Consider the following 57,671-nt stretch of genomic DNA (forward strand, 5'->3'; position numbering starts at 1 on the left):
TCTGGGAAAGGAGGCGTTTGCAGTTGTGGTCTCCAGTTTTCGTCTATATATTGGTTGATATACGTTTCTGGTCTGATTACATTAGTTTTATACTTCTCATCCCAGCAACTGATAAAACTTTCGAAGATCCCAATTGAAGTTTTAGTATAAGCAAAAACAGTAGTTTCAAAATCAGATTTTGATTTTTTCAGTGCAATTTTGGTAATATTAATCCAATGTGCATCAGGTGTATTTTTTTTCTTTGCAAACATCATATGACCTTGCGTAACTGTAGCATACGGGTTACAATCCCAAAATGTAGCAATAGCCGATTCTTCAGGAATCAGTTTGCTTTTAGTTTTCTCTACTTCAATTAATTTTTTGGAAATCAAATTTCCTGTATCATACGTTTCTTTTGCCTCTTTATAAAAAGCAGAATTTTTATCAATAGAGAAAGGATGCGGAGCTTTCGGTTTAAATTGAGAAGCCGAATCCATAACTAAAGTCCTAATTTCACCCCAATGTGGCTCAACTCCGTCCATGTACGAAGGCGGAGTAGGTTGCCATCTTCCTGGCTGATTCGCATAAACAGAAAATTTAGAAGCGGTTCGAGTTTGTTTGTAATTGTCTTTTCCCATCCACATTTTAATCCTGTCGACCACCTTTAAAGCATATTCCTTAGAAACATCAAATTCTTTTTGATTCTCTGAACCCCATTTTTCATACAAACTGTCTCTGTATTTTTCTAAAGATTCCTCAGAAAAAATCAATTGTTTACTCACTTCAATATGAGCAATAAGCGCAGCCAAATTTTTATTAACACCACTTTTTGAATCTAGTTTAGGAATAGAATCTAATCCTTTTAACTGTCCTTGTAAACTGTTATATTTAGTGCTGTTTTGAGCCATAATTTCATAAGCGGCAACATTTGGATACAGATAGATTCTGCTGGCAACCGGAGGCGAAAAGATATCATGAACCATAATTCCCGTTACCGTATCAACTGCTGCACAAAAATCATCAGTTGTTACTTTAATTGGAGCTTCTTTTTTACAGGAAATAAACAAGAGCGTTATAAGTCCTAAAAAATAAATCTTAGATTTCATTTTATATAATTTAATTATTTGGTTAGTCATTTTTTATTAATTCTTGGCTGAAGGCATTTCATATAGCTCTACTTTTTTATTATTAATGGTTACTAAAATATACTTTTTACCATTAAATTTAATAATATCAAGATGTCTAACCGCTTTCTGAGTCAGGTCAATTCCGATTTGATTACCTAAAAATATTGTTTTTTCATTTTTGATTAAAGCACCCGAAAATCCATCAAATTTACTGTGATAAGGAGAAACTCCAAAATAATTTCCAGCAGCAAATACTTCTTCTTTGGCATCCGAATCAAAATTTGATTTCACAAAACACGTTATTGGAGCAACCTGCATTTTATTCGAAAAAGGAACAAAAGTGAATTTTCCATTTTCGTTTTTTAAATACCCCGATTTTAAATTATGAACTTCAAATAAAGTTCCTTTCTCCAACATTTTTGGATCAAAAACCTCTTCTAAAGTTTTACCTGCAAAAGATTTATAACTGTTGAATTTCTTTTTTAGCATTCCACTAAATTGTTCTGCTAATTCGTCCAGTCCCATTGTAGTATAATATTGTCCTTTTTTCTCTACAGCAACGATAGTTTCAAATGAGCCATTTGTATCAAAATCATCATAATACATTTTCATTGGAAATTCTTTTGAGGCTTTAAATTTAGAATTCATTCCCCAATTCCCCACTAAATAATCTTCATCACCATCCTGATCAATATCAAATGGAATTACAGATTGCCACAATCCATTGCTCTTTTCCGGAAAAACAGTTTCGGTTACATTAGTAAATTTCCCGTTTTTATTTGCAAAAAAGGTAGGCTTCATCCATTCTCCAACTAGAATTAAATCTACTTTTCCATCTTTATTAAAATCACTAAAAATAGCATCGGTCACCATTCCTATTTTTGAAAATGTTTGACCTTCAACAATAGTAAAAATGCCTTTATTGTTGTTTAATAAATAGCAATCCGGCAAGCTGCCAAATCTATTATTGATAGAATTATTCCCAACAAAAAGATCTAAATCACCGTCTTTATCATAATCAAATGTTTTTACCACCGAAGCATTTTGGACCAGTTTTGGCAAAACAGACTTAATAAATTGGCTGCTATTATTGCTATACAAACGGTCTTGCAAATCAGATGCATTTTCCCCACCGCCCGAAGCTACATATAAGTCATTTATTTTATCATTATTAAAATCTCCAATTACCGCTGAAGCATCTTCAAAAATGGAGTCTTTTTCTATTTCATTAAAAGATTTTTTTGTAAAACCTTTAGGATTTTGAAGATATACAGCTGCTTTTTTACCCTTAGAAGCTCCAAAGAAAATATCATCTTTTCCATCGCCATTCAAATCTCCAATAGCAGTTGCAGCGCCTCTATCTGAACGCTCATAAGGAATTAATTTTTGGACCAAAAAGTCAATAAAATCATTTTCCTGATGCACAAAATCGATTCCTAAACCTGTTTCTGACTTTTTGAAAATTGGCATAACAGACGGATGCAATTTTTTATAATCAAATAGTTTTCGGTCTGTATTTGCTTTTATGGTCAGCGTTTGATTAGTCTTAACATTCTTTATCGTTTGAAACGTTTTATCAGGCCAAATGACTACCAAAGAATCTATTGATGTAATTTTTCCGTATCCAAAATGAATCATTGGTTCTGACGAAGATTGAAATCCTCTTGTAGTTTGTAATTCTTTGAACTGTTTTTTTCCTTTGTAATATGAAATCACTTTTGTTCCTATTCCGAAAGTATTTTGTCCTACGAATTGTAACTTTAATTTTAAATAATTTGATTTTCCATCCGTTTTATTGATGTATACAGAGGCAACATTATTCGTATTATTAGTAACAACATCTAAATCTCCATCATTATCAATATCAGCATAACCACTTCCATTTGAAATTATAGAATCATTTTCGATCCAATCAGCCGAACGATTTTTGAATTGTAAATCAGCCGAACCTTGAAAAACATAATTTGTTACATTTCCTTTTGGCATTCGTTTTAATGCTTCTTTATCTAAAAGTTTTGTTGAACTGATTTTGCTTTTTATTTGGTCATTCGAATAGTATTTCACATAATCCAAATCATTCGGACGTTTTGAAATTCCATTACTCACAAAAATATCCTGCTCGCCGTCTTGATCATAATCTGCAAATAAAGTACTCCAACTCCAGTCAGTTGCAGCGACTCCGCTCAACAAAGCCGTTTCGGTAAAATGCTGTCCGGCTTGATTCAATTGCAACATATTTCTGGTATATTGATAATGATAGCCTAATTTTTCGGTTCTCATTTTTAGCATTTGTACATTATCGTCGCCAAGAGAAGATTTTAGTACTTTTTCGTCTTCAGGAAGCATGTCTAAACTCATGATATCCGGAAAACCGTCATGATTAACATCCGCAACATCAACTCCCATGGAAAATCTGCTGGTATGTCCAAAATATTGTTTTAAACTTTCAGTAAAAGTTCCGTCTCCATTATTCAAATAGTAATAATCATCCTCGTGAAAATCATTCCCTATATAAATATCCGGATAACCATCTAAATTAAAATCGGAAACTGCCAATCCTAAACCATATCCATTGGCTCCTCCAAAAATTCCTGCTTGCTCACTTACATCAACAAATTTTCCATTGTCATTGCGAAATAACTTATCGCCACATTCATAGCTTCTTTTATTTCGAATGTTCATATTCCCAAAAGACAATTCAGAGTGAACCGCATGATTTAATAAATACATATCTAAATCTCCATCTAAATCATAATCAAAAAAAGCTGCTGATGAGCTGTAATTATCAAGATCTAAACCATATTCGGCGGCACTTTCAGTAAATGTATTGTTCTTGTTATTGATAAACAATTCATTTTTTCCTTCAAAACCATTAATTCCCACTACGGCACAAACATAAATATCTAGAAATCCATCTCCATTTACATCTGCCATAACAGTACCGGCATTCCAATCACTTTGACCTTCTACGCCTGCTTTTACAGAAATATCTTCAAATTTATTCTTGCCTTTGTTGAGATACAATTTATTTTTTCCTTGATTGGATGTGAAATAAACATCTACTAAACCGTCATTATTAATATCTCCAAGGGCTACGCCACCACCATTATAATAATAGAGATAATCTAAAATAGAGATATTTTTTGACTCTAATAATTGATTATTGAACGTGATATTACTTTCGTCAGAAGACAATTTTTCGAACAATTGGTCTTGTTTTTTGGAACAGCCAACGAATAGCAATGAAGCCAATCCTATTTTAAAAAAATTATTCATTACGTTTAAAAATTTTAGGAGCATTATTATTTATAACTGCTATAATTGAAATGCTCTTATTCTTGTTTTGTATCGTTTTTAACTGTTTCACTTCTCCTTTTATGAATAAGCCCGATTGATTATAAGGCATCCAAGAGAAAGTTCCTTTTTTATTTCCTAACAATACACTTCCATAATTAGCATCTAATCTGGAGAATTGCGGTTTGAATTCGTATTGGTTTCCACCCAAAATCAAATCTAAAATTCCATCATTGTTTACATCCATCGTACAAATAGTATTCACACAAGAAAACTGGACTTCTTTTGGCAACAGTTGTATTTCAAATTTACCATTCCCCTTATTAACAGCAATCACACTTTCCTGAATATTCACGGTCTTTTGTATTGAATTCTCAACTACATCTTGAGCGAATATTTCTTGGAATGATTTTTTTGCATAATCCGCATAACTCAAATTTTTCTTCTTGATAGATGGAATTTGTTTAGCCAATTCTTGTTTTAAATTAATTGGCATATCTTTATTCGCTATAGACCGTGTGGCTATTTGTTCAATAGTTCCATTACTGTCAAAATCATTTACAAATAATTTCATTGGACTGCCAGTAGTAGGTTTATATGGTGTATTGGTTCCTTTGTTACCCAATATCAAATCCTTTTTACCATCATTATTCAAATCTACACAACTCACAGCATTCCAAAATCCATGATAATCGGAAAGATTTGATTTAAATTCTGTCAATCTACGTCCTGTATTTTTGAAAATTATTGGTGTTGTCCAATCACCAACCAGAATCAAATCTTTTTTGGAATCATTATCAATATCTTCCCATACTGCATCTGTTATCATTCCGACAGTATTTATTTTAAATGCCTTTTTGTCCGTCACATTTGCAAAATTTCCTTTTCCATCATTTTCTAATAATAAATGTTTTGGATCTATCCCGTAAACACCAGGAACACTTCGGCTACCGATAAATACATCAATATCACCATCATTATCAAAATCATTTGGTGCAATTACCGAAACGTTGTTATTGGTTGTCGAAATAGTAGTTTTGCTTTTTATAAAAACTCCTTTACCCGTATTCAAGTATAATCTATTTTTATAATTGGCTTGATCGGATTTTTCATTTCCGCCAGAACCTACTAATAAGTCTTGGTCACCATCATTATCCGCATCAAAGAAACTGGCTGCTGTATCTTCAAAACTAGCATCGCTTTCTAAGTCTTTTTGTGGTAAAACAGCAAAAGCATCATTCCCTTTGTTGAGATAAATTTTTCCGGATTGTCCTTTGGCTCCGCCAATAAAAACATCCTCGTTTCCATCACCGTTAATATCAGCAATTGCTAACGAAGGTCCTTCTTGAGAAAGCATTTTGGATATTAATCCTTCATAATCAAAATCAATATAATCATTTTCTTTATGCGCTAAAAAAGAAGCTTTCTTTTCAGAAAAAATTGATTTTGAAACTGTTTTTTTAGGAACATAATTTAACTTAGCATCAGCTATATTCAAGTTGATTGTTTTGTCCTTTACAATTTTATTAATGGTTTGAAATTTACCATTTGGCCAAATCACTTGTAAAGAATCTATTTTCTTTGTGCCAATTCCAAACGTCATCACATAATCAATAGAGGATTGAAAACCTCTTGACGGAATCAATTCTTGTTTAATGATTTCACTACCAGAAAACAATTCAACAATACTTCCTAAAGCAAATTTATTTTGGTTATCGCCTTTTAACTTAACTTTTACAAAGTGGTTGTTTTTATTTTTCTCAGAATTATTCTTGTAAACAAACGCTTCCATATTGACATTATTGACAATCAAATCTAGATCACCATCATTATCTAAATCACCATAAGCCGCTCCATTTGAAAAACTTGGCGTATCTAATCCCCATTGTTGAGCTTCGTTAGTAAAGGTTGCGTTTTTATTGTTTTTAAATGCGTAATTAGAAATAGGTGTACTTGGCATTTTATTAATGATAGTCTCTATTTCTTCTTTCTTACCTGTAATCACCATTTTTTGCATGATATCATTAGCAAAAAAGTCCATGAAATCTTGGTTTGTTAAATCATGATAAATTCCATTACAAACATATATATCTTTATAACCATCATTATCCATGTCAAATAATAATGCTCCCCAACTCCAATCTGTTTTAGCTACGCCAGCATAATTAGCAATCTCTAGAAATTGATCGCTTCCATTGTTTAGCTGCAACGTATTTTGCATATATTGATTGAAAAAATCAAGATTTAATTTTCTAGTAAATAAATCATAATTATCAAATGTAGTGGTCGTTTTTAAACGTTCATCAGGCTCAGGCAACATATCCGTTACAAAAATATCTGCTTTGCCATCATTATTAATATCTGCCATATCAGCACCCATTGAAGACTGACTAATGTGCGAAGTCCAATTTTGAATTTGCTCAGCAAACGTTCCGTTTTTATTATTTATATACAAATAATCTCTTTCGTAAAAGTCATTAGAAATATAAATATCCGGATAAAGATCCCCGTTCACATCACCTACAGTAACGCCAAGTCCAAAACCGATAAGACTACCATAAATTCCTGAAGATTTGCTAACATCCGTAAACTTACCATTATCATTACGCAATAATTTATCACCTCCACCTTTAAGAATGTCTGCTACATCCCAATCTTTATCTCTTAACTCTCTTTTGTTAGAATAATTAAGACTACTTACTGGAATAAAACTATTATTTAAAATATAAACATCTAAATCACCATCTTTATCATAGTCAAAAAAGGCTGCGTGTGTGGTAATCCCTGTATCTGCTAAATTATATTCTTGGGCTTTTTCAGTAAATGTATTGTTCCCATTATTAATAAAAAGCTCATTATTTTGTTGACCACCTTTACTATTTCCAGCATTACAAACATAAATATCAAGTAAGCCATCTGCATTTATATCTACCATAACTACACCTGTAGACCAAGTTTTAGTTCCTCCAACCCCGGCTTTTTTAGTGATATCTTCAAATTTAAAATTTCCCTTATTAAGATATAATTTATTAGCACCAAGATTAGATGTGAAATAGATATCCGATAATCCATCGTTATTAATATCTCCAATAGCAACACCTCCACCATTATAAAAATTTCGGTATTTGAAGATATTCATGTTTTCTCCATTTTTGACTTCATTTTGAAAATTGATTCCCGTTTCGGATGCGTCAAGTTTGGAGAATAAAGAGTTTTTATTTTCTAGATTTTCATTAGAACAATTAGTAAAAAAAAGTAGAAAAAAGAAAAATAAAATAATACGATTAAACATATTTAAATACTATTTGATTAGGTAATTAGAGTATGCCAATTTATGTAATATTGATTATATAAAAAAATAAAACAACCAATAAAGCAGGAAGAAAAACGTTAAAAAATAGAGATTTTATCTATTATTTGTAAGAATAAAAAAGAGTTTAATTTATTGCAATAAATATTTTTTACTCTTGTATAAAAAAAGAAGAATGTGACTTATATAAAAAGATAAAGAGGGTAATAAATACCCTCTTTAAACTAACTCAAAACATAATTAACTTAACAATACCTTAGTATCCAGGATTTTGTGTTAGATTAGCATTAAATAATGCATCCGCAGGAATAGGGAATAAAACATATTTATTATCTGATACATATGGTTTTAATTCTCTAGCGGCTAAGAATGTTCCAAAACGAACCATGTCATTTCTTCTCCATCCTTCTAACCATAATTCTTTTCCTCTTTCAAGGTATACTCCATCAAGAGTAGCTGGTGAAGCAGCTTGTCCAGATCTTGCAGCTATATCAGTCATGATAGTACCTATTGAACCTGAACCACCTCTTAAAATAGCTTCAGCTTTCATTAATAATGCATCAGAATATCTCATGAATACAAAATCATTATTTGGCGTACCTAAGTTTGCAGCATCTGGAATATATTTTTCCATTCTGATACCTGCAGTTTCTAATGTAGCTCCGCTAGTAATTAAAGTTACTGCAGGAGTATAAACTAATGGATTTCCATTTCTGTCTTTTAATGCAACTAAACCACCTGGTTTGTACATTTGACCTATTTGCATACCTACTGGATTACCAAAATTAGTGATGATATCAGAATCAGCATTTTTGATACGTCTATCATTTGGATTGAATTTATTGTAGTATTCAGATACTATAGCAAAACCATTCCATCCATCAGGAGTTTGGTTGTAGTGCATACCCATTCTCCAGTGGTATTGGATTCCTCCGCCTGCACCACCTTGTACATTCTTAGCAGAGAATAAAATCTCTGGTGATGTATTGTTGGCTGGTTTGAAGTTATCCCAATAATCTTCAGATAATGAACTACTGATTGCATCAACATGAGATACAACTTTAGTCATATCAGCAGGATCAAAAGTATAAGGACCAGCTGCATCAGCAGCAGTAAATACACCTTTGTTCAAGTACAATTTAGCTAACAAAAAGTGAGCAGCATCAGCATTTGCTGTACTAGCATCATCAACTGTTCTAGCTGGCAATGAAGAAACGATAGCTTCTAATTCACTAATTACAAATTCAGTAGCTTCAGCTCTAGACCATACTTTAGGATCTTCAGTCAATTTAGATCCTGCCTCTCTGTAAGGAACTTGTCCAAACAAATCGATTACATTATAGTAATAGAATGCTCTTAAAAAACGAGCCTGAGTAACTTCTGAACCACTACCGTTTTCAATAACTAAGTTACAGTTGTATACTTGAGTCAATAAACTATTCCAAGCATTTCTAACCTCATTGTGATCAGGAGCCCAAGTATGTACGTGGATTTGTCTCCAAGTAGCATTATCATCCCAGTCACCACCACGAGTTGGTCCAACTAATGCGTCAGATGACATCTCATCTAATGCAAACATTTGTCCTTGTGTTTCAAAGCCTCTTAATCCTTCATAAGCACTAGTTAAAAGAGAAGCAGTATTTACTGTTCCTCCACCAGTATTAGATATAACAACACCATCTAATACTTGTTCATCAAGATTGGTACAACTTACACCTAATACAAGTGTACTAGTCAATAAGATGCTTTTTATAATATTATTTCTTTTCATCGTTTTTTAATTAAAATGTTACGTTAAGACCAACAGATACACTTTTGTCTCTTGGATATGATAAGTACTCCATACCAGCTGAAGGCACGCCATTCAATGACTTGTCAGTATCTACTTCAGGGTCAGTCCCTGAATAACTAGTGATTATAAACAAATTAGATGCATTTACATACAGTCTTGCAGTAGACAGTTTAAATTTATCTAAAATAGCTCCTTTAACTGTATAACCAAAAGTTAAGTTACCCATTCTTAAGAAATCTCCTTTTTCTAAGTATTTAGTAGAAGGTGAGTTAGGATCTCCTTGTGCTTGTGCAGAAGTAGCCGCTTCTTGAGTTGTGTTTCTACCACCTAAGAAAGCTCCTTTGAAGAAATAAGCATTAGAAGTATTGTTGTAGATGTAGTGTCCAAAAGCACCATAGAACGAAGCTCCTAAGTCAAAATTCTTGTATGTAAAGTTTGTATTGAAACCTACATTGATTTTTGGTAAAGGTTGTTTCTCTAATAATTTTTTAGCTGCTGTACCTAAACCCGTATCATTTCCTGCTGCATCAGCATAGATAGAAGCTCCTGTAGAATCATATCCTCTCCATTCGTACATATAATAAGAATAGATTGGTTTGTTATTAGTGATTACTTGTGCATAAGCACCAGATAAACCTTGACCATTAATTCCGCCTGTAGAAATGAATCCAGCAAAATTTGTCATTTTGTTACTTAAGAATGATGCGTTTCCTGAAACATCCCAAGTAAAATCTTCTTTGTCAATCACTTTATAGCTTAAAGAAACCTCAACTCCTTTGTTGATTAAGTTTCCTGGTAAGTTTTTGAAACGTGGAGATGGTGGTCCTGGTTGAGTAGCAGCAGCAGGAACTGGGAAAATTAAATCCTTAGTGTCTTTTTGGAAATAATCAATTGTACCTGTTAATTTGTTATTCAATAATGTGAAATCCGTACCAATACCATAAGATTTAGTGGTTTCCCATTTCAAATCAGCATTTGCATTACTATCAACATTTAAAGTCCCATTTAAACCATAAGCACCTCTAGCGATAGCTGAGTTAGGTGCAAATTCTTGGTTACCTGTTTTACCAATGTTTCCTCTAATTTTGAAATCATTAACTAAACCGTCTTTACCTTCAACTACTTTGTAAGCAATACCTACAGAAGGGAAATAATCGTATTTGTTATTAACTCCTAATTTTGTAGAACCGTCAGAACGTAAAGTTCCAGTAATGATTAATTTATTGTAGATAGTTGCATTAACCCTTGTAAAGTAAGATTGCAATTCTGTTCTATTTCTGTAAGAAGAAATTCTATACTCATTTTGAAGACCTCCTTCAATATTGTCAATTAGATTAGTTTGAGCAGGATTGAAACCTTTAGCGCTTGCAAAACTTCCGTCAGCAGTATAATCATAATAAGAATAACCTACTAAAGCATCTAAATTAAAATTAGCACCAAAGTCATTGTTATATGCTAAAGTATGCTCAAAAGTTTTGTTGAATTTATTTTGAGAATTAATTGAAGCATTACCATGTTTAACTTCTGAAGATCCAGGAACTGATACGTTAAAAGCATCTCCTTGAATAGCTATAGTTGGTAATAATTGAGTTTTTCTTGCTGAATTTGAACTTTCAACACCAAACAAGAAAGTGTATTTCAATTTACTATTAATTTTCCAAGTAGTATTGATACTTCCTAAAAATTTATTGGTATTGGTGAAATCATTATAAGCATCTAATAATTGAACAGGATTCAAATAAGTATTACTGACTACATGGTAAGATCCGTCTGGATTATAGATTGGCAATGTTGGATTCCAGTACAAAGCTGTACCAATCGCGTTACCAATATAACCTGAATCGTTAGCGATTAATGTAGTTCTATCTTTCAATGAAGCATACATAATTCTTTGCTCTACTTTCAAAGCTCCACCAAAGAAGTCATTTGAATTATAAACTGTAGCTGAGTATTTATCTAAACCTGTGTTTTTTACAATACCGTCAGTGTTAGAGGCACCCAGAGAGATTCTTGTATTAGAATTTTCAGTTGATTTTGTAAATGCTAAATCGTGATTCATAGAAAAACCTTTTTGCATAATAGCATCTTTCCAGTTGTAGCTTCTTGATCCTTGATCATCACCACCAGCAGCAACGAATTGCGAAGGAGTCATTACGTCAAAATTTCCTGCCATTTTACTGAATTGTATAGAAGTATTGTATGACAATTGAGGTGCTTTAGATTTCCCTTTTTTTGTTGTAATAACAATTACACCATTAGCTCCACGAGATCCGTAGATAGCTGTCGAAGAAGCATCTTTTAATACACTCATACTTTCAATGTCATTTTGGTTAACGAAATTCAAAGGGTTTCTTGCAGAAGAAGCTCCTAATAAATTATCACCACCACCAGAAACATTTCCTCCATCTAATGGCACACCATCAATAACGATAAGTGGTCCGTTACCAGAACGAATAGATGTATTACCACGTACTCTAATAGCAACTCCACCACCTGGCTCACCGCTTGACTGAGTAACTTGTACACCTGCAACTTTTCCTCTTAATAATTGAGCAGGAGAAGGCGAAGCTACATTGTCAAAACTTTTTGATCCAATTTGATCAACTGCACCAGTTGCATCTTTTTTCTTAACAGAACCGTAACCGATAACGACTACTTCTTTCAACTCAGCTGAGTCTTCTTTTAAAATTACATTAATTGTACTTTTTCCTGCAGCATTAATTTCTTGAGCTTTTAACCCAATGTAACTAAAAACTAGAACTGCTTTTGGACCAACATTTTTGATAGTAAATTTTCCATCAAGATCAGTTTGTGCTCCGTTAGTTGTTCCCTTTACCAATACAGAAGCCCCTGGTAATGGACCGCTAGAATCTGATACTGTACCTGACACATCTTGCGAGTAGGTCAAACTAGTACATAGCATGGTTAGAAACACCATTAAGCCTTTAATTAGACTATTTTTCATACGTAATAAATAAGTTGGTTAATAATTTGTTTAAATGGTTTGTTTTAAAACTTGGAATCAAACATAATAATAATTTTATGATAATATTATGATTTTACAAACTATAACGTTTTCGGTGGTCCGAAAACGTTTTCGATTTAAAATTAATACTTTAAAAAATTAGTATTAAAAATAAATTTAATATAAAAAAAACAAATTAAAAAAACACATAATGCTGTTTTTATACATTTATGACTACAAAAACGAATGTCAGAACCCAAAAAGCTCTTTTTTACCAAAAAAATATTGCGAATAATGCATGTTAACGATTTGACTAACAAAAAACTGATTTTTTAAAACACATTTTAACAATTCTTTAATAATTATAACCCCATTTGACATAAAACATCAATACAAAAATAAAGCGCTTAATAAAAACGTAATTGTGTACCGATAAGGCCAAAAAATAATGCAAAAACACGAATACCTTTTTTAATTCCGTTCAATTATGAAGAAATTAAAAAAGGTATTCGCAGCAAAAAAAAATCTATTATTCTATTGTAATCGTTTTATTGTCAACTCCGATTCCTATTATTTTTAACGATTTCCATTGTTTAGGCAACAATCCTTTGTTGTACTTCAACCCCATATCAGTTTGTTCAACTCCTCCAAAACCATAAATAACAGCCTGAAGCATAGCACCGGCACCAGTTGCAAAATAAGGATTATTACTATTAGCGGATTCTGAAAATACTCCAAAAGGCGGGCGGCTATTTGGCAAATAGGATTTTACAAAATAACTATAGGCCTTTTCTCTATCGCCTAATCGTGCATACAAAACAGATAAAACTCCTGAAGCCATAGCCGGACCATCTTTTTTATCAATTTTCTCAGCATAATATTCTAAATCTTTTTCAATTTGTGCTTTGTCTGTTATGATATGCAAAGGATACGCTAACAAATTCACATCGGCTTGTTTTATAATTTGTCCTTTATATCCTTTGTAATTTTGTGTAATACCATTTTCGTTATGAATCATTAATTTTTCTGAAACGTCTATCCATTTCGGATTAACCGGTTCATTCAAAAGTGTCGCTGCCTTTATCGTGTTTTTCAAAGACTCAATGGCCGATGCATTAGTAAAAGCATTATCATCAATGTGCTGCGCATATTCATCGGCACCAACGACATTCAGAATCGAATAACTGCCATCCTGATTTTTGACTACTCGGCTTACCCAGAAATCAGCCGTTTCTTTTAGAACTGACCATTCTTTTTTCAACCATGATTTATCTTGGGTATAACTGTAATAATTCCAAAAAGCAATAGATACATCCGCTGTAATATGTTGTTCAAAAATTCCGGTCAATGCCCAAGTTGGCGTAGCTTCTTCACCAGTATCATCAGATTCCCATGGATACATAGCTCCTTTGTATCCATAAATAAATGCTTTTTGTTTTGCTTTTTGCAAACGGTCGGAACGATAATCCAAACACGATTTAGCCATATCAGGTTGCAATGCTAAAAGTGTTGGATACATCCAAAGCTCGGTGTCCCAGAAAATATGTCCGTTGTATCCTTGCGATGATAATCCCATAGGCGCAATACTTTGTCTGGTATCAGGTCTGATGTATGAATACAAATTATACAATGCAAAACGAACGCGTTGTTGTGCATCTAAATCACCTTCAATTTGAATATCTCCTGTTTTCCATAATTCAGCCCAAGCTTGTTTATGACGATTAAGCAGTTTGTCAATTCCTTCTTGCAAAGCAAAAATAGGCTGACGTTCTGATTCGTTCAAAGGATCTGTAACATCTTTAGAAGTACAAATCCCTCCTGCAACTGCAAATCGGTATTTTTTTCCTTTTAAAAGTTTTTTGGCAAAACCAACTTCATTTCCGGTTTGTTTTAAAGTTTCACTTTGTCCGTCAAAAAGAAAAGTCGTTGAAGCCGCAACCGTATATTTCCCAGTTAATGTTTTTGCAGTTGTTCCAAAAACCGGCATCATATATTGATTGTCTTTTAAAACCCTGAACTGACTTTTTGCCTCTTTCAATTCTTCGGGAACAATCATATAATTATTAACCATGATATCAATATCCTTATCAGGAATAATTTCGACAATTGCCATAGCCGAAAAAGGAATTGCTCGGTTAGCCAAAATTGTGTAATGAATCTTTGCATAATCTTTAAACGAAAATGAAGTAGTACTTGTTCCTTCTTTCATCGAAACCACTTGACTCCAATTATCAATATTATCTGATTTGATTTCTTGATTGTTTATCGTCAAATGAAGATTCAAAAATTCAATTCCTCTCACAATTCTACTAATACCATTTTCAGGACTGCCATCATAAACTCCATTCAGAATAATTTCTTTTGTTTTTAAAGGAGTATCATCTGTAACGATTCCTATTTGTCCATTAGCCATAGCCACACCATAGTAATTCGCTCTTGAATTTGCATACAAATGCCATTCGTCTGATTTAGTTTGACCAAAAACAACCGGGCTGACTAATAAGATGAATAATAAATTTTTATAAATTGAAATCATATTTTTTATAATTTTATATTGATGTCAAACTTATGCTATTTATTTTTTTAAAGTGAATTTATTCGATTAACTCCATTAAATTTGAGACCGACAACGTTTTCGTAATTTCGAAAACGTTATCGATTTTGTCAAAATGAGTTTATACCAAAATGAATTCTATTTTTATGAATTAATACAATTACAAAAAAATCAATTATGGATTTTAAATGGAATAAATTATTCATTATAAGCATTTTAGAAATTTCATTAGTACTGACTTCTTGTAAAAAAGAATCGGATACTGTAATTTATGTTCCTACTTCTGAAACCATTACAATTGATTCTTCAGTAGCTTACAAAGAGCCTTTTCGACCACAATTTCATTTTTCACCAGAAAAAAAATGGATGAATGACCCAAACGGAATGGTTTTCTATAAAGGGACTTATCACTTGTTTTACCAATATTACCCGGAAGATATTGTTTGGGGTCCAATGCACTGGGGACATGCTACCAGCACAGATTTAATTCATTGGAAACATAAAAAAATTGCTTTATTCCCCGATAAATTAGGCTTAATTTTTTCAGGAAGTGCTGTTGTAGATATTGACAATACTTCGGGTTTAGGGACAAAAGAAAACCCTCCAATGATTGCCATTTTTACCTATCATGATATGGAAGGTGAAAAAGCAGGCAAAACAGATTATCAAACACAAGGATTAGCTTACAGTCTGGACGAAGGAGAAACTTGGGCTAAATATGAGAAAAACCCAATTATCAGCAATTTAGTTTTAAAAGATTTCAGAGACCCGAAAGTCTTTTGGAATGAAACTACCAAAATTTGGAACATGGTTTTAGTAGCCGGAGATCATGCCAAATTTTATACTTCTAAAAACCTAATCAACTGGACTCTTGAAAGCGAATTTGGTAAAAATATTGGAGCTCATGGTGGCGTGTGGGAATGCCCAGATATTTTTAAATTGAAAGTTGACGATTCCAATGAAGAAAAATGGGTTTTACTCATCAGTATAAATCCTGGCGCCCCAAATGGAGGTTCCGGAACACAATATTTCATAGGTGATTTTGATGGGAAAAGTTTTAAAACAACTCAAAAAGACATCAAATGGATTGACAATGGCGCTGATAATTATGCCGGTGTCACATACAATAACGCACCTGAAAATAAACGAATATTCATAGGCTGGATGAGCAATTGGTCATATGCCCGAGATACTCCTACAAAAAACTGGAGAAGCGCTATGACAATCCCAAGAGAACTTTCTTTGGCTAAAATCAATGGTGATTATACCCTAAAAAGTGTTCCTGTCGAGCAATTCCAAAAGCAACGAACCACAGCCTTTTCCAAAGATAAAATTACCCTTAAAGCAAATCAAAAAACAACAATTGATTATGCTAATTTGAATCAGTCTGAAGTACAATTAAATGCCAAAAATGAGAATTTAAAATTGGTTTTTTTCAATGATGTAAAGGATTCTCTGGTTATAAATTATGATGAAAAAGGAAAGACTTTTGCTATTGACAGAAGACATTCTGGTTTAGTGAGTTTCGAAAAAAGTTTTGGAGAAAAAATTCACCATACTAAAACCTCAAATATAGTTTCAGAAACAATCAATTATCAAATTATAATGGATTGGTCTTCTATAGAAATTTTTCTGAACGGCGGTGTATACAGTTTTACTGAACAAATTTTTCCAAATAAACCATATACAAAACTCATCATTCAATCTGATGAAAATCAAGAAATTAAAAACTTAACAATCAATAAAATAAAAGGAGTCTGGTAAAAAATTACCTTTTATAAACAACCAAAATCACTAACCAAAAACCAAAATAATGAATAACAGAAAAATACTTTATTGGTCCATTATCGTTGCATTTGCAGGATTTTTATTTGGATTTGACACCGTAGTAATTTCAGGTGCGGACAAACAATTGCAACAATTATGGGGTTCCTCTGATTTGTTTCACGGATTGGTAGTCATGTCATCGGCATTATGGGGGACGGTTATTGGTGCCATATTTGGTGCCTATCCAACTAATATTTTAGGTCGAAAAAAGACGTTAATAATCATTGGATTATTATTTTTCATTTCTTCAATTGGAACTGCTTTCGCAAATGATCCAATATTCTTTTCCATTTTCAGATTTCTTGGCGGAATCGGAATTGGGGCTTCAACAATTGCTGCTCCAACTTATGTTTCTGAAATTGCTCCTGCTAAGGACCGAGGAAAATTAGTCGCTTTGTACCAATTCAATATTGTTTTTGGAATTTTAATTGCCTTTACATCCAACTATTATTTACAAGATATTGGAGAAAATGCATGGCGATGGATGTTAGGAATACAAGCTTTTCCATCTTTTATTTACACACTTTTAGTATTTGGAATTCCGGAAAGTCCACGTTGGATTTTAGAATATAAAAAAGACCGAGAAAAAGCAGTTGCTATTTTGAAACAAATCAATAGCGAGGCAGAAGTGGAAGCGGAAATCGCAGCTATTGAAAAAGAAACCTCTCACGAAGGAAAAAACGAATCTATTTTCATGGCAAAGTACAGGAAACCTTTACTATTGGCTTTTTTTATTGCTTTTTTCAATCAACTATCTGGTATTAATGCTTTTCTATATTATGCACCTCGAATTTTTGAATTGGCCGGGTTAGAAAAATCAGCTTCTTTTTTGAGCAGTATCGGAATTGGAGTGATTAATTTAATCTTTACTATGATTGGAATATCGTTAATTGACAAATACGGAAGAAAAACGCTGATGTATTTGGGTTCAGTAGGATACATTATTTCTTTGGGATTAGTTACCACAGCTTTCTATTTTGAATGGAAAGGAATGGCTGTTCCGTTGTTTTTCTTCTTGTTTATTGCCTCACATGCCATAGGTCAGGGAGCTGTAATTTGGGTATTTATTTCTGAATTATTCCCTAATAAACTAAGAGCTGCCGGAACCTCTTTTGGAACTTCTGTTCACTGGGTTTTAGCCGCATTGATTCCTTCTTTCATTCCGTTTTTATTTAAAGAAATTGGAACAACAACTGTTTTTGCCATCTTCTGTATTATGATGGTTTTCCAATTGCTTTGGGTGTTCTTAAAAATGCCGGAAACCAAAGGACGCACATTAGAAGAACTATCAGAAAGTCTATCAAAAAAATAAAACTCATGACAAAAAAAATAATCTGTTTCGGAGAAGTTCTATTTGACGTTTTTCCAACACATCGAAAAATTGGCGGAGCGCCTTTGAATGTAGCGCTTCGCATGGCGTCACTTGGCATCAATGCACAAATAATAAGTCGCGTTGGAAATGATGAAATAGGGAAAGAATTGATTCGTTTTATTGAAGAAAATGGCGTTGCTACCGACACTATTCAAGTAGACGAAAACTTATCTACCGGAGAGGTTATTGTTCAATTAAACGATAAAGGTTCTGCTTCTTACACTATTAATTATCCTGTTGCATGGGATAAAATCGAAGTCACATCAATAGCTGAAAATGCAGTTGCTAATGCTGACGCAATGGTTTTTGGAAGTTTAGTTTGCAGAGATTTTGTTTCGCACCAGACGCTACTCAGCCTTATGAATCTTGCTAAATACAAGATATTTGATGTTAATTTACGTGCTCCGTTTTACACCAAAGAATTGTTGATTGAATTAATGAACAAAGCCGATTTTATAAAATTTAATGATGATGAATTGTATGAAATAAGCGAGTACATGAACAGCCCTTACAACTCATTGGAACAAAACATTCATTTTATCGCTGAGCAAACAAACACGAAACATATTTGTGTGACCAAAGGAAGTCATGGCGCAGTTTTATACTATAACGACACCATGTATTACAACAGCGGTTATAAAATTGAAGTTGCTGACACCGTGGGTGCAGGAGATTCATTTTTGGCTGGTTTACTGACTCAATTATTAACCGGAAATGACGCTCAATTTGCTATTAATTATGCCTGTGCATTAGGTGCTTTGGTAGCTCAAAAAGAAGGGGCTAATCCCAAAATTGAAGCAGCAGCAATTGCTGACTTTATGAAAATATAAATTTAAAATTCTTTAAACTTTAATCAAAGATAAACAATACCCCATAATACCTTTTATTTGAAATTAATCATGAAAAATAATCCGCCTTTATTTTTGTTATTTGCTTTTTGGCTATTGTCTAAAACAGCATTAATTGCACAAAATGAAAAAACTACAATTCTAAAAAATATTGATAAAAAATGGTGGAAAGAAGCTACTGTTTACCAGATTTACCCAAGAAGTTTTAAAGATAGTGACGGCGATGGTGTGGGCGATTTGAAAGGAATTATATCTAAGCTTGATTATATAAAAAGTTTAGGAATTAATGCTGTTTGGCTCAACCCAATTTACACTTCTCCAAACGATGATAACGGATACGACATCAGTGATTATCGTGAAATTATGAAAGATTTTGGAACGATGGAAAATTTTGATCTTTTATTGAAAGAAATGCACAAACGCAACATCAAATTAATCATGGATTTAGTGGTAAATCATAGTAGTGACGAGCACGAATGGTTCAAACAATCAAAAAGTTCCAGAGATAATAAATACAGAGATTATTACCATTGGTGGCCAGCCGAAAAAGGAAAACCAACTTACAGATGGAGTTTTTTTGACGTGAATAGCGAAGCTTGGAAATATGATGCCCAAACTGATGCTTATTACCTGCATTATTTTTCTCAAAAACAACCAGATTTGAATTGGGAAAACCCAAAAGTAAGACAAGAAGTATATGATATCATGCGTTTCTGGCTGAACAAAGGAATTGATGGTTTCAGAATGGATGCTTTTCAATTTGCTTCAAAAGATACTTCTTGGCCGGAATTACCAAAAGGATATGAAAAAAACATCATCAAATATTACGGAGTTGGTCCTCATCTTCATGAATATTTGCAAGAAATGAACCGAGAAGTTTTTAGCAAATATGATATTATGACGGTATCAGAAGGTGCTGGAAGTTCCCCAGAAGACGCGATTCAGTTTGTAGACCCAGACCGAAAAGAATTGGATATGGCGTATCATTTTGAAAGTGTAGACATTGGAAACCATTTAAAGGATTTTGGCCTTGCGAAATACAAACAAATATTTTCAAGATACGATGAAACTTTCAAAGAGAAAGGGTGGCTATCTATATTTCTGGCAAATCACGATCAGCCAAGAATGGTGAGTAAATTTGGTAACGAGACCGCCGAATTTAGAGAATTATCATCCAAAATGCTTTCTACATTTGTAATGACAATGCGCGGAACGCCTTATTACTATTATGGTGATGAACTGGGAATGGTTAATATTCGATTTAATGATATTAATGATTACAATGATGTGGAAACCCGAAATAAATACACTCAAATAAAAAATGCAGGCGGAGATTTAGACGCTTACATGGAAAACCGAAAACAGACTTCGAGAGAAAACGGAAGAACACCTTTTCAATGGGACACAACTGAAAATGCCGGTTTTACAACAGGGAAACCATGGTTGAAAGTGAATCCAAATTATAGTCTTATTAATGCTGAAGCTCAGGAAAAAGACCCTAACTCAGTATTAAATTACTTTAGAAAAGTAGTTCAATTGCGCAAGCAAGACCTAACGCTCGTTTATGGTGCCTACACACTTTTGGACAAAGATAATCCCGACGTATTTGCATATACTAGGGAACTTGACGGTAAAAAACTATTAGTTTTATTGAATTTTTCTAAAAAAAATGCAGCCTATACCCTTTCGATTTCTACTGCTAAATCTAAAATCATTTTAGACAATTATTCCAACACCAAAAAAATAAAAAAGAATACTTTGCGTCCGTACGAAGCAGTAATTTTGGAGCTTAAATAAAGCCTAATAAAATCTTTCAAGTTAAACTGTTTTTTGAAAATCGATTTGCAAATTAAATTGTAAATTTGTTTTCAAGAAACAGTTTTTTTTATAGATACCAATCAGAAACTCCATAAATGAAGGACGCTACTCTCAAAGAAATTGCCACACAACTTGGAATTTCTATAACAACTGTTTCAAAGGCTTTAAAAAATTATTCTGACGTTAGCGAAAAGACTAAAAAAGCGGTTATAAATTTAGCAACCGAATTAAATTATACTCCAAATAGCTTTGCCGTAAACTTAAGAACCAAAGAATCTAAAACTATTGGATTAATAATTCCTACTGTTGTACACCACTTTTTTTCGAATGTTATTGAAGGAATTCTTGAAGAAGCCGAGAAAAGAAACTACATGGTTATTATTTTACAATCTAATGAAAACTACGAACTCGAAAAAAAACAAGTAGCCCTTTTATTGAATAAAAGAGTAGACGGGATTCTTATTTCCTTATCAAATGGGACAGGCGAATTTGACCATTTAAAAACAATTCTTGCCAACAAAACACCATTAGTTCTTTTTGACAAAATTGCAAAAATTATAAACTGTTCGAAAGTGACCATAAACGACAGGAAAGCGGCTTATGATGCGGTTACTTATCTAATAAAAAAAGGATACAAAAAAATTGCTCATTTTCGCGGATCTTATTTACCACAGAATGCCATAGACCGTTTTCTAGGGTATAAAAAAGCACTTGAAGACAACAACATTGTTTATGATTCTTCATTGGTTTATTTATGTGAAAATAATTTAGATTTTGAAGACGGCTATGAAAACGCAAAAAAAATAATTGCAGAACATCCTGATATTGATGCTATTTTTGCCGTAACCGATTTAGTTGCAATTGGAATTATTAAATACTTCAACGAAATAGGCATTCCGATTCCAAAACAAATTGCCGTTTTTGGATTTAGCAACTGGTTCATGTCAAGTATAATATCTCCGAAACTAACAACAATTGATCAACCTGGTTTTGAAATTGGAAAGAAATCAGCGACAATATTATTTGATGAAATTCATTCAAAAAAGAACAACGAACCTATTGTTTTTCAATCTATTGAATTGGAAACAAGTATAATTGAAAGAGAATCTACTTAAAAAAATAGTAAGTCTGTCTTTTTAAAATAAATCTTTGAAGATTTCTAAAATAAATGTGTTTTAAATTTAACTGAACTATACTAATTTGTTTATTTTAAAATTTGGAATATTTTTAAAATAAAAATTAATATCTTGGCAAAAATCTTTTAAAGATTAAATGAATATCATTCAAAATAAATTGACTAAAAAAGGTATAAATCATTATCTTTTATCCTATATTTCCTTTAAATAAACCAATAGATATACACTGCATGAAAGACATCACTCTTAAAGAAATTGCAAACAAATTAGGTATTTCTATAACAACTGTTTCAAAAGCGCTAAAAAATTATCCCGATGTTAGTGAAAAAACTAAAAAAGCGGTAATTGAACTTGCCCAAACTTTACATTACACCCCAAATAGTTTTGCGGTAAACTTAAGGACTAAAGAATCAAAAACTATCGGACTGATTATTCCGGAAGTTATGCATCACTTTTTTTCGAATGTGATTAATGCAATTATTGATGAAGCCGAAAAAAATGGCTATCTGGTTATTATTTTACAATCGAGTGAAACGCTGGCATTAGAAAAAAAACAAGTTGAACTTCTTATCAATAAAAGAGTTGACGGAATAATTATGTCTTTATCGAATGAATCTAACTATGACGAGCATATAAAGGGCATAATCAATCGAAATATTCCGTTTGTTATGTTTGACAAAATTGCAAAATTGACCACGTGTTCAAAAGTAATAATTGATGATCAGAAAGCTGCCTTTAATGCTACTCAACATTTAATTGATAATGGTTGTAAAAAAATTGCTCATATCCGAGGGCCATTAAATCCACAAAATTCTATTGATCGCTACATTGGATATAAAAAAGCTTTGGAAAAAAACAACATTCCTTTTGATTCAAAATTAATTTATACTTGTGAAAAGGTAACTTTTGAGGAGGGGAAATACTTTGCCGAACAAATTATCAAAGAACATCCGGAGGTTGATGGTATTTTTGCAATTACAGATTTAGTTGCGGTAGGTGCTTTGGCTTATTTTAATGAAAACAACATTAAGGTTCCTGAACAAGTTGCAATAATTGGCTTTAGTAATTGGTTTATGTCGCAAGTAATAACTCCTAAACTAAGTACAATTGACCAGCCTAGTCATGAAATGGGGATAGTTTCTTTTAATTTACTATTAGAAGAAATGAATTGCCGTAAAGAAGATATGCCGTTTAAACCACGAACAGTTGAATTAGAAACTGCTTTGATTGTTCGAGAATCCAGTATGAAAAAACTATCTTAAAAAATCAATATTTCTTTTTATTCCGGAAAACTTAGTTCTTTTTAGAGGAGAATTTTTGGCGATAACTTTAAACGTTTCTTCTGTTATTTCTTCCCAATCTTTTTTGGACATTGATAGCAATTCTGGTTTTGGATTAAATAGTGGTTCATTATGTGGTTTTGAAAATTTATTCCAAGGGCAAACGTCTTGACAAATATCACATCCAAAAGCCCAATCATCAAACTTACCTTGCATTTCATCAGGAATGTTTTCCTTGAGTTCAATTGTAAAATAAGAAATACACTTGCTCCCATCAACCTGATATGGCGCAATTATAGCTTCTGTCGGACACGCATCGATACAAGCCGTACATGTACCGCAATGATCTGTGGTAGCAAAATCGTATTCTAAATCTAAATCAATTATGAGTTCGGCAATAAAGTAAAAAGAACCTACTTTCCGGGTCAACAAATTACTGTTTTTACCTATCCAACCCAAACCACTTTTGGCAGCCCAAGCTTTGTCAAGAACCGGCGCTGAATCAACAAAAGCGCGTCCGGATACTTCACCGATGTTTTCTTGTATCGAAAACAAAAGCTCTTTTAATTTTTCTTTTATAACAGAATGATAGTCTTCTCCATATGCATATTTTGAGATTTTAAAAGAGTCTGGATTTTGAAATTCTGAAGGATAATAATTCAATAAAAGTGAGATTACACTTTTAGCGTCGTCAACAAGTAAAGTTGGATTCAAACGTTTATCGAAATTATTTTCCATATAGGACATTTGTCCATTTCTTTGATTGTTTAACCAATTCTCAAGCCTTGGTGCTTCCTGTTCTAAAAAAGCAGCTTTAGATATCCCACAAGATAAAAACCCGAGGCGCTTGGCTTCGGATTTGATGAATTGTGTGTATTTTGATTTGGTGTCTATGATGTTAAATAGGTGTTTTAAACAGAAAAAGAACTTGTGTGGAACTAGCCCTGATAGTAGCGACATCCTTTGCCTTCTTTCTTTAGGAAGGGAAAGATATAGCGGATAGCAGGAAACGGCTCCTTGTTAAATTTTAAAAAAGATTAAAATAATCCACCCTGAATATTTGTTTTAATTTTCCCTAAATGTCTGTATGCTTTATCGGTAACTTCCCTGCCTCTAGGTGTTCGCATGATAAATCCTTCTTGAATTAAGAACGGTTCATAAACCTCTTCTATTGTTTCGCTGCTTTCAGATACGGCTGTTGCCAAAGTTGACAAACCTACTGGTCCACCCTTAAATTTATCTATGATGGTATTTAGTATTTTATTATCCATCTCATCCAGTCCGTGAGCATCAACATTAAGCGCTTTCAGGCTATATCGGGCTATTTCAATGTCTATTGTACCATTTCCTTTAATTTGTGCAAAATCACGCACACGACGCAATAAAGCATTAGCTATACGAGGTGTTCCTCTACTTCTTCCTGCAATTTCTATAGCTGCTTCATAGGAAATTGGCATTTTTAAAATGGTAGCACTTCTCTCAACTATGGTAGTTAAAAGTTCAGTTGTATAGTATTGTAAGCGGGAGGAAATACCAAAACGAGCTCTCATAGGAGCTGTAAGCAACCCTGAACGCGTGGTTGCACCGATAAGTGTAAACGGATTTAAATTGATTTGAACTGTACGGGCATTGGGCCCAGATTCAATCATAATATCAATTTTAAAGTCTTCCATTGCGGAATACAGATATTCTTCGACTATGGGGCTTAAACGGTGTATTTCGTCAATAAATAACACATCTCGTTCTTCGAGATTAGTCAACAATCCAGCAAGGTCACCTGGCTTATCTAAAACTGGACCAGAAGTTATTTTTATACCAACTTGCAATTCATTAGCCAGAATATTTGCCAACGTTGTTTTACCTAATCCCGGAGGTCCGTGAAAAAGAGTATGATCAAGCGCTTCGTTTCTTTGATTAGCCGCTTGAACAAAAACTTTTAGATTTTCAAGAATTTGATCTTGGCCGGCAAAATCATCAAAAGAAAGTGGCCTTAATCTTTTTTCAAGATCAAGTTCTTCCGGATTATATCCTTTTGTAGTTGGGTCTAAATTTTCATTCATGTAACAAAGATAAAGAAAGTAATGTTTATGGGTGAATTACATTAGTATAGATTAATGAAATAACCTTTATGTAGAAAGTAATAAAATTCATCAAAATAAAAAAACCTCTTCTTTCGAAGAGGTTTTATATTTTTATTAGTGGTGTAAAACAGCTTCACCTGGTTTCATTGGCACGTTTTGAGGAACAAAATCTTCATCATGCTCAGGATTACTGTAATCATAAGGCCATCTGTGAACCTCAGGAATTGCACCCGGCCAGTTACCGTGTATGTGTTCTACGGGAGCCGTCCATTCTAATGTATTAGATTTCCATGGATTTTGTACTGATTTCTTTCCGTAAAAAATACTAACAAAAAAGTTATATAAAAATACTAATTGAAATGCTCCACCAATTAATGCGAATGTTGTAATCAAAACATTTACGTTTTGTAAATCATCGAATAAAGGAAAATTTGTATTTGTGTAATAACGTCTTGGTAAACCAGCTAATCCTATGAAGTGCATTGGAAAAAATACCCCATAAGCACAAATTGCAGTTACCCAAAAGTGAACGTATCCTAAATTTTTATTTAACATTCTACCAAACATTCTTGGGAACCAATGGTAAATACCTGCAAACATTCCGTAAAGAGCAGAAATACCCATTACTAAGTGAAAGTGAGCTACAACAAAATACGTATCGTGAACATTAATATCTAATGTACTATCTCCAAGGATAATCCCAGTTAAACCTCCTGTTATGAAAGTAGAAACTAAACCTATAGAAAATAACATTGCTGGATTTAATTGTAGATTACCTTTCCAAAGCGTTGTGATGTAATTAAATGCTTTTACTGCGGAAGGAATTGCAATAAGTAATGTTGTAAATGTAAATACAGATCCTAAAAATGGATTCATACCAGAAACGAACATATGGTGACCCCAAACAATTGTAGATAAAAAGGCAATTGCTAAGATGGACATAATCATTGCTCTGTAACCAAAAATTGGTTTACGTGAGTTAGTCGCTATAATTTCTGATGTGATACCTAAAGCAGGTAATAAAACGATATAAACTTCAGGATGTCCTAAAAACCAGAATAAGTGTTCAAACAAAACAGGAGATCCACCTTGATAATGTAATACTTCACCAGCAATATAAATATCAGACAAGAAGAATGATGTACCAAAACTTCTATCAAAAATCAATAATAAAGCCGCAGATAACAATACTGGGAATGAAACTATACCAATAATAGCCGTTACAAAGAAAGCCCAAATAGTAAGAGGCAATCTTGTCATTGTCATTCCTTTTGTTCTTAGGTTAATTACAGTAACAACATAGTTTAAAGATCCCATTAAAGAGGAAGCGATAAAAATAGCCATAGAAATTAACCAAAGAGTCATACCCATACCAGAACCAGGAATTGCTTGTGGCAATGCGCTTAAAGGAGGATATATAGTCCAACCTGAAGAAGCTGGTCCAGCTTCAACAAATAAAGAACAAACCATGATTACACTTGATAAGAAAAACAACCAATAAGAAATCATATTCATAAAACCGGAAGCCATATCTCTGGCTCCAATTTGAAGTGGTATCAGTAAATTACTAAATGTTCCACTTAAACCGGCAGTTAATACAAAGAAAACCATTATAGTTCCATGTATAGTAACCAAGGCTAAATAAATATCATTTGCCATAACACCATCAGGAGCAAATTTATCACCTAATAATATGTTGAAAATTTTGAAAGATTCTTCAGGCCAAGCTAATTGCATTCTAAATAGCATTGACATACCAACACCAATAATACCCATAATAATACCAGTTATCAGGTATTGTTTAGCTATCATTTTATGATCTATACTAAAAATGTATTTAGTAATAAACGTTTCTTTATGATGATGTTCCTGTTCGTGTTCGTGTCCGTGATCGTGACCTTCTGCTGACATATATGTTTACTTTAAATTTTTCTTAATAATTATTTCATAGCTATTTTTGCAACAGCTGCTGAATCGTTAGTTTTAGTAGAATCTACACCTGTAGCGCCATCAACTGGAGCAGGAGTTTTAGCGGCTTTTACTTCATCCACTAAAGTTACTTTATCGCTTAACCATTTTTTATAATCTTCTGGTGTGTCAACAATAACTTTCATTTGCATGTTGTAATGTGACGCTCCACAAATTTTATTACAAAGCAATAAGTAGTCAAAAGTATAAGGATCAAGAGCAGTTTGACCTTTAGCTACTAATTCTATACTCTTTTTTGCTCTCAATGCATTAATATTAGCTACTTTTTCAACCATGTAAGGCAACTCTCTATATTCTGCAGTAGTGTATACAGGTACAAAAGCAAACTCAGTAACCATTCCAGGAACACAATTCATTTGTGCTCTAAAGTGAGGCATATAAGCAGAATGCAAAACATCTTGAGAACGCATTTTGAAATGTATCTTTTTCCCCTTCGGTATATGCAATTCAGTAACGACAATATCATCTTGTGAATACGGATCAGACAAATCTACACCAACAGAATTTGCTCCTTCTATGTAACGCACATTTGCTTTTCCAAGTACATTATCATTTCCTGAATATCTAGCTTTCCAGTTAAATTGTTGAGCGTACAATTCGATAACAATAGTATCCTCTTCTTCGTCAACAAACATGATATTGTTCCAAGCATACAAACCATATAATATCAATCCGGCTAAAACTACAGCAGGAATAACACTCCAAATTGCTTCTAGCTTATTGTTGTCTGCAAAATATAAGGCTCTTTTATCTTTATTTCCTCTGTATTTAAAAGCAAAGAAATGCAAAAGGACTTGAGTTATAGCTTGAACTGTGAATATTAAAACCCATGTGATATTCATTAAATTATCAACATCACTTCCATGTTCTGAAGCAGGAGTGTGAAGCACCAAAGACCCCCATTTTATCAATCCGTAAATTGTAAAAATATAAATAAAAGCTAAGAAACCAAACATCAAATAACCTTGTACGTTATTATCATTGTCTGTAGCTACTTGAGAATCGTCCGAAGTGTTTCCTACTTGAGTAAGATCAAAAATTTTCGTCAATTGCCAAAGCGCAACAGCTAATAAAACTAAAACTATAATTACCAACAAACTTGTCATCTGTTTTTTTCTTTAAAATTAATAATGAAAATGTTTACTTTCTTCTATAAATGGATTTCTTTTTGGCAACAATGGAACTTTTGTTAATGCTGTAAATACAACATATATAAATAGTCCAAGAAAGAAAAGAACAGATGCAATTTCTGAAACTCCAATAAACCATTGGTCACCAACTGTACCAGGCATAATCATATTGAAGAAATCAATGTAATGACCTAATAAAATCACAATTCCAGCCATAACAAGTATCCATGTAATTCTTTTGAAATCCGTGTTTATTAAAATCAATAAAGGAAAAAGGAAATTCATAACTACAGCTCCAAAGAAAGGAAGATTGTAAAGTTGAATTCTTGTAATAAAATAAGTTACCTCTTCAGGTATATTAGCATACCAGATCAACATGAATTGTGAGAACCACAAATAAGTCCAGAAAACGCTAATTCCAAACATGAATTTAGCTAAATCATGAATATGACTTGTATTAACATATTCTAAATATCCTTTAGATTTCAGGTATAAAGTTACCATTGCAATCATTGTTATACCACTAACAAAAAAACTTGCAAAAACATACCATCCAAATAATGTACTAAACCAGTGAGGATCTATAGACATAATCCAATCCCAAGACATTATAGATTCTGAAACGATAAAGAAAACTAAAAAACCTGCAGAAATTTTAAAGTTCTTTTTGTAGTTAAGATCATCTTGAGCTTCATCTTGAGCCAAACAATTTTTTCTAGAAAAATAACGATATAAATTCCAACCAATTAAAAATATAGCCGCTCTAACAATCCAAAAAGGGAAATTTAAATAACCTGCTTTATTTGAAATAATTTCATCATGCGCAACAACTTCCGGGTCTAACCAAATAAAAAGATGATTAAAGTGAAGACCCGATAAAACTAAGAATATAAAGAGTAAGACAGAACCTACAGGCAAATAAGCCGTTATACCCTGCATCACTCTAAATAAAACAGGAGACCAACCAGCCTGAGCTACTTGTTGAATAGCATAAAAAGCTAAAACTCCCATAGAAATCAATAAAAAGAAAATACAAGCAACATACAAAGCAGACCAAGGCTTGTTTTGTAATTGATGTAAAACATGAGTTAAATGCTCATTATGTTCTGCAGCTTCTTTGGCATCAGCAACATCTTTGTGTTCAGCAGTAACGCCAGCTTCATGTGAAGATTTTTCAACTTCGTGTGCTACAGCAGCATGCTCACCATGACTACCTGCGGCAAGAAGTTTTTCAACTTCCTGAATATCTTTAGGTGCAGTTAAAAAACCATATCCAATTCCTAAAAGACCAACAGCCATTAAGATGAGAGAGAAAGTTTTTAATTTACTTGAAAATGTATACATATCTATTACGATCAGTTTGTTCAACAATTATAATTCACTTTTTAGTTTTAGAACATAGTCAGTAACTAACCATCGTTCATGGGCACTCAATTGATTAGCATGTGAGCCCATTGCATTTAAACCGTAAGTTATTACGTGAAATACACTTCCTTCAGTAATAGGTCTATCAGCATAACTTGGAACACCAAGAAATTTTTCTCTTTCCACTAATTTACCTTTACCATTTCCTGAAGCACCGTGACAACTTATGCAATAAATTTCAAAAAGTTCTTTTCCTTTATCTAAATTTTTACTTAAAGAATCCAAAGGGGATTTTAAATTAGCTTTAGCTAACTCATAACCAGCAGTAGAATTTTCATATTCGTATACTTCAAATCCTCTGTTTATAGAACCTTTGGCCGGAAGTTGACCTTCTTTACCATCTTTAAAAGCATTTGACTCAGAGTAAGTCTCATACCCTACCGATTCGTACATGTTTGGAAAGTACTGATAGTTTGGCTGTGTCTTATCATGACAAGACGAAACTAAAACCGTAAAACCAAATAAAAGTGTTATTTTATATATCCTTTTCATAGCTATGATTACTGCTTTTCTATTACTTTAACTTCAACAGCTCCTGTAGATTTGAAAAAAGAAACTAATTCCTCTTCGTTTTCATTTACAGCAACTTCCATCAAAAAATGATCATCTGTTGTTCTAACATCTGGATTTTCTGCTTCTTTAAAAGGCCATAATTTACTTCTCATATAAAAAGTAATAACCATTAAGTGGGCAGCAAAAAATACTGTTTCTTCAAACATAATTGGCACAAAAGCCGGCATGTTTTCAATATAGCTAAAACTCGGTTTTCCACCAATATCTTGTGGCCAATCTTGAATCATAATATAATTCATCATCCAAGTCCCAAAAGATATACCACATATACCATATAAAAAGGCACAAATTGCTAATCGTGTTGGCGCAAGTCCCATTGCTTTATCCAAACCGTGAACCGGAAATGGAGTAAAAACTTCTTCAATATGATGATGAGCTGCACGAGTTTTCTTTACGGCATCCATCAATATATCATCGTCATTATAAATGGCGTATATTACTTTATTACTCATGATGTGAATCTTTATTTGCTTCTCTTTCTCTTTTGTAATTATCTCCTGTTCCTTTCAATATTGTTTTAACCTCTGCCTGAGCAATTACAGGGAATGTTCTAGAGTACAACAAAAACAATACAAAGAAGAAACCAATTGTTCCTATGAAAATTCCAATATCAACAAATGTAGGTGAAAACATTGTCCATGAAGAAGGAAGGTAATCTCTGTGTAATGAAGTTACAATGATTACAAATCTTTCAAACCACATTCCAATATTTACAACAATTGAAATTATAAAAGAGAACATAATACTTGTTCTTAATTTTTTGAACCACATAAATTGAGGAGAGAACACATTACAAGTCATCATTGACCAATATGCCCACCAGTAAGGTCCAGTTGCTCTGTTTAAGAAAGCGTATTGTTCATATTCAACTCCTGAATACCAAGCAACAAACAATTCAGTAATATAGGCAACCCCTACAATAGAACCAGTAATCATGATAACGATATTCATCAACTCAATGTGTTGAATAGTAATATAAGCCTCAAGGTTAGAAACTTTTCTCATAATGATAAGCAAGGTATTTACCATTGCAAATCCAGAGAAAACTGCTCCAGCAACAAAGTACGGAGGAAAAATCGTAGTATGCCATCCTGGAATAACTGAAGTAGCAAAGTCCATAGATACAATAGTATGCACAGAAAGTACAAGTGGAGTAGCTAAACCTGCAAGTACTAAAGATACTTCCTCAAAACGTTGCCAATCTTTAGCTCTACCGCTCCATCCGAAACTCAATATTGAATATACTCTTTTATTAAAAGGCGTTATAGCTCTATCACGTAACATGGCAAAATCAGGCAATAAACCAGTCCACCAGAAAACTAATGAAACCGAAAGATATGTAGAAATTGCAAAAACGTCCCATAATAATGGAGAGTTAAAATTCACCCATAAAGAACCAAACTGATTAGGTATAGGTAAAACCCAATACGCTAACCATGGACGCCCCATGTGTATGATTGGAAATAAACCCGCTTGTATAACTGAGAAAATAGTCATTGCTTCCGCAGAACGGTTAATAGCCATTCTCCATCGCTGACGGAAAAGTAATAATACAGCAGAAATTAATGTTCCTGCGTGACCGATACCTACCCACCAAACAAAGTTTGTGATATCCCAAGCCCATCCAACAGTTTTATTTAATCCCCATGTTCCAATACCTGTAGATACGGTGTAGATGATACAGCCCAATCCCCAAAGGAAAGCTGTTAATGCGATTGAAAACACAATCCACCAATGTTTATTTGCCTTACCTTCAACAGGTGCAGCTACATCTACTGTTACGTCGTGATAAGTTTTATCACCTATAACTAAAGGTTTTCTAATGGTTGCTTCGTAGTGAGACGACATAATCCTTTATCTTGTTTCTTATTAATTAATTTTTGTACTATGTATTTCTAACTTTAACGTGATAAATCACATTAGGTTTTGTTCCAACATGCTCTAATAAATGATACATTCTTTCATCAGCTACTAACTCAGCAACTTTAGCTTCCTTATCATTAATATCTCCAAATACCATTGCTCCAGTAGAACAAGCACTTGAACATGCCGTTTGGAATTCACCATCTACGATAGCTCTTCCTTCTCTTTTCGCTTTTAAAATTGTTGCTTGTGTCATTTGAATACACATTGAACATTTTTCCATAACTCCACGAGAACGAACATTCACATCCGGATTTAAAACCATACGACCTAAATCATCATTCATATGATAATCAAACTCGCTATTTTTGCTATATAAGAACCAGTTAAAACGACGTACTTTATAAGGACAGTTGTTTGCACAGTAACGAGTACCAACACATCTGTTATACGCCATATTATTTTGACCTTGACGGCTATGAGATGTAGCAGCAACCGGACAAACTGTTTCACAAGGCGCGTGGTTACAATGTTGACACATAACTGGCTGGAAAGAAACTTGAGGATTATCTCCTGCTTTTTCCATTTCGTTAAATGTTGACAATGAACTTGACAAACCTGCTATATTTTCTTTTCTTTCGTTATCTCCTTCAAAAGTACTTTCAGAAGAATAATATCTGTCAATACGCAACCAGTGCATATCACGACTTCTTCTAACTTCAGATTTTCCAACAACCGGTACATTGTTTTCAGCATGACAAGCAATAACACATGCTCCACAACCCGTACAAGCGTTTAAATCAATTGAAAGATTAAAATGATGCCCAACAGAACGATCAAATGAATCCCATAAATCAACTTTAGTAGCTTCAACTTCTTTATGATCTAAAGATACCATCGGTTGAGGATTCCATTCTTTAGCATCTTTTGTATTAAAGATTTCTAAAGAAGTTTCTTTAATAATATCTCCTCTACCCATTAATGTTTTCTGCCCTTGAACACAAGCGAACTCATGCTCTCCTCCAGCTTTAACCAATGATACAGATTGAACATTATTAAATCCTTTATATAAAGAGTAAGCGTTTAAACCTACCATCATTTCTTCTTTCAAAGCCGCTTTACGTCCGTAACCTAAAGCTAAACCTACAGTACCCACAGCTTGCCCTGGCTGAACAATTACAGGTACATTTTCTAATTTCAATCCATCAACAGTTGTAATCGTAGCATAACTACCATTCAAACCACCGTTAGCTACAATTTCATTAGAAAGACCTAATGTCTTAGCATCAGCATTCGAAACTGTAACATAGTTATCCCATGAAACTCTCGTAATTGGATCAGGAAATTCCTGCAACCATGGATTATTAGCTTGCTGTCCATCTCCCATACCTGTTTTAGTATACAAAACTAATTCAAGTCCTTGAGAAGCTTTTGATTGTGCTAATGCATTTGCTGCTCCAGTGTAATCAGCAGTACCTCCAGAAACACTAGTAATCGCACCAATAAAAACACCATCATGCAACACTTTATTCCAAGAAGAACCTGCAATAATACCAGCAGAATTCGCTTTTAAATAATCATAAAAAGTACCAGTCAATCCATTCAATGACAATAAAACATCTTGAAATTGTTTTGTATTGAATAAAGGTCGAATTGTAGGTTGAGTTAAACTATAAGTTCCTTTTGTAAGACTTAAGTCGTTCCAAGATTCTAAATAATGAGGAACAGGAGCCGCAATGGTACTCACTAAAGCCGTCTCATCTTCTTTCAAAGAAAAAGCAACTGAAGTTTTTACTTTTTTAAGCCCTTCAACAAATGAAGCACTATCAGCTAAAGTATATACCGGGTTAACTCCACTCATAATTAAAGTATGAACACTTCCTGCATTCATTTCTTTAATCAATTGAGCCACTTTTTCGCTAGAACCTTTTCTAATTTGCCTTACACCTGAAGTAGTAAAAGCCTCACTAGCCAAAACTTGATTAATAGCCAAAACTAATAATTGAGCATTTTTATCTTGAATTCCAGAAACTAAAACACCTTTAGAACCTGCAGCTTTTAATTGTTGAGCTGCTTTATTTACTTCAACTTTAAATTTATCATCTAAATTTAAAGCTACAGAAGAACCAGTTACTACATTATATATATGCACTAATGCCTGTTTTTGATTTGCAGATGACATCGCTAATCGCTTATCAGCCGCAGCTCCAGACAAAGTCATGTTAGCTTCTAGTTGGAAATGACGAGACATTTTTCCGTTTTTAGGAATTCTGCCTTGAGCATATCCAGAATCATAACCTCCACCTTGCCAGTCTCCAAGAAAATCAGCACCGACAGAAACTATAAGAGAAGCTTTTGAGAAATCATAATCAACCAAAGCTCTTTCACCGTAAACCGTTTCAAATGCATCAAGAGCTTCCGAAGAAGAAACAGCATCGTAAACTACGTGTTTAGAGTTTGGATTTTTAGCAATAAAATCAGCTATCAACTTTTCAGTTGACGGACTCGCTAAAGTATTTGTTAACAATACTACTTGACCACCTTTTGCTTTAGCATCAACTAAATTTGAAGCTATTTTTGAATTTACATCTGACCAAGTTGCGTTTTTACCCTCAACTTTTGGCTCTTTCAAACGCATACTATCATACAATGATAAAATAGATGCATGAATTCTAGCATTAGCAGTAAATTTAGCTCCAGCGATAGTATTATTATCTATTTTAATAGGACGCCCTTCACGTGTTTTTACTAAAATATTAGCAAAATCAAAACCGTCAAAAACAGAAGTCGCATAATAGTCGGCAACACCCGGAATAATTTGCTCAGGCTGCAAAACATAAGGAATTGACTTATGAACAGGCCCTTCGCAAGCTGCAAGCGTAGCTGCTGCAGTACTAAATCCAACGTACTTTAAAAAATCACGACGTGTTGTAGAAGAGGATGACAAAGCATCATTATTACCCAGAAATTCATCTGTAGGGATTTCTTCAACAAATTCGTTATTTTTAAGCGCCTCAACAATAGAACTATTTCCGTCTAGTTCTTCAACACTTTTCCAGTATTTTTTGTTTGATGACATATATAAATATTAAAATCTTAATAATTTGATTAATAGTGACATTTACCACATTCTAAACCTCCCATTTGTGCAGCAGTCAATTTGTCTACACCATATTTTTTAGAAAGTTGCTCATGAATTTTAGTATAATACTCATTGCCTTCCATTTTAACATCGGTTTTTCTATGGCAATCTATACACCAACCCATTGTTAATGGAGCAAATTGTTTTTGAATTTCATACTCTTGAACTGGACCATGACAAGTCTGACATTCTACTCCAGCAACAGTTACGTGTTGTGAGTGATTGAAATAAACAAAGTCAGGTAAATTATGAATACGAACCCATTTAACTGGCTGAGTTTTCCCAGTATACGATTGAGTGGTTTTATCCCATCCAACAGCAGTATATAATTTTTGAATTTGTTCATCATAAAATGCTTTGCTGTACTCTGGAGTAGCAGTAGTTTCAGCAACTTCCGATATGTTTTTATGACAGTTCATACAAACATTCAAAGAAGGAATACCAGCATTTTTACTAACTCTTGCAGCAGAGTGACAATACTTACAATTGATTTCATTATCTCCTGCATGTATCCTGTGAGAATAATGAATTGGCTGAATTGGCTCATAATTTTGATCAACACCAACCTGCATCAAATAGCCATACACAAAGTACGCACTAGCCAACAGCAAGAAAATTGAAGTAACCAAAACCAAAAATTGGTTTCTAGCAAATGCTTTCCAAATTGGAGTTGTAGGCTCTTTTAAAGCAACTTCAATATTATTTGCCTTAGCCACTTTACGTAAAACATTATTCACTAAGAACAACATAACTACAAGCATAGCCATAACAAGACTAAGAGCACCTAATATTATATCGTTTGAAATCCCAACCTCAGGAGCAGGAGTTCCTGGAGTAGCAGCCGAACCGGTTGCAGCAGGAGCTTCAGCTTTTGGCTCTGAAGTGTAAGCGATAATATTATCTACATCCTCTGTAGACAATTGAGGAAAAGCAGTCATTACGGCCTTATTGTTTTCTTCAAAAACCTTTACTGCAGCCGCATCTCCCGATTTAATCAAATCAGAACTATTAGCTACCCATTTGTAAATCCACGACATTTCATATTTAGAAGCAACTCCTCTAAGAGCAGGACCCGTAGCTTTTGCATCTAATTTATGACATGCAGCACAATTTGCATTAAAAAGCTCTTTCCCTTTTGCAGGATCTTGAGCAAATGAAGTTAAAGAGAAAATGAACATTAAAGCTAAGCCAAAATATAATTTCCTTGAGATCGAATTATGGTTACCCACCTTTTTCATATAGTATAATGATTATCTACTAAAAATTGGTACGGTTTTTTCTATAAGTATTTAGAGAAAAAACGAATACATTCTTTTTAAACTTGGACAAAAATACGACTTAAGAACTATTCTCAAAACCTTAAAATAGTCTTAAATTCAATTTATATTAATTCTAAATAATATTTGTAATCCACGTTGACTCATTAAATATTATTTTTGCACAAAAAACATCACATTATGAGAATTTTAACGAACAAAAAAGCATTATTCCTATCCGCCACCTTTTGTGTTGCCACTTGTTCTTTACATGCACAAGATCGAAACATCATCATAAATCAAGACCCAAAATTCGAACAATTGCTGAACGAAAAGAGGAAAATTAACACAAGTATTGCGATAAACGACTATTATAAAATTCAAATTTATAGTGGTGACAGCGAAAAAGCAAAAAAAACGTTAAGTGACTTTAAACAAGAGTTTGAGAATATTGACGGAACGATTATTTTTAACACACCTAATTATAAAGTATGGATTGGAAATTTCAAAACAAGGATTGAAGCAGAAAAAAACCTTGTTATAATTAAAAAAAAATACAAAAATGAACTTTTAATAAAACCTAACAAGTAATCAGTTGTCTTTTTAAAAATTCAAATATTTAAAATTAATTATCACATAAAAAAACCATTCGTTTGAATGGTTTTTTTATGCCTATATATAGTTAAAAAGAAAATTATTTATAAGTATTAACCAGCGTCAAAACATATTGTAAAGAGAAAATCCAATACAAAAATCTACGTTTAAATATCATATTCTTTAAAACTACATTCTAAATAATAAAATAAAAACTTTCTTCAATTTTACAATTAACAACAGTAAAACAATAAAAAAAGTCAAAATCTAACAGAAGAACGTTCTTGTAAAATTAACTCATTTTGACTATCTTAAACATCCAAATAAAAGCTAACACAAGCAGATATGAATTTCCACATTCATACTTTAAATCTAAAATTTAAGCAAAAAAAATCCCGACGAATCGGGATTTTTTTTAAAATATTGAAATTCTATTTCAATTTCTTTTTGATAGCAACTTCATGATAAGCTTCAATAACATCTCTCTCTTCAATATCATTATAGTTTTTGATTTGAATTCCACAATCGTATCCTTTTGCCACTTCTTTCACATCATCTTTGAAACGTTTAAGTGCTAAAAGTTCTCCTGTAAATACAACAACACCTTCTCTAATGATTCTGATTTTAGAGTTTCTTGCAATTTTACCATCCATAACCATACAACCTGCAATAGAACCAACTTTAGAGATTTTGAATATCTCTCTAATTTCAGCTGTACCAAGTATTTCTTCTTTCATTTCTGGCGCTAACATTCCTTCCATCGCATCTTTCAAGTCATCGATAGCAGCATAGATAATAGAATAGTAACGGATATCAATTTCTTCTTTATCTGCTAACTGTCTTGCATTTCCAGCAGGACGAACATTAAATCCGATAATAATCGCATCTGAAGCAGAAGCTAACATAACGTCAGTCTCTGTAATCGCTCCAACTCCTTTATGAATAATATTAATTTGAATTTCTTCAGTAGATAATTTAGAGAATGAATCTGATAAAGCTTCAACTGATCCATCAACGTCACCTTTAAGAATCACATTTAATTCTTTAAATTGACCTAAAGCAATTCTACGACCAATTTCATCTAATGTAATATGTCTTTGTGTTCGAACAGATTGTTCACGCATTAATTGAGAACGTTTTGAAGCAATTTGTTTTGCTTCTTTTTCATCTTCAAAAATATTGAATTTATCACCCGCAGTCGCCGCACCGTCAAGTCCTAAAACTGATACTGGAGTAGATGGACCTGCAACGGTAACAATATTTCCTCTTTCATCATGCATGGCCTTAATTTTACCATGATGTTTTCCAGCCAACATATAATCACCAATTTTTAGTGTTCCATGTTGTACTAATATAGTAGAAACATATCCTTTTCCTTTATCTAAGAATGCCTCAACAACTGTTCCCGAAGCCGCTTTATTAGGATTTGATTTTAAATCTAAGATTTCAGCCTCCAACAATACTTTCTCTAATAAGTCTTTAACTCCAAGACCTGTTTTTGCAGAAATATCATGCGATTGGATTTTTCCACCCCAATCTTCTACAAGTAAATTCATACTTGCTAATCTTTCTTTGATTTTCTCAGGATTGGCATTTGGTTTATCCACCTTATTTATTGCAAAAATAATTGGAACACCAGCAGCTTGAGCATGACTAATTGCTTCTTTAGTTTGTGGCATGATATCATCATCCGCAGCAATTACAATAATAGCAATATCGGTAACTTGAGCACCACGCGCACGCATCGCAGTAAATGCTTCGTGACCAGGTGTATCTAAGAAAGCGATTTTTTGACCGTTATCCAAAGTTACTCCGTAAGCACCAATATGTTGTGTAATACCTCCAGACTCACCAGCGATAACATTTTCTTTACGAATATAATCAAGTAAAGATGTTTTACCGTGATCAACGTGTCCCATTACCGTAACAATAGGAGCTCTGAAAACTAAATCTTCTTCTTTATCTTCTACAACTTGAATAGCTTCTTCAATATCAACTGTAATAAACTCTACTTCATAACCGAATTCATCAGCAACAATTGTTAATGTTTCTGCATCTAAACGCTGGTTCATGGTAACCATGATACCAAGTGACATACAAGTTCCTATAACTTTAGTAATTGGCACATCCATCATGATAGCAATTTCACCTACAGTAACAAATTCCGTAACCTTAATAGTTTTACTTCCTTCATCTAAAGCTCTTTGCTCATCATCTGATTTCTGACGGTGCGTATCTCTTTTATCTCTTCTGTATTTCGCAGCTTTAGATTTACCACCTTTACCTTGTAATTTTTCTAAAGTCTCACGGATTTGATTTTTAACTTCTTCTTCCGTTGGCTCAACTTTAGCCACAATTGCAGGTCTGTTTCCTTTTACGAAACCAGGTCTTGCACTTCGGTTTGCATTAAAACCTCCACCACCTGTATTAGGTGTAATTTTATTAGGATTTGGCGCTCCAGGAACTCCAGGAGTTGCAGGTGGACGTGGCGCTCCTGGTTTTGGAGCAATCCTTTTGCGTTTATTTTTATTAGCATTATTAGCTCCAGCAGCTCCTGGCGCACCCGGCTTGTTTGGAGTAATTTTAGGCTCTTCTTTTTTCTTTTTTGGTTTGTTGAATTGAGATAAATCAATCACTTGACCCGTAAGAGTCGTTCCTGACAATTTTTGATACTGAGTTGTTATTGTTTCATCAATAGGAGCTTCTTCCGGTTTTTCAATTGGTTTTGCTTCAGGAGCAACTTCTTTCTTAACCTCTTTTATACCAGGAATTGGCTTTACTTCTTTCTTAACAGAAACAACAGATTTTTCTGGAGATAATTCTTTAGCAACAGGTTCCTCCGGTTGAATAATAGCTTTAGGCTGTTCAATTTTCTCGGCAACAATTGGAGCTGCAGGTGCTATCGTAGTTTTCTTAGGATTAAGATCAATTTTACCAACTTGAACAGGTCCAGTTACAACAGCTCTGGCCTTGATAACTTCTTGTTGTTTTAAACGTTCTTCATCTTGCTTACGTTTGTCTTCAATTTCTTTCTCTCGTTCGACACGTAACGCTTCTTTTTCCTTCCTTTTCTCTTCCCCTACCTCTTTCGAAGCCTCTTTATTCCCCTTGTCGCCCGCGAATTGACTTTGCAGGATATTAAATTCCTGATCAGAAATTTTTGTGTTTGGATTTGCATCAATAACAATTCCCTTATCTTTTAGATAATCCACAGCTCTTTCTAACGAAATATTTAATTCCCTTAAAACCTTGTTTATTCTAATTACTCTCTCTTCAGACATATAACCTTTTTATTATTACCTTTTTTTGTTGTTTCAAAACCTAATCCCCATTAAAAAAAGAAATTAAGGTTAAGAATTTAATTTTAAAGAATTGATTAACTATCAAATTCTTCTTTCAATATTCTTATTACATCCAGAATCGTTTCCTCTTCCAGGTCAGTTCTTCTTACCAAATCCTCTACATCTTGTTTCAAAATACTTTTTGCAGTATCTAAACCAATTTTAGCAAATTCTTCGATAACCCATTCTTCAATTTCATCTGAAAATTCTGTTAATTCAACATCATCATCATCTGCAGTTGCTCCAGCCACATCACCTTCGCGAATAACGTCTAATTCATAACCCGTTAATTGTCCCGCTAATTTAATATTGTGACCTCCACGACCAATCGCTTTAGAAACTTCTTCTAATTTCAAGAAAACTTCAGCTCTTTTTGTCTCCTCATTAATTTTGATAGAAGAAACTTTTGCAGGGCTTAATGCTCTTGTAATATACAATTGAATGTTATTTGTATAGTTAATAACATCTATATTTTCGTTTCCTAATTCACGAACAATTCCATGAATACGAGATCCTTTCATTCCAACACATGCTCCAACAGGATCGATTCTATCATCGTAAGAATCTACAGCTACTTTTGCTTTTTCACCCGGAATTCTCACCACGTTTTTAACCATAATCAATCCGTCAAAAACTTCAGGAATTTCTTGTTCAAATAATTTTTCTAAAAACTTCTCAGAAGTTCTAGACATAATAATTTGAGGTTTATTCCCTTTTAATTCAACGCTTTCTATGATTCCACGAACATTATCTCCTTTTCTAAAAAAGTCAGAAGGAATTTGTTTTTCTTTTGGCAAAACAATTTCATTTCCTTCGTCATCCACTAAAATAACAACTCTAGGACGCACATGGTGTACCTCGGCAGTATAAATATCCCCGATAATATCTTTAAATTGTTTGTAAAGATTAGTATTATCGTGTTCGTGAATTTTTGAAATTAAATTTTGACGCAAGGCTAAAATAGCTCTTCTTCCTAAATCTATCAATTTTACTTCTTCAGAAACCTCTTCACCAATTTCAAAATCGGCTTCAATTTTTCTAGCTTCAGTTAATGTAATTTCTTCATTTTCAAAATCCAAATCTTCGTCAGCAACGATTACTCTTCTTCTCCAAATTTCCATATCCCCTTTATCAGGATTTATAATAATATCGAAGTTATCATCTGAACCATATTTCTTTTTCAATGCATTTCTAAATACATCTTCCAAAATTGCCATAAGCGTTACACGATCAATAAGTTTATCGTCTTTAAACTCTGAGAATGAATCGATTAATGCTAAATTTTCCATGCGAATTCTTTAATTAAAATGTTACTGTAACAATTGCTTCTTTAATATCTGTATAAGGTATTTGCTGCTCTTTCTGAACCGTTTCTTTCCCTTTGCCTATTTTTTTAGGTTCTCTCGCTTCCCATGACAAAATTACAAAATCATCATTAGCTTCCACCAATTCTGCCTCAATATTTTCTGTTGCAGTCTTTACTATCAATGTTCTACCAATATTTTTTTTGTATTGTCTTGTCATTTTCAAAGGAGAACCAACCCCTACAGAGGCCACTTCTAGAGAAAAATCCTGTTCTTCCCTGTCTAAATTATTCTCAATTGCCCGACTAACATCAATACAGTCTTGCAAAGCAACACCATTGTCCCCGTCTAAAGTCACAATAACTTTAAAAGCATCCGTGATAGTCAAGTCAATCAAGAAGATTGTTGGCTTTTCCTGAAGGCATTCCTCCAATAATGTATTTACTTTTTCTTTAAATGTCATATTTTTATAAAAAGAGGGGACATTTAGTCCCCTCATTATCTAGATTTTAATAAATAACGGTGCAAATATAGTGTTTTTTTACAAATTAAAATAATCGATTGCTGTTAAAATATTTCTTATCTTTATTGTAAGATTAAAGGAACGGAATTTCCCACAATTAAAAACTTGAAATCATGAAAAGAATCTTAGTCCCCACAGATTTTTCAGCTTATGCCGAAGACGCTTTAAAAGCTGCAGCCCAAATCGCAAAAAAAAATAATTCCGAGATATTCCTACTTCACATGTTAGAACTACCCCATCAAATGAGCGATGCAGTTACCGGAGGAAGCAGCATTCCTGAAGTGATGCTTTTTATGGAAAAAGCACAAGAAATGTTTGAAAAAATAAAAGAACGCAGTTACCTAAAAGATATTCCAATAACTGAAACAGTTCAATTTGAAAAAGCGTTTGACGGAATCATAACCTTCAGCAAAAAAAATAAAATTGATTTAATTGTCATGGGATCTCACGGAACATCCGGATTAGAAGAAATGCTTATTGGATCAAACACAGAAAAAATAGTGCGCCATTCCGAAATACCTGTTTTAGTAATCAAAAAAAATAAAGACAACTTCAAGACAGACTCAATCGTATTTGCATCCGACTTTTCTAAAGAAGCTAAAAAACCTTTTAAAAAGTTAGTAAAATTTGCCGCTATTTTTGATTCGCATCTACACTTAGTAATGATTTGCACACCAAACAGTTTCAAAACTACAATCGTAGCTGAAAAAATCATGAAAGACTTTGTGTCTGATTTCGAAATTAAAAAATACAATACCCATATTTACAACGATGCCAATATCGAAAAAGGGATTCTCAATTTCACCAATAGCATAAATGGAGACATAATTACCATGTGCACACACAACAGAACTGCTTTATCGCATTTTTTCAACGGAAGCATTAGCGAAGATTTAGTAAACCATGCAAACAAGCCAGTTTTAGCTTTTAAAATCCAAAAGTAATCTAGCCTAAAATTAAAAGAAAACATATTAAAATAAAAAAGCCTCTCAATTTCTTGAGAGGCTTTGTGTTGGTCTACAAGGACTCGAACCTTGAAAGACTGCACCAAAAACAGTTGTGTTACCATTACACCATAGACCAGCAGTGCTGTTAAGCGAGTGCAAATTTAATACAAAATTTAATTTCTGCAAATATTTAATGGCTTTTTATCAAAAAAAATTTCATTAATACCAATCCAGATTGAGATAAAATCACAAACAAACTAAGAACCAATCCTTTACCAACTCGTATTTGTTTTTTAGAATTTTTTGTTAATGCTCGCATCATTACACAAAAAAACATTTTCTTTGTATCTTAAAATAAAACTAAATTTTATTAGATGAATAAGGCGGAATTCAATTTCAATAAATGGAATACAATAACGGGTTGGTTTGCATTTGCGGTAGCTTTAATAACATACACCCTGACTGTTGAACCTACAATGAGCTTTTGGGACTGCGGCGAGTACATTGCAACCGCAGCAAAACTAGAAGTCGGTCACCCACCCGGAGCCCCTTTATTTCAAATGATTGGCGCTTTTTTTGCGATGTTTGCAACTGATGATAAACACATTGCCTTAATGGTCAATATGACTTCTGTTGTTTCGAGCGCATTCACCATTCTATTTATGTTTTGGTCCTCTTCAATAGTATTAAAAAAACTAATATCTCGATTTTCTGAGGAAAATAAAAGTAATGACATAGTAGTATTAGGCAGTTCTTTGGTTGGATCATTAGCCTATACTTTCTCAGATAGTTTTTGGTTTAATGCCGTAGAAGCCGAAGTTTATGCAATGGCTTCTTTGTTTATTGCCTTACTTTTTTGGTTGGGATTGCGCTGGGAACAAGACATGAATACCCCAAGAGGAGATAAATGGCTATTGGTAATTTCATTAGTTATTGGCCTTTCATTTGGAGTTCATTTCATGGCACTATTAACTATTCCGGCGATTGGATTTTTATATTTTTTTAAAAATTACAAAGAGGTTACCATCAAAAATTTCATAATTGCAAATGTTGTTGTAGTTGCAATATTGCTATTTATTTTCAAATTGTTACTGCCATTAACCATGGCTTTCTTTGGTAAAACCGAAGTTTTCATGGTCAATAATTTAGGATTACCTTTCGATTCGGGTTCTATTTTTGTTGCATTACTATTTGTAGCTTTCTTTTATTTTGGATTAAAATACACCAAACAAAAAGGACTAATATTCTACAATACAATAATTCTTTGCATTTTGTTTATTTTAATTGGATTCTCAACTTGGATGATGTTACCCATTAGAGCCAATGCCAATACAGTAATTAATGAAAACAAACCTTCGGATGCTGCAGAAGTATTAGCCTACTATAATAGAGAACAATATGGCGTAAACCCATTATTTTACGGAGCTCAATACACAGAAACATTTGCAGGATTAGACAAGAACAACCCTTATCTTGACAAAGCACCCAACTACGAAAGAGATTATAAAACAGGTAAATATATAATTACAAATAATTTTAAAAACGCAGAACAAAATACAGATGACAATCAAAAAACTGTTTTGCCAAGAATGTGGAGTACCGAGCACATTGAGAATTATATAAATTTTACAAATCCGCCTGAATTCAAGATTAATCCTGATTATGCTTATGAAGATGATTTAGCAAAATACGGAATTGATGCCAGTCAACTATCTGAGGAAGATTACAACAAGGCTATCGCACAGTTAAAAAATGAAATCGAAAAAATAGTTACAGAATTCAGACAAGCATATGCTCAAAAACAAATTGACAATGAAGGTTATGTTTCATTTCTGAAAAGTTACGGAGATTACCTGATCATTGAAAAACCATCAACAGTAGACAATTTCAGATTTATGTTTGAATACCAATTCGGCTACATGTATTGGAGGTATTTAATGTGGAATTTCGTTGGTCGTCAAAGTGATGTTCAAGGAAAATATGACAATCTGAATGGTAATTGGATAAGTGGTATTAAGTTTATGGATAATATTCATTTAGGCTCCCAAGACAATCTTCCTTCGGATGTATTGAACAACAAAGGTCGAAATGTTTATTTCTTTTTACCCTTTATACTTGGTTTAATCGGCTTGATGTACCACGCAAATAAAGATTTAAAAAGTTTTTATGTGCTATTAGCTTTATTCCTTTTTACAGGAATTGCACTAAAAATATACTTAAACGAAAGACCTTTTGAACCTCGTGAACGAGATTATGCTTTAGTGGGTTCTTTTTATGTATTCGCAATTTGGATAGGCTTTGGCGTTTATGCCTTGTACGAAAGTGCCTGCAGCTATTTAACTCCAAAAATTGCGGGACCAATATTGATTGGAGCCAGCTTACTGGCCGCTCCGGTTTTAATGGCTTCACAAAACTGGGATGACCATGATCGCTCCGGGAAATACACAGCAGTAGCTATGGCAAAATCTTATCTTAATTCATGCGATCCAAACGCCATTCTATTTACGATAGGCGATAATGATACATTCCCGCTTTGGTACGCACAAGAAATTGAAAAAGTAAGAACCGATGTTAAAATCGTAAATACAAGTCTTTTCATGACCGATTGGTACATTGACCAAATGAAAACCAAAACCTACGAATCAAATCCATTACCTATTTCATTTACCCATGACCAATATGTTGGGGATAAATTAGATTATGTAGCACACATTCCAAAAATCGAAAGTCGCTGGGATATTAAAGATTTCATCAATTTCATAAAAAATCCGAAATCTACTGTAGAAATGCAAAACGGACAAACCATCCATTTTTATCCTACAAATAAAATCAGGATTTCTATTGACAAAAATACAATTATAGCTAATAAAGTAGTTGCGCCAAAATACAACGACTCTATTGTTCCTTATATTGATATAGACATCAAAGGAAACGCATTGTATAAAAATAGATTAATGATGCTTGATATCATTGCCAATAACAATTGGAAAAGACCTGTCTATTTCAGTGGTGGTGCTTTTGACGATGAAGATTACATTTGGATGAAAAACTACCTGCAATTAGACGGAATGGTTTATAAATTAGTCCCTGTAAAAACAGCCATTCCAAAAAATGGAGGTTTACTTGAAATGGGACAAATCGACTCTGATAAAATGTATGCTAATGTAATGAAATGGGATTGGGGAAACAGCGAAAGCACTTCTATTTATCACGATCCAGAAACCAGAAGAAACAGCATTACATATCGTACAAATCTAGCAAGATTGATGAATAAATTAATAAGCGAAGGCAAAAACGATAAAGCGAAAAATATTATTGATTTAGCTATGACTAAAATGCCTTTAGAAAAATTTGATTATTATTCTTTAATCGACCCTTTTGCAAAAGGATATTACGCTATTGGTGAAAAAGCAAAAGCACAAGAACTGCTTCAACAACTGATTACTAAGTACAAGGAAAATCTCGACTATTACAGCAAACTCGAACCATCAGAGCAAACGGATATAGCTATTGAGATCATTACTGATATTGAACGTTACAGAGGTTTATTACAAGTCATGAAAGAAAGTGGAGACATTGCATTTTACAATAAAAGCAAAATTCCATTCAATACTTATGTCAATATTTTTGAACGATTTGGACGTGAAAAAGAATAAATAATTTTATAAAATAATCATAATTTAAAAAATGTAGTGCTAAAAAAGCACTGCATTTTTTGTTTAATTAAATCAAAAATGAGCTTTTATTGGATTAAAACAAAATCATTCATAAAGAGATTATTCTCAAATTACGTTTGGGACTTACCCAATACGCAAAACAAAATCTATCTTACTTTTGATGACGGACCAACACCGGAAATCACAGAATGGGTCTTGGAAGAATTAAAAAAACACAATGTAAAAGCAACCTTTTTTTGCATTGGAAATAACATTCAAAAACATCCGGAACTCTTTCAAAAAGTCATCAACGAAGGCCATGTCATCGGGAATCATACTTACAACCATATGAACGGATGGAAAACTGAAACCAAAACGTATTTAGAGAATATCAGTTTGTGCGAAAAACAAATTCAAAAATCTTCAATTGAGAACCTTCAATCAAAAATTTTCCGTCCGCCTTACGGCAAAATAAAAACAGCACAAGCAAAAATCGTAAGACGATTGGGATACAAAATAATCATGTGGGATGTTCTCAGCGCGGATTTTGACCAAACCATTACGCCCGAAAAATGTCTAGAAAATGTGATTTCAAATGTAAAATCAGGAAGTGTAATTGTATTTCATGACAGCATAAAAGCATCGCATAATCTAAAATATGCTTTACCTGAAACACTTAATATCTTAAAAGAAAAAGGATTTTTATTTGATGTTATAAAATAAATTTAACCAAGTACAAATACTAATTTATAGTTGTTCTTGAACCAAACCAATTATAGTATTCGCATCTAGTTCACCTGATTGTCTCCAAATCATTTGTCCTTGTTTGTAAATCATCAATGTAGGAAGACCTTTGATTCTTAGCGCTTCGGCTAATTCTTGGTTTTTATCTACATCTATTTTTATCACTTTGGCTTTATCACCAAGAGCAGCAGCAACATCTCTTATAACAGGATGCATCGAAACAGAAGATTCGTTCCAATCCGTGTAAAAGTCAATTAACACAGGTACTTGCGTATTTATAAGTTCTCCAAATTTTGACATAAAACCAAAAATTTTAATTTTCTAAATCTACTGAAAAGAGATAATTATTTTACAAATGTAGCATTTTTAACGAATTAAGCCACACTCTTGCCTTTTTTTAGTTCAATGACGGTGATTTCTGGCATAATTCCTACTCTTCCGGGATATGCATGATAGCCAAATCCCCTGTTTACATATACATAGCGCCCCAAATTTTCATATAAACCAGCCCATTGCTTGTAAACATATTGCGCTAAACTCCATTTAAAATATCCTGGAATTTCTATCCCAAATTGCATTCCATGTGTATGGCCTGACAACGTTAAATGAAAATTCTTTTCGTGATGTTGCACTTCATAATCCCAATGTGACGGATCATGAGACATTAAAATTTTAAAATCTTCTTTGTTCAAATGTTGCGCAGCTTTATTCAAATCTCCCGCTTGCTTGAAATTATGACCCCAATTCTCCACTCCTACCAAAGCAATTTTTTGACCTCCTTTTTCAATAAAAGTATGTTCGTTTAGCAATAATTTAAAATCAATTTGCCCATAAAGATTTTTTATGGCTTGAAAATTTGCTTCTTTAGCTTTTTCTGATGGCCAAGTCACATACTCTCCATAATCATGATTTCCGAGAACCGAATATTTACCATATTCATGTTTCTTAATTCGATTAAAAGTATCCAACCAAGGATGCATTTCTTTTGCATCAGTGTTTACGATATCACCTGTAAATAATATCAAATCCGAATTTTGTTCATTAACCAAATCAATAGCATATTCTATTTTCTCCGGATTATCAAAACTTCCGCTGTGAACATCTGAAATCTGAGTGATTTTGAATCCATCAAAAGCATCTGGCAAATCTGGAAAAAAGATACTTTGCTTAATGACTTTATAATTATATCTGCCTTCAAAAATTCCATAAATCAAAGATAAAAAAGGCACCGCTGCCAATCCTAATCCAATCTGACTTACGAACTTTCGTCTGGAGGCAAAAAAAGTTACATTATCATTACTAGAAATAAAATGATTTACTGATCCCGCACCCAATCTAAAAACATCTTCACCAATTAAAACAAGAGTCAAAACCAATTTAGGAATATATACCAAAAGAACCAAACCCATAGTAAACATAGTTTGCTTGGTTTGACCCACAGAACGATCAAATTGCATAAAAGAATAAACAATAAAAACCAAGACAAGTACACTTATAATCTGGTAGGACAGCAAAGCCCACTTTATCTTTACTAAAGTTCGCAATGCCTGAAAAGCATAGAGTTCAATAACAAGAAGAAACAGACAAAGTAATAGAAATCTAAAACCCATTTGAATAAAAATTTTAGGCAAAATAACAAAATAATTGAGCCAAACAGATTTTAATTAATTAAAATTTAACTCAAAAAGTAAACTTTAATCCCGTTTGTTTATTTTTACGGATTAAAATTTACAATTAAATATATGTCTGCCCAAAAACGCCTTTTCCTTCTCGATGCTTATGCTTTAATCTTTCGCGGTTATTTTGCCTTTATAAAAAACCCAAGAATCAATTCGAAAGGAATGGACACTTCCGCCATTATGGGATTTATGAATGCCTTGATGGACGTTATCAAACGTGAAAAACCAGACCATTTGGCTGTGGCATTTGACAACGGCGGAAGTCAATTGAGAAACGAAATCTATCCAGCATACAAAGCGCACCGCGATGCTACGCCCGAAGCCATCAAAATTGCCCTTCCTTATATTCAGGAATTATTAAAAGCGATGCATATTCCTATTATTGAAGTCAAAGGTTATGAAGCCGACGACTTGATTGGAACTTTGGCCAAACAAGCCGAAAAAGAAGATTTCAAAGTGTATATGGTTACACCGGATAAGGATTTTGCCCAATTAGTTTCCGAGAATATTTTTATGTACAAACCGGCTCGAATGGGGAATGACATCGAAATTTGGGGAATTCCCGAAGTTTTGGCTCGATTCGAAATCGATCGTCCCGATCAAGTAATCGATTTCCTTGGAATGATGGGTGACGCAGCCGATAATATTCCAGGATTACCAGGTGTTGGCGAAAAAACTGCCAAGAAATTCCTGAAAGAATATGGCACAATGGAAAACCTTTTGGCGAATACACATCAATTAAAAGGAGCCATAAAAGATAAAATCGAAGCCAATGCCGAATTAGGTTTATTATCCAAAAAATTAGCCGCAATTCTGCTGGATTGCCCTGTGACTTTCAATGCCGAAGATTACGAATTGTCAAAACCTGATGTTGAAAAAACAGACGAATTATTTCAAGAATTGGAATTTCGCCAAATGAAAGCGCAGTTTGACAAATATTTTGGAACCGGAAAAGAATACGACGAAATCGATACCAACGGAAACGGAACTCCTAGTGAGGAAACGCAACCTGCCAAAAAAACTCCTGTCAAAAAATCCAATGAAGATCAATTTGATTTATTTGGCTTTTCGGACGAAGAAAGTGGCGAAGTGAAATCGAGTTCGCATTATGCAACATTAGAAAATACCGAACATTTTTACCAAAGTATCCAAGGAGATTTTGCAGTAAAATTATTAATGCAAAACTTGATGAATCAAACTTCAGTTTGTTTTGATACCGAAACTACGGGAATTGACGCTTTGAATGCTGAACTAGTTGGAATCTCGTTTTCTTTCGAAAAAGGAAAAGCATTTTACGTTCCGTTTCCAGAGAATCAAGAAGAAGCACAAGTTTTGGTGGATAAATTCAAACTATTTTTCGAAAGTGAAAGCATTGAAAAAATTGGACAAAACATAAAATACGATTTGAAAATCCTTTCGCATTACGGAATTCAAATCAAAGGAAAATTGTTCGACACGATGATTGCGCATTATTTGATTAATCCTGATATGCGTCATAATATGGATGTTTTATCAGAAACGTATTTGAAATATTCACCAAAATCCATTGAAGATTTAATTGGGAAAAAAGGCAAAAATCAGAAATCGATGCGTGATGTGGCTTTGGAAGACATCAAGGAATACGCCGCTGAAGATGCCGATATCACCTTTCAATTAAAACAAAATTTCAGTCCAATTCTCGACAAAGCCGAAACCAAAAAATTATTTGACGAAATCGAAATTCCGTTGATTCCCGTTTTGGCAGCTATGGAATTAGAAGGAATTAATCTGGACGTTCCATTTTTAAAATCGATGTCGGTTGAAATGGCAAAAGAAAGCGCAGCCTTGGAACAAAAAATCTATGAAACGGCTGGCGAGAAATTTAATTTGGCTTCGCCGAAACAACTCGGCGACATTTTATTTGACAAATTAAAAATTGGCGGAGCGAAACAAAAGAAAACCAAAACCGGCCAATATGCCACTGGCGAAGAAATATTAAGTTATTTAGAAAAAGACAATCCTATCGTAAAAGACATTCTCGAATGGAGACAAATGGTAAAATTACAAAGCACTTATATTGATGCATTGCCAAACCAAGTGGATAAAAAAACAGGACGGGTTCACACCGATTATATGCAAACTGTTGCCGCAACGGGACGATTAAGCTCCAATAATCCGAACTTGCAAAACATTCCAATTCGTACCGAAAGAGGTCGATTGATTCGTAAAGCATTCATAGCCCGAGACGAAAATTACACCTTGGTTTCTGCGGATTATTCTCAAATAGAACTACGAATTATTGCTGCATTATCCGGCGAGGAAAATATGATTAAAGCGTTCCAAAATAACGAAGACATCCACAGAAGTACAGCCGCAAAAGTATTCAACGTTCCATTGGAAGAAGTGACAAAGGAACAAAGAAGCAATGCCAAAACCGTGAATTTCGGAATTATCTATGGAGTTTCTGCTTTTGGACTTTCGAATCAAACTTCACTTTCACGAAAAGAAAGTGCCGAATTGATTGACGCTTATTATGCGACTTATCCAAAACTAAAATCATATATGTCTAATCAAGTTGATTTTGCAAGAGAACACGGTTATGTGCAAACGGTTTTGGGAAGAAGACGTTATTTAAAGGATATCAACTCAGCCAATATGATGGTTAAAAGTGGTGCGGAACGAAATGCTGTAAATGCTCCAATTCAAGGTTCTGCCGCCGACATCATCAAAATCGCTATGATTAATATTCACAAAAAATTAGTTTCAGAAAATTGGAAATCGAAGATGTTGTTACAAGTACACGATGAGCTTGTGTTTGACGTTCACAACTCCGAATTGGAGAAAATTCAACCAATGATTAAACACGAAATGGAAAATGCCTTTATACTGGATGTTCCGTTGGATGTTGAAATTGGAGCAGGCAAAAATTGGTTGGAAGCACATTAAAATTCCTTCCCATTAAAAAACAAAAAAATCTCTAGTATTTACTAGAGATTTTTTTTATTATTAACTAAATAAAGAAAACTATAACTTTCTTGTAGATTCTCTTTCTTTCAATTTAGTTTTAATGACTTTGGTTACATAAACCATATTTTCTTCTTTAGATTCTAAACGCTCAATCAGTAATTTAGCAGCGACTTCACCAATTTCTATTCCGTGTTGACTAACGGTTGTTAAACTTGGAGACAATCGTCTCGATGCTAAAATTCCGTCAGCAAAACCTATTATAGAAAGGTTTTCAGGGATGTTATATCCTTTTTTAACTCCCATTTTTAAAGCTGCAACAGAGTCATTTTCATCCAAAGCAAAAATTCCGTCTATGACGTTATTATCAAAAATGGCTTCTATATTTTCGTTTAAACCTTCTTCAGAATCGGTACGAAGAATTATTTTGTTATTAACCGAAATATTATTGTTTTTCAAAGCTTGCAAATATCCTTCTGCTCTTAATTTCCCAACACTTAAATTATCAACCGAAGACAATAATGCAATATTTTTACAACCTAAGTCTATTAAATGCTGAGTAGAATTAAGCGCTGAATCAAAATCATCAACAATCACTTTATCACATTCTACTTCATCGGTCGTTCTGTCAAACATTACTATAGGAGTGCCATCGTTTATAATTTCTTTAAAATGATTGTATTCATGAGCTTTTTGCGCCTCTTCAGAAATAGACAAAATGAAACCATCAATTGTACCATTACTCAACATTTCAAGAGTATGAGCTTCTTTTTCTAAAGATTCATTAGAAATACACATAATAACATTGTATCCTTTTTTATCGGCTACTTTTTCAATACCACTAAAAACTTTTGCGAAAAATGAATTAAGAATATTTGGGATAATAACTCCAATGGTTTTAGTCTTTCTGTTTTTAAGGTTTAAACCAATAACATTAGGTTTGTAATTTTTAAGTTTAGCGTATTCTTTAATCTTAATTTTAGTTTGTTCGCTAATTTCAGGACTATCATTAAGCGCTTTTGAAACTGTAGAAACAGAGACATTTAGTTCTTTTGCAATTTGTTTTAGAGTTGCTTTGGCTTTCATAAGTTGGGTATTTGTTGTCTTTTGATGGTCCGACGAAATAAGAAATTTAAAAAATAAATTCTCAATTCCATTTTATTGTGTCAAAAATAATTATTTTGACTCTATAACCAAATTTGAAAAAGAGTGTAATATACAAATTTATTTGTTTACAAAAGTAAAACAAATATTCAAAAATAATAAATAAGTACAATTCAAAAAGAGAAGTTCAAAATATTATATGAAATATATATTTGATAATCAGCAGAGAAACATCTAAAAAATATTCTTTTAAGGTATTTGTATTTAAAATAATTAATTGTACTTTTGCAACCCCTTTATTGGGGATGGAATGTTTAATTAAAAATATATTATGGACGCATTAAGCTACAAGACACAATCAGCAAGCAAAGCCACAGTTACAAAAGAGTGGATTGTTGTAGATGCTGATGGTCACAACTTAGGTCGTCTTGCTTCAAAAGTCGCTATGATTTTGAGAGGTAAGTACAAGCCAAGTTACACACCACACGTGGACTGCGGTGATAACGTAATCGTTATCAACTCAGAAAAAATCAACCTTACAGGTAACAAAATGGATGAAAAAACATACATCCGTCACACTGGTTACCCTGGAGGACAAAGAACTTTAACTGCTAAAGTATTGCAATCTAAAAACCCTGCATTATTAGTAGAGAAAGCGGTAAAAGGAATGTTACCTAAAAATAAATTAGGAGCTGAACTTTTCAGAAATTTAAATGTTGTTGTAGGATCAGAGCACAAACAAGGCGCTCAAAAACCTAGAACTGTTAACCTAAACGATCTTAAGTAATGGGAGTTATTCACAAAATCGGTAGAAGAAAAACCGCTGTTGCACGTGTTTATGTTTCAGAAGGAACAGGAGTAATCACTGTAAACAAAAAAGAATTCGCAACTTACTTTCCAACTGCAACTTTACAGTACAAAGTGTTACAACCAATGTCTATGACAGAAAATGTAAACAACTTTGACGTAAAAGTTAACGTTTACGGAGGTGGTTCAACTGGTCAAGCAGAAGCTGTAAGAATGGCATTAGCACGCGTTATGTGTGAAGTAAATGCAGAAAACAGAGGAATATTGAAACCAGAAGGTTTATTAACAAGAGATCCAAGAATGGTTGAACGTAAGAAATTCGGTCAGAAGAAAGCTCGTAAGAGATTCCAATTCTCTAAACGTTAATATTGCCTGTCTTGTGCAATTTGTACAAGACTTATTAATGATTAAATTTAAAAACAAAGTTGTTGTTGCTCTCCTACCGAGGTAGGAAATAGTTTAGCATCTAAATGTACATAGCCGGGAAACCGCCATTTATACATTGCTAATCAACAGAACGTAAACTAGTACAAAAATGGCAAACAAAATAGAAGTTAAAGACTTACTAGAAGCAGGTGTTCACTTTGGACACATGACTAGAAAATGGGATCCAAACATGGCTCCTTATATTTATATGGAGCGTAATGGTATTCACATTATCAATCTATATAAAACTGCAGCAAAAATCGAAGAGGCAAATGAAGCTTTGAAAAAAATTGCAGCATCAGGTAGAAAAATATTATTCGTAGCTACCAAAAAACAAGCAAAAGACATCGTTGCTGAAAAAGCAAAAGCAGCTAACATGCCATACATCACTGAAAGATGGCCTGGTGGAATGCTTACTAACTTCGTAACTATCCGTAAAGCTGTTAAAAAAATGGCAACTATTGATAAGATGAAGAAAGACGGAACTTTCATGACTTTGTCAAAAAAAGAACGTCTTCAAGTAGATCGTCTTCGTGCTAAATTAGAGAAAAACTTAGGTTCAATCGCTGACATGTCAAGACTACCAGCTGCATTGTTCGTAGTAGATATCAAAGCCGAACACATCGCAATAAAAGAAGCTCAAAAATTAAACATTCCAGTTTTTGCAATGGTTGATACAAATTCTGATCCTCGTGAAGTAGAATATGTAATTCCTGCAAATGATGATGCTTCTAAATCAATTGATAAAATTTTAACTTTAGTTACTGCTGCCATCGTTGAAGGTCTTTCTGATAGAGGATCTGACAAAGAAGGTGAAGCAACTGCTGAAGTAGCTGCTCCTGCTGCTGCCGAAGCTGTTGAAGCAACTCCAGCTGTTGAAGCTGAAGCTCCTGCTGCAACTGAAGAATAAATAAACATTTAAATTCCAAGTTTTAAATTCCTCTCCATAAAAAAATTAGAAACCTAAAGTTGATAATTTAATAAAATTGGAATTCGGAATTTGAAAGTTGGAATTTTTACTTTTAACACATAAAAAATATACAATATGGCAACAATTACTGCTGCAGACGTAAATAAATTAAGAACAATCACTGGTGCAGGAATGATGGACTGCAAGAAAGCCTTGGTTGAAGCAGAAGGAGATTTTGATTTAGCTATCGAAAACTTACGTAAGAAAGGACAAAAAGTAGCTGCTAACCGTTCAGATAGAGAATCTACTGAAGGTGCTGCTATTGCTGTTGTAAACGCTGACAAAACTGCTGGTGTTGTAATCACTTTAAACTGTGAGACTGACTTTGTGGGAATGAATGAGAACTTTGTAAAAATGGCTACTGAAATGGCTAATTTAGCATTGAACTTCAATACTAAAGAAGAATTTTTAGCTGCTGATTACAACGGAATCACTGTTGCTGATAAATTAATAGAACAAACTGGAGTTATCGGTGAAAAACTAGAAATCAGAACTTTCGAAAAATTAGAAGGTGCTTTTATCGGATCTTACATCCACTCTGGAAACAAAATCGCTACCTTGGTTGCATTATCTGCAAAATTAGAAGGTACTGACGAAGTTGCTAGAAACATCGCTATGCAAGCTGCCGCTATGGCTCCAATCGCATTAGACGAAACAGGAGTTGATGCTGACACTATCGCTAAAGAAATCGAAATTGCTAAAGACATCCTACGTCAAGAAGGAAAACCAGAAGCAATGTTAGACAATATCGCTAAAGGTAAATTAGCTCGTTTCTTTAAAGATAACACATTAGTTAACCAAGATTATATCAAAGACAATAAATTAAGCGTTGCTGCTTATGCTAAATCTTTAGACAAAGATCTTATCGTTACAGGTTTCAAAAGAGCTGCTTTAGGATAATTTATTCTGAACTCGTTTCAGATTCTAAATTTATTTTAGAAATTTTCTAAACCAAAATATTAAATCCCATTCGAGATACGAATGGGATTTTTCTTTTAAAAAACTCCTGCGAGTACAGTAAAAACATAAATTTCAAATTAAAATACTAAATTTGAAAAACTAATATTTTTTCTATGTTTAAAACCAAAAAAGAACTTGTATTCGTAATCCTGGCCGGGATTTTCATTACCAATTCGGTTGTTGCTGAATTAATTGGTGGTAAACTCATACAAATAGGTCCTTTTGTAATGAGTATTGGTATTTTGCCTTGGCCAATCGTTTTTTTGACAACCGATTTAATCAATGAATATTTTGGAGAAAAAGGAGTCAAAAAACTCTCTATAATCACTGCTTGTCTAATTGCTTATGCTTTTATCATTTTACTTTTGGCCATTACAATCCCGGCAGCAAAAGGAATCAGTCCGGTGAATGACGAACAGTTTCAAGCCGTTTTTGGACAAAGTATGTGGATTATTGTTGGAAGTATTATTGCCTTTTTAGTTTCGCAATTAATTGACGTAACCGTTTTTTGGTTTTTTAAAAAGAAAACGGGAAATCAAAAAATATGGCTGAGAGCTACTGGTTCTACCGTTATTTCACAATTATTTGACTCTTTTATTGTATTAGGAATTGCGTTTTGGCTGCCCGGAAAAATCAACTTTGATACATTTATAAGCTCTGCTTTGACAGGCTACACATTCAAATTATGTGTTGCAGTTGTATTAACGCCACTAATTTATTTAGGACACTATTTAATAAAAAAATATTTAGCAGAAGATACCCAATAAATTATGGATGATAAAAAAAGATGCAACTGGTGTAATTCAAGTGATTTATACAAAAAATATCATGACGAAGAATGGGGAGTTCCGGTTTATGACGACGAAACTTTATTTGAGTTTTTAATTTTAGAAACTTTTCAAGCTGGATTAA

The 57,671-nt window shown here is 33.3% G+C and carries 39 protein-coding genes and 1 tRNA gene (2 of these 40 cut by a window edge); 17 read left to right on the top strand and 23 right to left on the bottom strand.

Features of this window, described 5'->3' with window-relative positions:
• The 6 genes from O6P34_RS02710 to O6P34_RS02735 form a co-directional block, all read right to left on the bottom strand.
• Nucleotides 1-1,085 carry the 5' portion of a vanadium-dependent haloperoxidase gene (locus tag O6P34_RS02710; protein ID WP_269685797.1) on the bottom strand. 271 nt of this gene lie to the left of the window's left edge, so 1,085 of the gene's 1,356 nt are visible here — the first part of the coding sequence; the start codon lies at nt 1,083-1,085; its stop codon lies beyond the left edge, outside the window.
• A gap of 36 nt (nt 1,086-1,121) precedes the next feature.
• Nucleotides 1,122-4,382 (bottom strand): VCBS repeat-containing protein, encoded by a 3,261-nt coding sequence (locus O6P34_RS02715; RefSeq protein WP_269685798.1) that lies wholly within the window; start codon nt 4,380-4,382, stop codon nt 1,122-1,124.
• On the bottom strand, nt 4,375-7,692 hold the full coding sequence (locus tag O6P34_RS02720; RefSeq protein WP_269685799.1) for a VCBS repeat-containing protein: 3,318 nt from the start codon (nt 7,690-7,692) through the stop codon (nt 4,375-4,377). Before O6P34_RS02720 ends, O6P34_RS02715 begins: the two co-directional genes overlap by 8 nt.
• 274 nt (nt 7,693-7,966) lie before the next feature.
• Nucleotides 7,967-9,481: a RagB/SusD family nutrient uptake outer membrane protein gene (locus tag O6P34_RS02725; protein WP_269685800.1), complete on the bottom strand. Its 1,515-nt coding sequence runs from the start codon at nt 9,479-9,481 to the stop codon at nt 7,967-7,969.
• Nucleotides 9,482-9,491: 10 nt separating this feature from the next.
• The gene (locus tag O6P34_RS02730) at nt 9,492-12,467 is read right to left on the bottom strand and encodes a SusC/RagA family TonB-linked outer membrane protein (protein ID WP_269685801.1); all 2,976 of its coding nucleotides are present in this window, start codon (nt 12,465-12,467) and stop codon (nt 9,492-9,494) included.
• A 529-nt stretch (nt 12,468-12,996) separates the two neighbouring features.
• On the bottom strand, nt 12,997-15,003 hold the full coding sequence (locus tag O6P34_RS02735; RefSeq protein ID WP_269685802.1) for a kojibiose hydrolase: 2,007 nt from the start codon (nt 15,001-15,003) through the stop codon (nt 12,997-12,999).
• A 195-nt stretch (nt 15,004-15,198) separates the two neighbouring features.
• On the opposite strand from O6P34_RS02735, the gene O6P34_RS02740 reads away from it, so the two are divergent.
• From O6P34_RS02740 to O6P34_RS02765, 6 genes are all read left to right on the top strand, one after another.
• Nucleotides 15,199-16,785: a glycoside hydrolase family 32 protein gene (locus O6P34_RS02740; protein ID WP_269685803.1), complete on the top strand. Its 1,587-nt coding sequence runs from the start codon at nt 15,199-15,201 to the stop codon at nt 16,783-16,785.
• A 49-nt stretch (nt 16,786-16,834) separates the two neighbouring features.
• Nucleotides 16,835-18,160, top strand: coding sequence for a sugar porter family MFS transporter (locus tag O6P34_RS02745; RefSeq protein ID WP_269685804.1), 1,326 nt, complete (start codon nt 16,835-16,837; stop codon nt 18,158-18,160).
• 5 nt (nt 18,161-18,165) lie between these two features.
• A complete protein-coding gene (locus O6P34_RS02750; RefSeq protein ID WP_269685805.1) occupies nt 18,166-19,050 on the top strand; it encodes a carbohydrate kinase family protein in 885 nt (294 codons plus the stop codon).
• A gap of 69 nt (nt 19,051-19,119) precedes the next feature.
• Nucleotides 19,120-20,865, top strand: coding sequence for a glycoside hydrolase family 13 protein (locus O6P34_RS02755; protein ID WP_269685806.1), 1,746 nt, complete (start codon nt 19,120-19,122; stop codon nt 20,863-20,865).
• Nucleotides 20,866-20,981: 116 nt separating this feature from the next.
• Complete coding sequence (locus O6P34_RS02760; protein ID WP_269685807.1) at nt 20,982-22,001, top strand: LacI family DNA-binding transcriptional regulator; 1,020 nt, start codon at nt 20,982-20,984, stop codon at nt 21,999-22,001.
• 251 nt (nt 22,002-22,252) lie between these two features.
• On the top strand, nt 22,253-23,284 hold the full coding sequence (locus O6P34_RS02765; protein WP_269685808.1) for a LacI family DNA-binding transcriptional regulator: 1,032 nt from the start codon (nt 22,253-22,255) through the stop codon (nt 23,282-23,284).
• On the opposite strand, the gene queG is transcribed toward O6P34_RS02765, so the two are convergent.
• From queG to O6P34_RS02815, 10 genes are all read right to left on the bottom strand, one after another.
• Complete coding sequence (gene queG, locus O6P34_RS02770; protein ID WP_269686717.1) at nt 23,276-24,199, bottom strand: tRNA epoxyqueuosine(34) reductase QueG; 924 nt, start codon at nt 24,197-24,199, stop codon at nt 23,276-23,278. The genes O6P34_RS02765 and queG overlap by 9 nt on opposite strands.
• Before the next feature lie 140 nt (nt 24,200-24,339).
• Nucleotides 24,340-25,362: a Holliday junction branch migration DNA helicase RuvB gene (ruvB, locus tag O6P34_RS02775; protein ID WP_269685809.1), complete on the bottom strand. Its 1,023-nt coding sequence runs from the start codon at nt 25,360-25,362 to the stop codon at nt 24,340-24,342.
• A 135-nt stretch (nt 25,363-25,497) separates the two neighbouring features.
• Complete coding sequence (locus O6P34_RS02780) at nt 25,498-27,294, bottom strand: cytochrome c oxidase subunit I (RefSeq protein WP_269685810.1); 1,797 nt, start codon at nt 27,292-27,294, stop codon at nt 25,498-25,500.
• Nucleotides 27,295-27,323: 29 nt separating this feature from the next.
• Nucleotides 27,324-28,478 carry a cytochrome c oxidase subunit II gene (locus O6P34_RS02785; protein ID WP_269685811.1) on the bottom strand — a complete coding sequence of 385 codons (1,155 nt, stop codon included), beginning with the start codon at nt 28,476-28,478 and terminating at the stop codon, nt 27,324-27,326.
• Nucleotides 28,479-28,496: 18 nt separating this feature from the next.
• Nucleotides 28,497-29,846 carry a cation-translocating P-type ATPase gene (locus tag O6P34_RS02790; RefSeq protein WP_269685812.1) on the bottom strand — a complete coding sequence of 450 codons (1,350 nt, stop codon included), beginning with the start codon at nt 29,844-29,846 and terminating at the stop codon, nt 28,497-28,499.
• A gap of 27 nt (nt 29,847-29,873) precedes the next feature.
• A complete protein-coding gene (locus O6P34_RS02795; RefSeq protein WP_269685813.1) occupies nt 29,874-30,419 on the bottom strand; it encodes a c-type cytochrome in 546 nt (181 codons plus the stop codon).
• An 8-nt stretch (nt 30,420-30,427) separates the two neighbouring features.
• Entirely contained in the window at nt 30,428-30,952 is a 525-nt protein-coding gene (locus tag O6P34_RS02800) for a DUF3341 domain-containing protein (RefSeq protein WP_269685814.1), read from the bottom strand.
• Nucleotides 30,945-32,348, bottom strand: coding sequence for an NrfD/PsrC family molybdoenzyme membrane anchor subunit (nrfD, locus tag O6P34_RS02805; protein ID WP_269685815.1), 1,404 nt, complete (start codon nt 32,346-32,348; stop codon nt 30,945-30,947). The genes O6P34_RS02800 and nrfD overlap by 8 nt, the downstream gene beginning before the upstream one ends.
• A gap of 37 nt (nt 32,349-32,385) precedes the next feature.
• A complete protein-coding gene (locus O6P34_RS02810; protein ID WP_269685816.1) occupies nt 32,386-35,442 on the bottom strand; it encodes a TAT-variant-translocated molybdopterin oxidoreductase in 3,057 nt (1,018 codons plus the stop codon).
• Nucleotides 35,443-35,471: 29 nt separating this feature from the next.
• The gene (locus O6P34_RS02815; protein WP_269685817.1) at nt 35,472-36,743 is read right to left on the bottom strand and encodes a c-type cytochrome; all 1,272 of its coding nucleotides are present in this window, start codon (nt 36,741-36,743) and stop codon (nt 35,472-35,474) included.
• A 219-nt stretch (nt 36,744-36,962) separates the two neighbouring features.
• Here O6P34_RS02815 and O6P34_RS02820 point away from each other — a divergent pair, with 219 nt between their 5' ends.
• Nucleotides 36,963-37,352: an SPOR domain-containing protein gene (locus O6P34_RS02820; protein WP_269685818.1), complete on the top strand. Its 390-nt coding sequence runs from the start codon at nt 36,963-36,965 to the stop codon at nt 37,350-37,352.
• Nucleotides 37,353-37,786: 434 nt separating this feature from the next.
• Here the strand turns inward: O6P34_RS02820 and infB are convergent, their stop codons facing one another.
• The 3 genes from infB to rimP all read right to left on the bottom strand — a co-directional run bounded on the left by infB (nt 37,787) and on the right by rimP (nt 42,463).
• Nucleotides 37,787-40,636, bottom strand: coding sequence for a translation initiation factor IF-2 (gene infB, locus O6P34_RS02825; RefSeq protein WP_269685819.1), 2,850 nt, complete (start codon nt 40,634-40,636; stop codon nt 37,787-37,789).
• 95 nt (nt 40,637-40,731) lie between these two features.
• On the bottom strand, nt 40,732-41,985 hold the full coding sequence (gene nusA / locus O6P34_RS02830) for a transcription termination factor NusA (RefSeq protein WP_269685820.1): 1,254 nt from the start codon (nt 41,983-41,985) through the stop codon (nt 40,732-40,734).
• A 13-nt stretch (nt 41,986-41,998) separates the two neighbouring features.
• A complete protein-coding gene (rimP, locus tag O6P34_RS02835) occupies nt 41,999-42,463 on the bottom strand; it encodes a ribosome assembly cofactor RimP (RefSeq protein WP_269686718.1) in 465 nt (154 codons plus the stop codon).
• 173 nt (nt 42,464-42,636) lie between these two features.
• On the opposite strand from rimP, the gene O6P34_RS02840 reads away from it, so the two are divergent.
• On the top strand, nt 42,637-43,467 hold the full coding sequence (locus tag O6P34_RS02840) for a universal stress protein (RefSeq protein ID WP_269685821.1): 831 nt from the start codon (nt 42,637-42,639) through the stop codon (nt 43,465-43,467).
• Nucleotides 43,468-43,535: 68 nt separating this feature from the next.
• On the opposite strand, the gene O6P34_RS02845 is transcribed toward O6P34_RS02840, so the two are convergent.
• Nucleotides 43,536-43,606: transfer RNA gene (locus tag O6P34_RS02845), tRNA-Gln, on the bottom strand.
• A gap of 238 nt (nt 43,607-43,844) precedes the next feature.
• On the opposite strand from O6P34_RS02845, the gene O6P34_RS02850 reads away from it, so the two are divergent.
• Nucleotides 43,845-47,126: a glycosyltransferase family 117 protein gene (locus O6P34_RS02850; protein WP_269685822.1), complete on the top strand. Its 3,282-nt coding sequence runs from the start codon at nt 43,845-43,847 to the stop codon at nt 47,124-47,126.
• A gap of 78 nt (nt 47,127-47,204) precedes the next feature.
• A complete protein-coding gene (locus O6P34_RS02855; RefSeq protein WP_269685823.1) occupies nt 47,205-47,849 on the top strand; it encodes a polysaccharide deacetylase family protein in 645 nt (214 codons plus the stop codon).
• A gap of 24 nt (nt 47,850-47,873) precedes the next feature.
• Here the strand turns inward: O6P34_RS02855 and O6P34_RS02860 are convergent, their stop codons facing one another.
• Nucleotides 47,874-48,170: a thioredoxin family protein gene (locus O6P34_RS02860; protein WP_269685824.1), complete on the bottom strand. Its 297-nt coding sequence runs from the start codon at nt 48,168-48,170 to the stop codon at nt 47,874-47,876.
• Nucleotides 48,171-48,244: 74 nt separating this feature from the next.
• Nucleotides 48,245-49,480: a metallophosphoesterase gene (locus tag O6P34_RS02865; RefSeq protein WP_269685825.1), complete on the bottom strand. Its 1,236-nt coding sequence runs from the start codon at nt 49,478-49,480 to the stop codon at nt 48,245-48,247.
• Between the two features lie 132 nt (nt 49,481-49,612).
• Here O6P34_RS02865 and polA point away from each other — a divergent pair, with 132 nt between their 5' ends.
• Nucleotides 49,613-52,474, top strand: coding sequence for a DNA polymerase I (gene polA, locus O6P34_RS02870; RefSeq protein WP_269685826.1), 2,862 nt, complete (start codon nt 49,613-49,615; stop codon nt 52,472-52,474).
• 78 nt (nt 52,475-52,552) lie between these two features.
• Here the strand turns inward: polA and O6P34_RS02875 are convergent, their stop codons facing one another.
• Nucleotides 52,553-53,578: a LacI family DNA-binding transcriptional regulator gene (locus tag O6P34_RS02875; RefSeq protein ID WP_269685827.1), complete on the bottom strand. Its 1,026-nt coding sequence runs from the start codon at nt 53,576-53,578 to the stop codon at nt 52,553-52,555.
• 349 nt (nt 53,579-53,927) lie between these two features.
• Between O6P34_RS02875 and rplM the strand changes: the two genes are divergently transcribed.
• The 6 genes from rplM to O6P34_RS02905 all read left to right on the top strand — a co-directional run.
• On the top strand, nt 53,928-54,383 hold the full coding sequence (rplM, locus tag O6P34_RS02880) for a 50S ribosomal protein L13 (RefSeq protein WP_086453663.1): 456 nt from the start codon (nt 53,928-53,930) through the stop codon (nt 54,381-54,383).
• The gene (gene rpsI, locus O6P34_RS02885; protein WP_073367165.1) at nt 54,383-54,769 is read left to right on the top strand and encodes a 30S ribosomal protein S9; all 387 of its coding nucleotides are present in this window, start codon (nt 54,383-54,385) and stop codon (nt 54,767-54,769) included. The genes rplM and rpsI overlap by 1 nt, the downstream gene beginning before the upstream one ends.
• A gap of 169 nt (nt 54,770-54,938) precedes the next feature.
• A complete protein-coding gene (gene rpsB / locus O6P34_RS02890) occupies nt 54,939-55,739 on the top strand; it encodes a 30S ribosomal protein S2 (protein WP_269685828.1) in 801 nt (266 codons plus the stop codon).
• Between the two features lie 135 nt (nt 55,740-55,874).
• The gene (gene tsf / locus O6P34_RS02895; RefSeq protein ID WP_269685829.1) at nt 55,875-56,699 is read left to right on the top strand and encodes a translation elongation factor Ts; all 825 of its coding nucleotides are present in this window, start codon (nt 55,875-55,877) and stop codon (nt 56,697-56,699) included.
• A gap of 173 nt (nt 56,700-56,872) precedes the next feature.
• On the top strand, nt 56,873-57,526 hold the full coding sequence (locus O6P34_RS02900; RefSeq protein WP_269685830.1) for a queuosine precursor transporter: 654 nt from the start codon (nt 56,873-56,875) through the stop codon (nt 57,524-57,526).
• 3 nt (nt 57,527-57,529) lie between these two features.
• Nucleotides 57,530-57,671, top strand: the 5' portion of a protein-coding gene (locus O6P34_RS02905) for a DNA-3-methyladenine glycosylase I (protein ID WP_269685831.1). It continues 434 nt past the right edge of the window; only the first 142 of its 576 coding nucleotides appear in the window; its start codon is at nt 57,530-57,532; its stop codon lies off the right edge, out of view.

This window comes from Flavobacterium lacustre, assembly GCF_027474525.2.
In the GTDB taxonomy this organism is placed as follows: Bacteria; Bacteroidota; Bacteroidia; order Flavobacteriales; family Flavobacteriaceae; genus Flavobacterium; species Flavobacterium lacustre.

Coding starts and splice junctions, on each gene's coding strand:
- O6P34_RS02800 (WP_269685814.1), bottom strand. CDS start 30,952: ATGAGTAATAAAGTAATATACGCCATTTATAATGACGATGATATATTG.
- O6P34_RS02820 (WP_269685818.1), top strand. CDS start 36,963: ATGAGAATTTTAACGAACAAAAAAGCATTATTCCTATCCGCCACCTTT.
- O6P34_RS02760 (WP_269685807.1), top strand. CDS start 20,982: ATGAAGGACGCTACTCTCAAAGAAATTGCCACACAACTTGGAATTTCT.
- nrfD (WP_269685815.1), bottom strand. CDS start 32,348: ATGTCGTCTCACTACGAAGCAACCATTAGAAAACCTTTAGTTATAGGT.
- O6P34_RS02875 (WP_269685827.1), bottom strand. CDS start 53,578: ATGAAAGCCAAAGCAACTCTAAAACAAATTGCAAAAGAACTAAATGTC.
- rpsI (WP_073367165.1), top strand. CDS start 54,383: ATGGGAGTTATTCACAAAATCGGTAGAAGAAAAACCGCTGTTGCACGT.
- tsf (WP_269685829.1), top strand. CDS start 55,875: ATGGCAACAATTACTGCTGCAGACGTAAATAAATTAAGAACAATCACT.
- rimP (WP_269686718.1), bottom strand. CDS start 42,463: ATGACATTTAAAGAAAAAGTAAATACATTATTGGAGGAATGCCTTCAG.
- O6P34_RS02850 (WP_269685822.1), top strand. CDS start 43,845: ATGAATAAGGCGGAATTCAATTTCAATAAATGGAATACAATAACGGGT.
- O6P34_RS02785 (WP_269685811.1), bottom strand. CDS start 28,478: ATGACAAGTTTGTTGGTAATTATAGTTTTAGTTTTATTAGCTGTTGCG.
- O6P34_RS02740 (WP_269685803.1), top strand. CDS start 15,199: ATGGATTTTAAATGGAATAAATTATTCATTATAAGCATTTTAGAAATT.
- O6P34_RS02765 (WP_269685808.1), top strand. CDS start 22,253: ATGAAAGACATCACTCTTAAAGAAATTGCAAACAAATTAGGTATTTCT.
- O6P34_RS02735 (WP_269685802.1), bottom strand. CDS start 15,003: ATGATTTCAATTTATAAAAATTTATTATTCATCTTATTAGTCAGCCCG.
- O6P34_RS02900 (WP_269685830.1), top strand. CDS start 56,873: ATGTTTAAAACCAAAAAAGAACTTGTATTCGTAATCCTGGCCGGGATT.
- O6P34_RS02840 (WP_269685821.1), top strand. CDS start 42,637: ATGAAAAGAATCTTAGTCCCCACAGATTTTTCAGCTTATGCCGAAGAC.
- ruvB (WP_269685809.1), bottom strand. CDS start 25,362: ATGAATGAAAATTTAGACCCAACTACAAAAGGATATAATCCGGAAGAA.
- O6P34_RS02780 (WP_269685810.1), bottom strand. CDS start 27,294: ATGTCAGCAGAAGGTCACGATCACGGACACGAACACGAACAGGAACAT.
- polA (WP_269685826.1), top strand. CDS start 49,613: ATGTCTGCCCAAAAACGCCTTTTCCTTCTCGATGCTTATGCTTTAATC.
- O6P34_RS02865 (WP_269685825.1), bottom strand. CDS start 49,480: ATGGGTTTTAGATTTCTATTACTTTGTCTGTTTCTTCTTGTTATTGAA.
- O6P34_RS02745 (WP_269685804.1), top strand. CDS start 16,835: ATGAATAACAGAAAAATACTTTATTGGTCCATTATCGTTGCATTTGCA.
- O6P34_RS02795 (WP_269685813.1), bottom strand. CDS start 30,419: ATGAAAAGGATATATAAAATAACACTTTTATTTGGTTTTACGGTTTTA.
- O6P34_RS02790 (WP_269685812.1), bottom strand. CDS start 29,846: ATGTATACATTTTCAAGTAAATTAAAAACTTTCTCTCTCATCTTAATG.
- O6P34_RS02730 (WP_269685801.1), bottom strand. CDS start 12,467: ATGAAAAATAGTCTAATTAAAGGCTTAATGGTGTTTCTAACCATGCTA.
- nusA (WP_269685820.1), bottom strand. CDS start 41,985: ATGGAAAATTTAGCATTAATCGATTCATTCTCAGAGTTTAAAGACGAT.
- rpsB (WP_269685828.1), top strand. CDS start 54,939: ATGGCAAACAAAATAGAAGTTAAAGACTTACTAGAAGCAGGTGTTCAC.
- O6P34_RS02725 (WP_269685800.1), bottom strand. CDS start 9,481: ATGAAAAGAAATAATATTATAAAAAGCATCTTATTGACTAGTACACTT.
- rplM (WP_086453663.1), top strand. CDS start 53,928: ATGGACGCATTAAGCTACAAGACACAATCAGCAAGCAAAGCCACAGTT.
- O6P34_RS02815 (WP_269685817.1), bottom strand. CDS start 36,743: ATGAAAAAGGTGGGTAACCATAATTCGATCTCAAGGAAATTATATTTT.
- O6P34_RS02720 (WP_269685799.1), bottom strand. CDS start 7,692: ATGTTTAATCGTATTATTTTATTTTTCTTTTTTCTACTTTTTTTTACT.
- O6P34_RS02715 (WP_269685798.1), bottom strand. CDS start 4,382: ATGAATAATTTTTTTAAAATAGGATTGGCTTCATTGCTATTCGTTGGC.
- infB (WP_269685819.1), bottom strand. CDS start 40,636: ATGTCTGAAGAGAGAGTAATTAGAATAAACAAGGTTTTAAGGGAATTA.
- O6P34_RS02860 (WP_269685824.1), bottom strand. CDS start 48,170: ATGTCAAAATTTGGAGAACTTATAAATACGCAAGTACCTGTGTTAATT.
- O6P34_RS02750 (WP_269685805.1), top strand. CDS start 18,166: ATGACAAAAAAAATAATCTGTTTCGGAGAAGTTCTATTTGACGTTTTT.
- O6P34_RS02810 (WP_269685816.1), bottom strand. CDS start 35,442: ATGTCATCAAACAAAAAATACTGGAAAAGTGTTGAAGAACTAGACGGA.
- O6P34_RS02855 (WP_269685823.1), top strand. CDS start 47,205: ATGAGCTTTTATTGGATTAAAACAAAATCATTCATAAAGAGATTATTC.
- O6P34_RS02755 (WP_269685806.1), top strand. CDS start 19,120: ATGAAAAATAATCCGCCTTTATTTTTGTTATTTGCTTTTTGGCTATTG.